The sequence below is a fragment of the Sulfitobacter sp. 1A13353 genome, from assembly GCF_043557255.1.
In the GTDB taxonomy this organism is placed as follows: domain Bacteria; phylum Pseudomonadota; class Alphaproteobacteria; order Rhodobacterales; family Rhodobacteraceae; genus Sulfitobacter; species Sulfitobacter faviae.
This window is the reverse complement of sequence record NZ_JBIFFS010000008.1, coordinates 1-51742: the sequence shown is the minus strand read 5'-3', so window position 1 is coordinate 51742 and position 51742 is coordinate 1. Positions and strand designations below refer to the sequence as shown.

Annotated in this window: 69 protein-coding genes and 1 pseudogene (1 of these 70 cut by a window edge); 41 read left to right on the top strand and 29 right to left on the bottom strand. The window is 55.6% G+C overall.

Going from position 1 to position 51742, the window contains the following annotated elements; all coding sequences use genetic code 11:
- On the bottom strand, positions 1-327 hold the start of the coding sequence (locus ACGYLO_RS17915) for a hypothetical protein (protein WP_394377015.1). 396 nt of this gene lie to the left of the window's left edge; only the first 327 of its 723 coding nucleotides appear in the window; the start codon lies at positions 325-327; its stop codon lies off the left edge, out of view.
- 87 nt (positions 328-414) lie between these two features.
- Between ACGYLO_RS17915 and ihfB the strand changes: the two genes are divergently transcribed.
- A complete protein-coding gene (ihfB, locus tag ACGYLO_RS17910) occupies positions 415-699 on the top strand; it encodes an integration host factor subunit beta (protein WP_394377014.1) in 285 nt (94 codons plus the stop codon).
- Positions 700-841: 142 nt separating this feature from the next.
- Here the strand turns inward: ihfB and ACGYLO_RS17905 are convergent, their stop codons facing one another.
- Both ACGYLO_RS17905 and ACGYLO_RS17900 read right to left on the bottom strand, forming a co-directional pair.
- Entirely contained in the window at positions 842-1798 is a 957-nt protein-coding gene (locus ACGYLO_RS17905) for an MYG1 family protein (protein ID WP_394377013.1), read from the bottom strand.
- 265 nt (positions 1799-2063) lie between these two features.
- Positions 2064-3368 carry a hypothetical protein gene (locus ACGYLO_RS17900; protein ID WP_394377012.1) on the bottom strand — a complete coding sequence of 435 codons (1305 nt, stop codon included), beginning with the start codon at positions 3366-3368 and terminating at the stop codon, positions 2064-2066.
- 232 nt (positions 3369-3600) lie between these two features.
- Between ACGYLO_RS17900 and ACGYLO_RS17895 the strand changes: the two genes are divergently transcribed.
- The 3 genes from ACGYLO_RS17895 to ACGYLO_RS17885 all read left to right on the top strand — a co-directional run bounded on the left by ACGYLO_RS17895 (position 3601) and on the right by ACGYLO_RS17885 (position 6322).
- The gene (locus ACGYLO_RS17895) at positions 3601-4947 is read left to right on the top strand and encodes a nicotinate phosphoribosyltransferase (RefSeq protein WP_394377011.1); all 1347 of its coding nucleotides are present in this window, start codon (positions 3601-3603) and stop codon (positions 4945-4947) included.
- Positions 4948-5107: 160 nt separating this feature from the next.
- The gene (locus ACGYLO_RS17890; RefSeq protein ID WP_394377010.1) at positions 5108-5383 is read left to right on the top strand and encodes a hypothetical protein; all 276 of its coding nucleotides are present in this window, start codon (positions 5108-5110) and stop codon (positions 5381-5383) included.
- A gap of 300 nt (positions 5384-5683) precedes the next feature.
- Complete coding sequence (locus ACGYLO_RS17885; protein WP_394377009.1) at positions 5684-6322, top strand: hypothetical protein; 639 nt, start codon at positions 5684-5686, stop codon at positions 6320-6322.
- Here ACGYLO_RS17885 and ACGYLO_RS17880 read toward each other — a convergent pair whose 3' ends face one another.
- Entirely contained in the window at positions 6323-6643 is a 321-nt protein-coding gene (locus ACGYLO_RS17880; protein WP_394377008.1) for a helix-turn-helix domain-containing protein, read from the bottom strand.
- Positions 6644-6722: 79 nt separating this feature from the next.
- Between ACGYLO_RS17880 and ACGYLO_RS17875 the strand changes: the two genes are divergently transcribed.
- The 8 genes from ACGYLO_RS17875 (at position 6723) to ACGYLO_RS17840 (ending at position 10080) form a co-directional block, all read left to right on the top strand.
- Positions 6723-6971 (top strand): hypothetical protein, encoded by a 249-nt coding sequence (locus tag ACGYLO_RS17875; protein ID WP_394377007.1) that lies wholly within the window; start codon positions 6723-6725, stop codon positions 6969-6971.
- A 77-nt stretch (positions 6972-7048) separates the two neighbouring features.
- Positions 7049-7663 (top strand): NUDIX domain-containing protein, encoded by a 615-nt coding sequence (locus ACGYLO_RS17870; protein ID WP_394377006.1) that lies wholly within the window; start codon positions 7049-7051, stop codon positions 7661-7663.
- Complete coding sequence (locus ACGYLO_RS17865; RefSeq protein ID WP_394377005.1) at positions 7663-7923, top strand: hypothetical protein; 261 nt, start codon at positions 7663-7665, stop codon at positions 7921-7923. Before ACGYLO_RS17870 ends, ACGYLO_RS17865 begins: the two co-directional genes overlap by 1 nt.
- On the top strand, positions 7920-8231 hold the full coding sequence (locus ACGYLO_RS17860; RefSeq protein ID WP_394377004.1) for a hypothetical protein: 312 nt from the start codon (positions 7920-7922) through the stop codon (positions 8229-8231). Before ACGYLO_RS17865 ends, ACGYLO_RS17860 begins: the two co-directional genes overlap by 4 nt.
- 17 nt (positions 8232-8248) lie before the next feature.
- Positions 8249-8542: a hypothetical protein gene (locus ACGYLO_RS17855; protein WP_394377003.1), complete on the top strand. Its 294-nt coding sequence runs from the start codon at positions 8249-8251 to the stop codon at positions 8540-8542.
- Entirely contained in the window at positions 8539-8736 is a 198-nt protein-coding gene (locus tag ACGYLO_RS17850) for a hypothetical protein (RefSeq protein ID WP_394377002.1), read from the top strand. The genes ACGYLO_RS17855 and ACGYLO_RS17850 overlap by 4 nt, the downstream gene beginning before the upstream one ends.
- A 15-nt stretch (positions 8737-8751) precedes the next feature.
- Positions 8752-9387 (top strand): NUDIX domain-containing protein, encoded by a 636-nt coding sequence (locus ACGYLO_RS17845; protein WP_394377001.1) that lies wholly within the window; start codon positions 8752-8754, stop codon positions 9385-9387.
- 60 nt (positions 9388-9447) lie between these two features.
- The gene (locus ACGYLO_RS17840; RefSeq protein ID WP_394377000.1) at positions 9448-10080 is read left to right on the top strand and encodes a hypothetical protein; all 633 of its coding nucleotides are present in this window, start codon (positions 9448-9450) and stop codon (positions 10078-10080) included.
- Positions 10081-10097: 17 nt separating this feature from the next.
- Here the strand turns inward: ACGYLO_RS17840 and ACGYLO_RS17835 are convergent, their stop codons facing one another.
- The gene (locus ACGYLO_RS17835; RefSeq protein WP_394376999.1) at positions 10098-10637 is read right to left on the bottom strand and encodes a hypothetical protein; all 540 of its coding nucleotides are present in this window, start codon (positions 10635-10637) and stop codon (positions 10098-10100) included.
- A 256-nt stretch (positions 10638-10893) separates the two neighbouring features.
- Between ACGYLO_RS17835 and ACGYLO_RS17830 the strand changes: the two genes are divergently transcribed.
- From ACGYLO_RS17830 to ACGYLO_RS17800, 7 genes are all read left to right on the top strand, one after another.
- Positions 10894-11676: a hypothetical protein gene (locus ACGYLO_RS17830; protein ID WP_394376998.1), complete on the top strand. Its 783-nt coding sequence runs from the start codon at positions 10894-10896 to the stop codon at positions 11674-11676.
- Between the two features lies 1 nt (position 11677).
- The gene (locus ACGYLO_RS17825) at positions 11678-12187 is read left to right on the top strand and encodes a hypothetical protein (protein WP_394376997.1); all 510 of its coding nucleotides are present in this window, start codon (positions 11678-11680) and stop codon (positions 12185-12187) included.
- 50 nt (positions 12188-12237) lie between these two features.
- Positions 12238-12780, top strand: a complete 543-nt coding sequence (locus ACGYLO_RS17820; protein ID WP_394376996.1) for a hypothetical protein — start codon at positions 12238-12240, stop codon at positions 12778-12780.
- A gap of 10 nt (positions 12781-12790) precedes the next feature.
- A complete protein-coding gene (locus tag ACGYLO_RS17815) occupies positions 12791-13030 on the top strand; it encodes a hypothetical protein (RefSeq protein ID WP_394376995.1) in 240 nt (79 codons plus the stop codon).
- 94 nt (positions 13031-13124) lie between these two features.
- The gene (gene pncA / locus ACGYLO_RS17810; protein ID WP_394376994.1) at positions 13125-13742 is read left to right on the top strand and encodes a bifunctional nicotinamidase/pyrazinamidase; all 618 of its coding nucleotides are present in this window, start codon (positions 13125-13127) and stop codon (positions 13740-13742) included.
- A gap of 58 nt (positions 13743-13800) precedes the next feature.
- Complete coding sequence (locus tag ACGYLO_RS17805; RefSeq protein ID WP_394376993.1) at positions 13801-14262, top strand: hypothetical protein; 462 nt, start codon at positions 13801-13803, stop codon at positions 14260-14262.
- 68 nt (positions 14263-14330) lie between these two features.
- Positions 14331-15242 (top strand): hypothetical protein, encoded by a 912-nt coding sequence (locus ACGYLO_RS17800; protein WP_394376992.1) that lies wholly within the window; start codon positions 14331-14333, stop codon positions 15240-15242.
- A gap of 120 nt (positions 15243-15362) precedes the next feature.
- Here the strand turns inward: ACGYLO_RS17800 and ACGYLO_RS17795 are convergent, their stop codons facing one another.
- The 5 genes from ACGYLO_RS17795 to ACGYLO_RS17775 all read right to left on the bottom strand — a co-directional run bounded on the left by ACGYLO_RS17795 (position 15363) and on the right by ACGYLO_RS17775 (position 19157).
- Entirely contained in the window at positions 15363-15878 is a 516-nt protein-coding gene (locus tag ACGYLO_RS17795; RefSeq protein ID WP_394376991.1) for a glyoxalase superfamily protein, read from the bottom strand.
- 312 nt (positions 15879-16190) lie between these two features.
- Positions 16191-16721 carry a DUF3085 domain-containing protein gene (locus tag ACGYLO_RS17790; RefSeq protein WP_394376990.1) on the bottom strand — a complete coding sequence of 177 codons (531 nt, stop codon included), beginning with the start codon at positions 16719-16721 and terminating at the stop codon, positions 16191-16193.
- Between the two features lie 58 nt (positions 16722-16779).
- Complete coding sequence (locus tag ACGYLO_RS17785; protein ID WP_394376989.1) at positions 16780-17217, bottom strand: hypothetical protein; 438 nt, start codon at positions 17215-17217, stop codon at positions 16780-16782.
- A gap of 60 nt (positions 17218-17277) precedes the next feature.
- A complete protein-coding gene (locus ACGYLO_RS17780; RefSeq protein WP_394376988.1) occupies positions 17278-17862 on the bottom strand; it encodes a hypothetical protein in 585 nt (194 codons plus the stop codon).
- Between the two features lie 14 nt (positions 17863-17876).
- The gene (locus ACGYLO_RS17775) at positions 17877-19157 is read right to left on the bottom strand and encodes a WGR domain-containing protein (protein ID WP_394376987.1); all 1281 of its coding nucleotides are present in this window, start codon (positions 19155-19157) and stop codon (positions 17877-17879) included.
- 239 nt (positions 19158-19396) lie between these two features.
- Between ACGYLO_RS17775 and smpB the strand changes: the two genes are divergently transcribed.
- The 3 genes from smpB (at position 19397) to ACGYLO_RS17760 (ending at position 22074) form a co-directional block, all read left to right on the top strand.
- Complete coding sequence (smpB, locus tag ACGYLO_RS17770; RefSeq protein ID WP_394376986.1) at positions 19397-19867, top strand: SsrA-binding protein SmpB; 471 nt, start codon at positions 19397-19399, stop codon at positions 19865-19867.
- Between the two features lie 162 nt (positions 19868-20029).
- On the top strand, positions 20030-20704 hold the full coding sequence (locus tag ACGYLO_RS17765) for a hypothetical protein (protein ID WP_394376985.1): 675 nt from the start codon (positions 20030-20032) through the stop codon (positions 20702-20704).
- Positions 20701-22074 carry a glyoxalase superfamily protein gene (locus ACGYLO_RS17760; RefSeq protein WP_394376984.1) on the top strand — a complete coding sequence of 458 codons (1374 nt, stop codon included), beginning with the start codon at positions 20701-20703 and terminating at the stop codon, positions 22072-22074. Before ACGYLO_RS17765 ends, ACGYLO_RS17760 begins: the two co-directional genes overlap by 4 nt.
- A gap of 26 nt (positions 22075-22100) precedes the next feature.
- Here ACGYLO_RS17760 and ACGYLO_RS17755 read toward each other — a convergent pair whose 3' ends face one another.
- Together ACGYLO_RS17755 and ACGYLO_RS17750 are read right to left on the bottom strand one after the other, a co-directional pair.
- Complete coding sequence (locus ACGYLO_RS17755; RefSeq protein WP_394376983.1) at positions 22101-23405, bottom strand: replication-associated recombination protein A; 1305 nt, start codon at positions 23403-23405, stop codon at positions 22101-22103.
- Between the two features lie 69 nt (positions 23406-23474).
- The gene (locus ACGYLO_RS17750) at positions 23475-24587 is read right to left on the bottom strand and encodes a hypothetical protein (RefSeq protein WP_394376982.1); all 1113 of its coding nucleotides are present in this window, start codon (positions 24585-24587) and stop codon (positions 23475-23477) included.
- A 366-nt stretch (positions 24588-24953) separates the two neighbouring features.
- Between ACGYLO_RS17750 and ACGYLO_RS17745 the strand changes: the two genes are divergently transcribed.
- Positions 24954-25622 carry a hypothetical protein gene (locus ACGYLO_RS17745; protein WP_394376981.1) on the top strand — a complete coding sequence of 223 codons (669 nt, stop codon included), beginning with the start codon at positions 24954-24956 and terminating at the stop codon, positions 25620-25622.
- A gap of 132 nt (positions 25623-25754) precedes the next feature.
- Here ACGYLO_RS17745 and ACGYLO_RS17740 read toward each other — a convergent pair whose 3' ends face one another.
- Both ACGYLO_RS17740 and ACGYLO_RS17735 read right to left on the bottom strand, forming a co-directional pair.
- Positions 25755-26069, bottom strand: coding sequence for a hypothetical protein (locus ACGYLO_RS17740; RefSeq protein WP_394376980.1), 315 nt, complete (start codon positions 26067-26069; stop codon positions 25755-25757).
- Between the two features lie 59 nt (positions 26070-26128).
- Positions 26129-26386, bottom strand: coding sequence for a hypothetical protein (locus tag ACGYLO_RS17735; RefSeq protein WP_394376979.1), 258 nt, complete (start codon positions 26384-26386; stop codon positions 26129-26131).
- Positions 26387-26576: 190 nt separating this feature from the next.
- On the opposite strand from ACGYLO_RS17735, the gene ACGYLO_RS17730 reads away from it, so the two are divergent.
- Positions 26577-27032 (top strand): PRC-barrel domain-containing protein, encoded by a 456-nt coding sequence (locus ACGYLO_RS17730; RefSeq protein WP_394376978.1) that lies wholly within the window; start codon positions 26577-26579, stop codon positions 27030-27032.
- A gap of 87 nt (positions 27033-27119) precedes the next feature.
- On the opposite strand, the gene ACGYLO_RS17725 is transcribed toward ACGYLO_RS17730, so the two are convergent.
- The gene (locus ACGYLO_RS17725; RefSeq protein ID WP_394376977.1) at positions 27120-28283 is read right to left on the bottom strand and encodes a hypothetical protein; all 1164 of its coding nucleotides are present in this window, start codon (positions 28281-28283) and stop codon (positions 27120-27122) included.
- 191 nt (positions 28284-28474) lie between these two features.
- Between ACGYLO_RS17725 and ACGYLO_RS17720 the strand changes: the two genes are divergently transcribed.
- The 3 genes from ACGYLO_RS17720 (at position 28475) to ACGYLO_RS17710 (ending at position 31196) form a co-directional block, all read left to right on the top strand.
- Positions 28475-29758, top strand: a complete 1284-nt coding sequence (locus tag ACGYLO_RS17720) for a type IV secretory system conjugative DNA transfer family protein (RefSeq protein WP_394376976.1) — start codon at positions 28475-28477, stop codon at positions 29756-29758.
- Positions 29755-30327 carry a hypothetical protein gene (locus ACGYLO_RS17715; protein WP_394376975.1) on the top strand — a complete coding sequence of 191 codons (573 nt, stop codon included), beginning with the start codon at positions 29755-29757 and terminating at the stop codon, positions 30325-30327. Before ACGYLO_RS17720 ends, ACGYLO_RS17715 begins: the two co-directional genes overlap by 4 nt.
- A 266-nt stretch (positions 30328-30593) precedes the next feature.
- A complete protein-coding gene (locus ACGYLO_RS17710; RefSeq protein WP_394376974.1) occupies positions 30594-31196 on the top strand; it encodes a hypothetical protein in 603 nt (200 codons plus the stop codon).
- A gap of 64 nt (positions 31197-31260) precedes the next feature.
- Here ACGYLO_RS17710 and ACGYLO_RS17705 read toward each other — a convergent pair whose 3' ends face one another.
- Positions 31261-32094, bottom strand: a complete 834-nt coding sequence (locus ACGYLO_RS17705; RefSeq protein WP_394376973.1) for a hypothetical protein — start codon at positions 32092-32094, stop codon at positions 31261-31263.
- A gap of 316 nt (positions 32095-32410) precedes the next feature.
- Between ACGYLO_RS17705 and ACGYLO_RS17700 the strand changes: the two genes are divergently transcribed.
- Both ACGYLO_RS17700 and ACGYLO_RS17695 read left to right on the top strand, forming a co-directional pair.
- Positions 32411-32812, top strand: coding sequence for a hypothetical protein (locus tag ACGYLO_RS17700; RefSeq protein WP_394376972.1), 402 nt, complete (start codon positions 32411-32413; stop codon positions 32810-32812).
- A 96-nt stretch (positions 32813-32908) separates the two neighbouring features.
- Entirely contained in the window at positions 32909-33274 is a 366-nt protein-coding gene (locus ACGYLO_RS17695; protein WP_394376971.1) for a DUF983 domain-containing protein, read from the top strand.
- A gap of 197 nt (positions 33275-33471) precedes the next feature.
- On the opposite strand, the gene ACGYLO_RS17690 is transcribed toward ACGYLO_RS17695, so the two are convergent.
- The 3 genes and pseudogenes from ACGYLO_RS17690 to ACGYLO_RS17680 form a co-directional block, all read right to left on the bottom strand.
- On the bottom strand, positions 33472-33834 hold the full coding sequence (locus ACGYLO_RS17690; RefSeq protein ID WP_394377238.1) for a hypothetical protein: 363 nt from the start codon (positions 33832-33834) through the stop codon (positions 33472-33474).
- Positions 33835-33921: 87 nt separating this feature from the next.
- A pseudogene (locus tag ACGYLO_RS17685) lies at positions 33922-34128 on the bottom strand (SH3 domain-containing protein); the annotation flags it as partial.
- Positions 34129-34344: 216 nt separating this feature from the next.
- Complete coding sequence (locus ACGYLO_RS17680) at positions 34345-35316, bottom strand: helix-turn-helix domain-containing protein (protein ID WP_394376970.1); 972 nt, start codon at positions 35314-35316, stop codon at positions 34345-34347.
- 48 nt (positions 35317-35364) lie between these two features.
- On the opposite strand from ACGYLO_RS17680, the gene ACGYLO_RS17675 reads away from it, so the two are divergent.
- The 9 genes from ACGYLO_RS17675 to ACGYLO_RS17635 all read left to right on the top strand — a co-directional run bounded on the left by ACGYLO_RS17675 (position 35365) and on the right by ACGYLO_RS17635 (position 41176).
- Complete coding sequence (locus ACGYLO_RS17675; protein WP_394376969.1) at positions 35365-35703, top strand: hypothetical protein; 339 nt, start codon at positions 35365-35367, stop codon at positions 35701-35703.
- 164 nt (positions 35704-35867) lie between these two features.
- Positions 35868-36404 (top strand): hypothetical protein, encoded by a 537-nt coding sequence (locus ACGYLO_RS17670; RefSeq protein WP_394376968.1) that lies wholly within the window; start codon positions 35868-35870, stop codon positions 36402-36404.
- A 107-nt stretch (positions 36405-36511) separates the two neighbouring features.
- Positions 36512-37108, top strand: coding sequence for a hypothetical protein (locus ACGYLO_RS17665; protein WP_394376967.1), 597 nt, complete (start codon positions 36512-36514; stop codon positions 37106-37108).
- A gap of 110 nt (positions 37109-37218) precedes the next feature.
- Positions 37219-37560, top strand: a complete 342-nt coding sequence (locus ACGYLO_RS17660) for a hypothetical protein (RefSeq protein WP_394376966.1) — start codon at positions 37219-37221, stop codon at positions 37558-37560.
- Between the two features lies 1 nt (position 37561).
- A complete protein-coding gene (locus ACGYLO_RS17655) occupies positions 37562-37849 on the top strand; it encodes a hypothetical protein (protein WP_394376965.1) in 288 nt (95 codons plus the stop codon).
- Positions 37822-39522: an ATP-binding protein gene (locus tag ACGYLO_RS17650; protein ID WP_394376964.1), complete on the top strand. Its 1701-nt coding sequence runs from the start codon at positions 37822-37824 to the stop codon at positions 39520-39522. The genes ACGYLO_RS17655 and ACGYLO_RS17650 overlap by 28 nt, the downstream gene beginning before the upstream one ends.
- A gap of 246 nt (positions 39523-39768) precedes the next feature.
- The gene (locus ACGYLO_RS17645; RefSeq protein WP_394376963.1) at positions 39769-40197 is read left to right on the top strand and encodes a hypothetical protein; all 429 of its coding nucleotides are present in this window, start codon (positions 39769-39771) and stop codon (positions 40195-40197) included.
- 154 nt (positions 40198-40351) lie between these two features.
- Positions 40352-40657: a hypothetical protein gene (locus tag ACGYLO_RS17640; protein ID WP_394376962.1), complete on the top strand. Its 306-nt coding sequence runs from the start codon at positions 40352-40354 to the stop codon at positions 40655-40657.
- A gap of 18 nt (positions 40658-40675) precedes the next feature.
- The gene (locus ACGYLO_RS17635; RefSeq protein ID WP_394376961.1) at positions 40676-41176 is read left to right on the top strand and encodes a hypothetical protein; all 501 of its coding nucleotides are present in this window, start codon (positions 40676-40678) and stop codon (positions 41174-41176) included.
- 102 nt (positions 41177-41278) lie between these two features.
- On the opposite strand, the gene ACGYLO_RS17630 is transcribed toward ACGYLO_RS17635, so the two are convergent.
- From ACGYLO_RS17630 to ACGYLO_RS17620, 3 genes are all read right to left on the bottom strand, one after another.
- Complete coding sequence (locus ACGYLO_RS17630; protein WP_394376960.1) at positions 41279-42214, bottom strand: hypothetical protein; 936 nt, start codon at positions 42212-42214, stop codon at positions 41279-41281.
- 214 nt (positions 42215-42428) lie between these two features.
- Positions 42429-42725 (bottom strand): hypothetical protein, encoded by a 297-nt coding sequence (locus ACGYLO_RS17625; protein ID WP_394376959.1) that lies wholly within the window; start codon positions 42723-42725, stop codon positions 42429-42431.
- Between the two features lie 349 nt (positions 42726-43074).
- The gene (locus ACGYLO_RS17620; protein WP_394376958.1) at positions 43075-43812 is read right to left on the bottom strand and encodes a DsbA family protein; all 738 of its coding nucleotides are present in this window, start codon (positions 43810-43812) and stop codon (positions 43075-43077) included.
- A 179-nt stretch (positions 43813-43991) separates the two neighbouring features.
- Here ACGYLO_RS17620 and ACGYLO_RS17615 point away from each other — a divergent pair, with 179 nt between their 5' ends.
- The 3 genes from ACGYLO_RS17615 to ACGYLO_RS17605 are packed head-to-tail and all read left to right on the top strand — an operon-like array spanning position 43992 to position 45288.
- Positions 43992-44294, top strand: coding sequence for a hypothetical protein (locus ACGYLO_RS17615; protein WP_394376957.1), 303 nt, complete (start codon positions 43992-43994; stop codon positions 44292-44294).
- Positions 44291-44962, top strand: coding sequence for a hypothetical protein (locus ACGYLO_RS17610; RefSeq protein ID WP_394376956.1), 672 nt, complete (start codon positions 44291-44293; stop codon positions 44960-44962). Before ACGYLO_RS17615 ends, ACGYLO_RS17610 begins: the two co-directional genes overlap by 4 nt.
- Positions 44962-45288 (top strand): DUF4031 domain-containing protein, encoded by a 327-nt coding sequence (locus tag ACGYLO_RS17605; protein WP_394376955.1) that lies wholly within the window; start codon positions 44962-44964, stop codon positions 45286-45288. The genes ACGYLO_RS17610 and ACGYLO_RS17605 overlap by 1 nt, the downstream gene beginning before the upstream one ends.
- 260 nt (positions 45289-45548) lie before the next feature.
- Here ACGYLO_RS17605 and ACGYLO_RS17600 read toward each other — a convergent pair whose 3' ends face one another.
- The 7 genes from ACGYLO_RS17600 to ACGYLO_RS17570 all read right to left on the bottom strand — a co-directional run bounded on the left by ACGYLO_RS17600 (position 45549) and on the right by ACGYLO_RS17570 (position 51683).
- Complete coding sequence (locus tag ACGYLO_RS17600; RefSeq protein WP_394376954.1) at positions 45549-46715, bottom strand: hypothetical protein; 1167 nt, start codon at positions 46713-46715, stop codon at positions 45549-45551.
- Between the two features lie 9 nt (positions 46716-46724).
- Positions 46725-47909, bottom strand: coding sequence for a helix-turn-helix domain-containing protein (locus ACGYLO_RS17595; protein WP_394376953.1), 1185 nt, complete (start codon positions 47907-47909; stop codon positions 46725-46727).
- Between the two features lie 262 nt (positions 47910-48171).
- Positions 48172-49188 (bottom strand): ParB/RepB/Spo0J family partition protein, encoded by a 1017-nt coding sequence (locus tag ACGYLO_RS17590; RefSeq protein ID WP_394376952.1) that lies wholly within the window; start codon positions 49186-49188, stop codon positions 48172-48174.
- Positions 49188-50393: an AAA family ATPase gene (locus tag ACGYLO_RS17585; protein ID WP_394376951.1), complete on the bottom strand. Its 1206-nt coding sequence runs from the start codon at positions 50391-50393 to the stop codon at positions 49188-49190. Before ACGYLO_RS17585 ends, ACGYLO_RS17590 begins: the two co-directional genes overlap by 1 nt.
- 323 nt (positions 50394-50716) lie before the next feature.
- Complete coding sequence (locus ACGYLO_RS17580) at positions 50717-50899, bottom strand: hypothetical protein (RefSeq protein WP_394376950.1); 183 nt, start codon at positions 50897-50899, stop codon at positions 50717-50719.
- A gap of 12 nt (positions 50900-50911) precedes the next feature.
- A complete protein-coding gene (locus ACGYLO_RS17575; protein ID WP_394376949.1) occupies positions 50912-51268 on the bottom strand; it encodes a hypothetical protein in 357 nt (118 codons plus the stop codon).
- A 289-nt stretch (positions 51269-51557) separates the two neighbouring features.
- On the bottom strand, positions 51558-51683 hold the full coding sequence (locus tag ACGYLO_RS17570) for a GapR family DNA-binding domain-containing protein (protein ID WP_394377237.1): 126 nt from the start codon (positions 51681-51683) through the stop codon (positions 51558-51560).
- Between the last annotated feature and the right edge of the window lie 59 nt (positions 51684-51742).

Sequence of the window (51742 nt, the reverse complement as noted above, 5' to 3'; positions counted from 1 at the left end):
ATTTGGATCGGCGATCGCTTCTTCGACAGTGATCTCAAACGAGTTGTACCCACCCGGGTTTTGGTGCTTGCGCATCAAGCCCTGCATGGCCGCCTGCTCGCTCGCGAAAGGCCCACCCGCAGATGGATCTTCAGCGCGCCAATCGAAGGCGTTTTTCGACGTAGCGGAGTTCTCAAGGATGTAGAACCACTGCCCATCGGATAGCCCAACAATATCGCATTCAAGTCCTGAGGACATGGCTCCCTCCGCAAGAAAATTAATTCGCTCCAGTGAGCATAGGTGAACACCGCGAAAACAGAGAACTCTAACGTATGCGAAATATGTCATCTCTCTGGAATAATGAGAGTTTTACCTTTACGGATGACGCACCATATTGTCCGGTAGATTTACAGTCGCGCGTTTTCGGGGGAGCCTATGCTTAAATCAGATCTCATCAGCAAAATATCCGAGGATAACCCACACCTCTTTCAGAAGGATGCAGAGCGCATCGTTAACACCATCTTCAGTGAGATAATCGATGCGATGGCTTCAGGCCAACGCGTTGAGCTTCGTGGCTTTGGGGTCTTCACACCGAAGAAATACGAGGCGCGGATCGGGCGGAACCCGCGCACTGGTGAATCTGTGGAAGTGGAAGCGAAGTACATACCACGTTTCAAGATCGGGAAGCCGCTTCTGCACCGACTGAATGGCAAAGGCTGACCAAAGTATCTGCTGCGCAATTGAATAGCGCAGTGTGACAGCAGACCAATGGCAGTGACCAAAATAGTCGTTTAAGGCCAAGAACTGTCCAAAATTCCCACTTAAGAGACGCAAACTGTCCAAAATATCACTTTAAGGCAGTTTACATGCTCGGCTCAGGATCATCGGGCAGCGCCAGCTTGGCCAGTTCACGCGCGGCTTCCAGCGTGTCACAGGCCGCAAAGAATAGCGCAGTGTGACAGAAGGTGGCACCTTTCACGCCGGTGGCCTCTTCGAGGGCCGCGCCGGTCAGCCCACCCCATTCCGAAGGCAGGTCCCGCAGGTTGTCGTAGGTACCCGCATGTGGGCGCGCGCAGCTCAAGCCATAACCACCTGAAGAGCTGGGCTGGATCACATAGAGCACATGGTCGGCGCCAAGCTTGTCGAGGCTGGGCTGGAAATCTGCGGAATGTGGCAGTTCCAGAATTGGCGACCCGCCCTGATCAGCAACAGCTTCAGCCACCATCTGATGATCTTTGGCAATGCTCAGGTATTGGATTGTCTTGGCTTCGAGCATTGTCATCGTCATGTTCACGATTTTCATGAACTGTGCGTTGGACTCATCGGGTTCGGCCGCATTGAACGCGTCGACCACGGCCGGCAGGCTGATGGCCGCGGTTTCACCGATTTGGGCGGGAGAAAGTGAGCCGGTATCGATCTTGTCGATCGGCAGCACGACATCTGCGTCAAACGCCGCGAACATGTCTTCGATGAAATCATCGTCGATCTCGAGAGCCATGAGGTAGTCCCGGCCGTAGGCTTGCCAGATCAAGCCCAAAGAGGAATAGATCGTACCATCGCTGCGTGTCCGGGCGCCGGACATGTGGTGATCGAAACAACCTGCCGCTGGATCACATCGCCCACCGACATCAAAGGTGATCGCCTGCTCTTCATATGCGCGGATCAGACTCGCATCGCGCGTCCGCACAACACCGGCCTCTGGCAGAATGGTCTGCAACACCGCAGCAGCACAGACATCATCGGCGTGGAAGTATCCGGAATGGGTTACGAGGTATTTGATCTCGCTGAGGTCGCGGGGGCGGTTGTTGGTGACTGTCATCAGAATATCCTTTGATTGTTGAGATAAACCTAAGGGCTCATTGTGAAAATCAGATGCGGTTAAGAGTTCTTCAAAGGAAAAAGGTGCGGCCAAAGCCACACCCTTCCCGTACCAAACAAACAGAGGTTTAGACTCTCTGCGCGCGAGGGTGATTGCCCAAGGCTCGCAGCACCTCTGTGCCGCCGCGCAGCGAGTAGGATGATTGTAGCCTTTCATCTTGCGAAAAGCAACTAACACGATGTACTTCAGCGTATGCCTTACGGGGTTACTCGAACATCAACATCGTCTTGCGCATCTGGAATTCAAAGCGTTTGGCGAGTACGTCTTCACCTGTTTCGATATATGAATCATCTTGAAGCAACTCATTCAGACAGACAGAGATTGGGATAAACGGCGCCCAAGAGCCGATCGACCCACGTTTATAGAGAAACTGGAAACCGTAGAATTCCGCGACATCAGCGATAGGACCAATCAATTCGGAAACTTGGACCATGAAGGCCTCAAGCTTTTCAATTGGAATATTATCATGCCCTTGGATGTCAGCCCGGTAACATGCCATACGCTGTTGCGCGCTTTGCCGAAGAACAACTTGAGCCCGATCTCCCTGCAAAACGCCGGCTGCTTCGACATGTAAGTCTGCCGGAATGTATTTCTCCGTAAACCCAGCACGGTGCAGAGCGAGATAGGTCGCAGCCTCCGCAGCTTTTTCAACTTGTGCAAGCTGCGGGACCGTAAGCGAAATTGATGGAAGGTGTAAATCATAGATTGAATGCGACTGACGGCTCAACCAAGCATAGGTCGCTGGAGAAACACTGCGTGAAACGCTCGGCCCCACGGCGAGGCGGATCATATCCGTCTCGGCATCACTGTCCTTCAGGCCAATTTTTGTTGGGCAAATGGAGAACTGAGGAGACTCATTCTCAGTTTGCTCAATCAATGCGATTACTTCTTTACAGATATCAGCTTGAAAATGCTCAGATTGGCATGCCGAGAAGTGATTATCTGACGTGCGAATTTGTTCTAGTCGACAGATTTCACCAGCTTTGCTGTGGACCACCAGTCCATCCTTGGTATAGCGCTGCATCCTTGCGCGCACCTTCACCTTAATCCAGTCATCGGAGCTATGCTGCTTGAGTTGTCGACCTGAGATCGAGAATGGCAGGGTGCAAATGCGGACACGCTCGTCGTCACCAAGATAATCCTCTGGATATCCGATGATGCAAGAACCGTCCTGGTACGCAATAATGCTACCCACCAAAACATGATCCAGAACCACTGGCACAAAAACAGAGGGATTGATTTGGGTCAGATCCCGCAAACTTACGATAGCACCAGGTTTCCCATGGTCCTGTTTTCCGTTTTTTTCGATGGCCGACGCCATGCTCTCCGTCGCCATAGTCTTAAATGGATTTTTTGGACGGCCAAGAATATAGCTTTTGAACGTCTTCTTAGCTTTCGTCCGCGCCATCCCGCGGACCATAATGGCTTGCTGATCGCTAAATGCCTGGGCCTCGAGTTCCTTAATGCTGTCACAAAGTTCAGGCTTACGAGAGGGCAGCATATCAAGCATCTGGATTCCTAATCTGTGATTTTACGTTGGTTCATATATGTGCATCAATATTTTTTTCGCAACCCTGAAAGTTGTTTAGATGGGGCACACAGATATAAACTTGCACGATGCAACTTAATGCTTGCATTCCCTCTACCCTCGACATAATCTCATGATATCGGGTCACCCCAGACGGTGATCGCGACCCCATAACCCCCATTCGTCCCACCGGGGATGGAAGAAGGAGATCGCCATGGAAGATCTGGCCACCCGCGTCCACAATCACAATTTCCGCATGGACCCCTATGTCCGTTCCCTTCTGGACACCGATTTCTACAAGATCCTGATGTGCTTCTTTGCCTGGAAGGAATTCCCGAAGACCGTCGTGACCTTCGAGGTGAAAAACCGCTCTGCGAAAACCACAAAGCTGCGCGACGTCATCGCCGAAGAAGACCTGCGCGCCCAGCTGGACTATGTCCGCACCCTGCGCTTTACCGAAAGCGAGTTGATCTGGCTCGCAGGCAACACCTTTTATGGCCAGACCGGAATCTTCCCCGGCGATTTCATCGACTTCCTGCGCAATCTCCAACTTCCCGAATACGAGCTCGGCATTGGCGAGGACGGCGACTTCGCTCTGTCCTTCACCGGCACCTGGGCCGAAGTCATGCTCTGGGAGATCTACGCCTTGTCGATCCTCAATGAGGCCCGCTCCCGTGCCGGGATGGCGGGCATGTCGCGCTACGAGCTGAAAGTGCTCTATGCCAATGCCACCGCCAAGCTGGTCGACAAACTGAAGCGCCTGAAAGAGGCCGGCGTGCCGGGCATTGCCGAGTTCGGCACCCGCCGCCGTCACGGATTTCTCTGGCAGGACTTCGTTTTGGAAGCGATGACCGAAGAACTGGGCGATAACTTCATCGGCACCTCCAATGCGCTGCACGCCATGCGCCGCGGGTTGCCCGCTATCGGCACCAACGCCCATGAGCTGCCTATGGTAATCGCCGCGCTGACCGCCCTACGTGCTCCGGGCAACAAGGAGCATCTGTTCCGCGCCCAATACGATGTGCTGCGTCTTTGGGAGAAGACCTTCGGCGGCAACCTTCTGGTAGCCCTGCCCGATACCTTCGGCACCACCCAGTTCCTGAAGGGTGTTGCGGAGGAGTTCCCCGAGATCAAAGCTTGGCGCGGCTTCCGCGAAGACAGCAAGGATCCCTTCGAGGGCGGTGAAGAGAAGATCGCCTTCTGGGAAAGCATCTGCGTCGATCCGCGCGACAAGCTGCAGCTCTTTTCGGACGGTCTCGATGTTGATCAGATGATCGCGCTCCACGCGCAGTTCAAAGGCCGCATCCAGGAAGGCTACGGTTGGGGCACCTTGGCGACCAATGATTTCCGGGACTGCGATCCGCGCGGCGGCACCGAGCTCGATCCGATCTCCGTGGTCTGCAAGGTCCGCTATGTGACCGATCACGTCACCGGCAAGACGGCCTCGGCTGTGAAGTTGTCGGATAACTACGAGAAAGCCACCGGCGATGCCGATGCGGTGGACTTCTACCGCGAGACTTTCGGCGCAGAGGGCGTCAAGAACGCACATGTGATTGTCTGAGCGCCCTTGAGCGCAATGAGTATCGCGCATGCGATCGTATATCCCGGGATGCTTTGAGTGATCGAGACATCCCGGTCAAACAAAAGGAGATTTGAATTGCCTTACTTAAACGCGAAAAACAAAAACATGGGATATTCAAATGAGCACTGAGGCACGTCCGATGCAGAGAATTCTGTGTTCTTTGTTTAAAAGAACCATTGGCAGGCTTGAAGCGGTCCATGAGTTCGCACCATCCTACTGTGTCGCGGCAATCTGTCTAATCCTGATGAGTATTTCAATCGTGGGGTGCCTGTTGGCCTTTGCAGCAGGCATGCTGTTGCTGGCCTTTGGAGCGAGTGTCGTTGCCGCAACGCTGCTGGGGGCTTGCGTGGAGGTCTTGAGCGAGGTCAATCTGGTCAGAGCCTACAGAGATGCCTCTGAGAGCGCTGATGGTTAACATGATTGGTCATTAGAGGCTCAACACCACTCTCTGTGCGAAAATTATATCACGGAAGGTGTTGGAGGGCATGGCGAAGCCCAGCCCGAAACAGAACACACCCGAGATCGTCTGGCCGAGAAAGGAAGAAACCAATGCCAAACCTCACCCTTAACCAGGACAATTCCGCCCGTTCATGTAGCTGTGGGGCGCGGACATTCTCCGCTACTGCATGGAATGTCATGACGGAGGCGCAGCGCGCGAGTGCCGAAGCACGGCCGTGCCAGACTTGCGCCCATGATAAGGCGCAGCGGTGATCCCATGAGCAGCATCATCGCAGAGAAAACTCTTCCGCAGGGCACCAAGGTGTCCTGCATCAGCGAGCCTCTCCAGACCGGCGTCGTGGAGGGGCCTTCCGAGTATGAGGGTGGCGTTTTCGTGCGCTTCTCGCCCTCCCTCGCCTACGCCTGCTCTATCTCCGGCTTGCGCGTCCTCGAGTACCCGGATGAACCGGTGATCTACGAGGTCACCAAAGGCAGCCAGGTGGAGCGGGTGACAGAACCTGGCCGACGGGGAGAGGTGACCTCGGTCGACAACACCGGAAGAGCGCGCATTCGCTGGCCCGGCGGTATGATCGGCAGTGAGCGCATCGAGCGGCTGCGCGTCATTCAGCCCGCTATTCAGGATATGGACTTCGAGAACCTCGGCTGCGAAATCTGCCGGGAGCCTGCCATGGTCGGGCGCTTCTCCGAGCCGCGCCTCATGGCAGTGGGAAGCATGTTCGTCTCGGTGCATCACGTTTTTCGGGAATGCGCCTCCTGCGGCGCCATGCATCATCACCCAGATGATCATGATCACCGCAAAGAAGGGCTGCGCAAGGGAAACGCCTGGCTCGGACGCCCGGCGGATTATCCGTCAGCACCTCTGGCGCTTGTTGAAGAAGAGTGGATGGTGGAATGACTAGGACCTTCGGCGCGCTCGAGAGGATCTCTCGATATCAAGGCGTGTCGCATATGCATCTGCATGAGGGTCCATCAAAGCTTCTAATTGCTCGACGCGATCGAACAGCCACAAAGCCGTAGCGTATATCCCGAGTGATACGGCCGGATCGCCAGCCTCCATGCGCCTTAGAGTGGGCACAGAGACATTCATCCGCGCTGACATCGCGCGCAAGCTCTCGCCGCGTCGCTCTCTTGCAATGCGCAAATCGGCGCCAAGGGTGGTGATTGAGCGTACTGCTAAATTTGGTAGCGACTGGAGCGCCGTGGAGGATTTGGACATAAACTTTCACACTTCGTCACTCTTGTGTATATATAGTTTCACATATAATTCTCGGAGTAAATAAATTTGAGACGTTGCCATGACGCTGCACAACAAATCTGAGTTCAATACACCCGAAATCGTGGCGCGCCTCAAAGCCCATGGCATGGAGGTCGACACGCCGAGTATGCTCAGCGACGCCTTCCGGCTGGGTTTTCTTTCGGCTTCACCGGATTGGCAGCCGCAGCGCTGTGAGGCCTGTACATGCGACTTCGGGGGCGCTGATTGCGATGCTATCAAACGGCCGGAGAAATACGCCGCGGCGAAGCAGTCAAAACCTCAAGTTTAACCACAGGCGACATTGTGAAAAACGTCGCAGCGCATAAATATAAACAAGCCAGCCACACTACACACAGAAAGAACCTCATGACCAAAAGCTTCACCATCGAGAGCCAGGAAACCAAGTTCGACGGCTTCTACCAGGTCGATCAGCTGACACTGCGCTCGACCGGTGTCGAGGGCAGCTACACCCGCGAGGTCTTCATGCGCGGCCATTCGGCCTGTGTCCTGGTCTATGACCCGGCCCTCGACAAGGTTCTGCTGATCGAAGAGCTGCGCGCGGGCAACATCGCCGCGGGACTGCCGGCCGAGCAATGCTTTGCGCTCTCGCCCATCGCGGGCATGGTCGATCATGGCGAAGAGCCCATGCACGCAGTTATCCGGGAAGGCAAGGAGGAGGCTGGCATCAATCTGGCCGGACAGTGTTTCTATGGCCCGCGGCGCACGCTCCCCTCCCCCGGCGGGTCGAGCGAGATCATCCATCACTACCTGGCGATCGCCGATTTGAGCCAGGTGAAGGATGGCGAGACATTCGGCGAAGCTGGGGAGCATGAGCATACTACCGTGCGCCTGATGTCCCTCGAGGAGGCCGAAGAGAAGGTCATGGGCGGCATCGCCAATGGTCTTACCGCCACCTGCCTCATCTGGCTGGAGAATATGATCCTGACAGGTCGCATCGAGAAGAAGAAAGAAGCCGCGTGATGCCTGACTTCAACCGCATCAAGTTCAAGAAAAACGGCCGTATCGTTATCACCGGCAACCCCGAAGTCGAAGTGGCCAGCTGGGAGAAGGACCCCGTACAGGGCTGGAACATCACCTGCACCCTGCCGGGCATGACCGACCGGTCGACCAACGCCCTGCCGCGCTCGGCGGCGAACCCTATGATTATGCGCTGGCATGCCGAGGCAGAAGCCGCGGCAGAAGCAGCAGCACAAGACAATGGAGAGGATTACCAGCCATGAAGATTAAAGGCGGTGAGCTGAAGCTCTGGATGGATGAGGATTGGCCTGGCGATGATTTCTATTGGGATCATGACCTTTTTGACGATGAGCCTGATGTCGAGCTGACCTATGACACCGATGACCTGGGACCTTTACTCTATCAGGGGCATGATGAAGACCCGACGGATGGCGCGGGCTACGATCTCGCAAAGCTCATCCGGCGCTGGCGCAAGACGACCGGCAAGACGGTCTTCACTGTTGCTGTGCCGAAGGAGAAAGAGGCGGAGTTCAAAGCCTACGTCAAAAGCCTCGGTGGCAGTACGCTGTGACATTCAAAGGAGGCTCCATGCGCGCTCGACCCTGCATTCACTGCGATGTCTCTCACCCCGTCGTGCCTCAGGCTGCGCCGGCCATCGCCACCTATCGTGGCACCTCTGTCGATGTCACCGTTGTGCGGAGAGTGTGTGAAGTGACGAAACGCACCTTCGTGAACACGAGGGACCATGACCACCGCGCCGAGGCACGCGATAAGCTGAATGTCATCCTCGGCAATCCGGCTGGAACCCGTCTGCCCGGAATTGAGGTGCAGGTAACCGGTGAGATGGGGAGTGCGCCCCTTCCCGATCGAGGTCGCGCATGATTGCGCCTATGCGCGACGCCCAGCGCAATTCGGCCGGGGCCGCGGCGGTCGAGGAGAGCGATTTCGACGAATGGCTTTTCTGGCAGTCTAACGTGATGTTGGACCTTTCTCTGGAGCATCAGAAAATGCGGTACCGAGACGACAAAGCATGGCACCAGCGTAGCCACGCCCAGCCCTATCAATCCAAAGCCTGAAAGGTGAAGAAGCTTATGAGCCAGAACCGCAAAGTCACCGTCAACGAAGTCAAACGTGTCTATGACGGGTTCTTCAAGGTTGATGAATACAGCCTGCGCCAGGAAGCCGAAGGACGCGACTTCGAGTTCAAGCGCCTGAACTTCGAGCGCGGCCATGCCGCCGCGGTGCTTCTTTATGATCCCGAGCGCGATACGGTGCTTTGTGTCGAGGAATTCCGCATCGGCAACCTGGCGGCCGGGATGGAAGGTGAGCAGAGTTTCAGCCTGGGCCCGATTGCCGGGATGATCGATGAAGATGAGTATCCCGTTGATGCGGCGATCCGCGAAGCGCGCGAAGAGGCCGGCGTCGAGATTTCCGAGAGCGACATCATCGCCGAGTTTACCACCCTGCCCTCGCCCGGCGGATCCAGCGAAACCGTGACCATGATCTTGGCCACAGCTGATCTCAGCGGTCTGGGAAATGGCGTTTTCGGCATGGATGATGAAGCCGAGCAGACTTGGCGCCGCATCCTGCCGCGCGAAGAGGTTATGCAGCTGGTCGAGACCCAACCAATGACAGGTCACCTGTCGGCGCTGATGATGAAGTTGGAGATCCTGCGGCTTAAGGATGCAGTACCGATGCCGTCGCGGACAGAGACGCCGTTGTACTGATCAGTATTCTGTGCATCGTTACTCATAGACGACCAGCTAAGACAAAGTCCGGGGGGGGCGATGATGGATAAACCAGCGCCAGCAAACACGCGCAGCAAAACCTTCAGAGCCTGGGCGCGAGACATTTCCCAAGCGGTCAAGCAAAAGCGAGACTTCGGCCGTTCGGTTGATATCAACGGTGAGATGGCGCGCGCGATGGAGCGCGCCTACCAGCAAGGCTTTGAGGACCGTGCCAGCGGCCGCAACCCACTAGGTGAAAGCAAGGTCACGGGAAAACCTAGAAAGCCAAATGCCGCCACTGATCCGAATGACCCCACGCCTCTCGATCGAGACGACATCAGCGACAAAATCCATGGCGCTTTCTATAGCATCTGCCTTCATAAGTGGGGTCTCAGAGAGCATGAGCACGAGACACCCAAGACGGCCGTCTACATGCAGGACGAGGTCTCCTACGACTTCGGGAAAGAGCCGCGCTGGAGACTGATCGCCCATTCCAAGAGCCACGATGAAAAGGGGCTTGCGCATCGGACGCTGATGCAGCTGGTGAAGATCGGTCTGCTCTATGAAGTCGAGATCGACCACGATGCCTTCCGGACGCGCAATCTTCTGGCTCTATCTCCGAAAGGGGATGCGACTTACCACTATCACAACAAGCTTACTGAACAGCGCCGGAGAGCCCGCCAAGGTTACTGATCCGGGCTTCGATCTCTTTAGGGCTCAGGTGACAGATCGTCTTCTGACGGCTCAGCGGCTTCCATGACAGCTCTGTTCGCCTCCGCATAGGGTGTCACGGCCAGGATGCGTTCAGGGGCTATCACACCGGCATAGGATACGACCTTGTCGACCTCGAGCGCTTCACGCCAGAAGCCGCGCAGCACCGACTGGTAGAGACTGTCATCCTCTCCATCGATGAGCGTCTTGAAGGCTTTGCGGACCGCGGCCTTTGGGAGGTTGTAAGCTTCCGAAAACTCCTCGGCGGCTTCACGCAGATCTGCGGCGTCTTCCACGTATTCGAGATGCTCGCCATCGATGAGGCTGTAGAGGGAGTCGTCGCAGTGAAAGGCGTCTTCATCAAGGCCCGCGGCGTCGATCGTCAGGACAACAACCTCCTCCTCGCCCTCTTCAAACAGCGCGGTGTTCAGGTTCTCGCTGTTCGCCTGGCTGCTGAGAAACACGCAGGGCTTCGGGAGAGGATATTCCATAGAGCCATGGATGGCGCCGTAATAGGACGGTGAAAGCCCCTCGGACATGATGCTGTCCAGGGAGGATTTTCGCGTGGCGTGGTATAAGATCATGGGGCGCTCGCTACTGTTCATTCGATGATCACATAGGTGTGCGAAATCCTATATACACGTGATACCCCTTCAAATTAACTTGCAAAATGCAATTTAAGAATTGACCCTCTGCGAAAAAGACCATACCTTACCGTTATCGGGCACTGCTTCGGCGGCGTCGCGACCCCACAACCCAATTCGTCGCGCGACGCGATGGAAAAGGAGAAGCCAAATGGCCCGCAAGAAGATTGAGGTAGATCCCCGTATCGGCAATGACCGCACCGGGTTGATGATCACCAGAGGCCAGGTCGAACACCTCGGCCACGGCGCGCTGAAAGCGCAAATGATGCTCGACAACTCCCGCAACGTGATCGGCTTTGGCTCCAGCCAGAAGTCCGGCGAGTTCGGCAACCCGCTGACCCAAGACCAGAAGAAGCGCGCCCAGCAAGGTGCTTGGGGCGACGCCTTCTCGATGGTCTTTCTGCAGGACATTGGCGCCACGGACAGATCCTCGGACTGGGCGGACTATGTCTTTGACCGCATCGCCAGCCACCAGCTGCCCGAACCCACCGATCTCTACGCAGGCTCGGTACATGAGGCACGCTGGTATGAAGATCATTTTGCACCTCTGAAGGGCAGCCCCACCTACCGCCGGGGTCTCTTTGATGTTTGGGAAAGCTTTGAGACCGGCAAGCGCATCCATATCCTCGACCGCAAGCTGCACATCGCCATCTCCTCGTCCGAGGTTCGGACATTGATCGAGCGACGCGATCGGGATTGGCGCGACATGGTGCCGGCGAAGCTCTGGGACTTCTACGAATGGGAATATCCGCCCCATCTGCGTGATGCGATTGACCTCTCAGACACTGAGGAATTCTGGCCAGACACCAAGGACTTCCCAATTGGGACCAAAGGCATTCGGGATGGAGATGAGGATACCGTCTACATCCTGCGCGCCGACGGCAAGTGGCGGCCGCGGACGGATGCTGACAACGCAAAGAGCCTTGGAGACTGAGATGCCGTTCAAAATGACCAAGAACCGACATGCCGTGCTGACAAAACTTGCTGGGGAAACTGATCCTCTGTTCAGCCGGGATTTTGCCGATATCGCGACAATCGTCCATGGCCGTTGGGAATGGGCCGCACCCATCCTGCGCGACCTTGAGAAGGCGGAGTATACCCGCCGGAGTGGTGCGAAAACCCACATGGGACAAGCCTTCGAGATCACCAGCGCCGGCCGCGCGGCACTCGCGCAGAAACCAGCTGAGATCAAGCGCAGCGGCAAGTTGAGCGTGAACATGCATAACGCGCTTATCTACACGGCTCAGCGTCAAGAGAAGGGCTATCCTTACGAGACCTGCTCAAACCGCAGCACCCTTGAGGCGCTCGAAGCGCGCAATCTTGTAACCATCGAACGGCGCCCCGGGAGCTGGCAGCATGTGCGCCTTACGGAAGAGGGGCGCGTGAAAGCCAGCGAACTGATGGGGAAAGACGTCGTCATTGCGCCGCAACATGATTATGATTGAGATCGTCCAATATCCAGAAACGCATACCTAGTTTAGCTTGGAAGATAGACATGACCCAAAAAATGCCAAAAGACCGTTATCTCGTACTCAAGAAGCTCAATGCTACGGGCGCTGCTTTGCCTTCCTGCGAATTTGGCATGGTGGCTCGGAAATTTATCGGGAGCGGCACATCCGCCGAAGCTCAAACTGAGTGGGCTGAGGCGGTTCTGCAAACCCTTGTGAAGGATCGAATGGTGGTCCAGAAAGCACCCATCTCTGACAATGGGCCTGGCTTCGAAATCACGCCCGAAGGTCGTGCTGCTTTGGAAGGCGACCCAATCACAATCAAAAAGCAGAACCTCTCGAGCGCCATGGTCGCTCGCATGTGCCAAACCGCGCTTCTTCAAGAGAGCGGAATTCCCCATGAGACCACCTACGACCGCGCGACCTACAAGTCGCTCGAAGATCGGGGCCTGGTGCATGTCGAACGCCGCGATGAGGGCGTACAAATCGTGCGCCTGACGGAGGACGGAAAGGACATCTGCGAGCATATGATGGATCGCTTGCTTACCTTCCCACCAGAAGCAGCCACCGAAACAGAACTCGAAATGTGAAGAAATGATCATGACAAAAGTACCCCCCGAATACCAAGCAAAGGTTGATCGCTTTATGGATCGCGCCTTTGCTGTCTTCCTCACGGTCGTGATGGCAACTTCTGCCTTCGTATTCCTCAAGGTTTTCTATGTCCCTGAGGTTGAATACTCTGGCCTGGCACGGTTTGCGGCTATTTCATTCATAATGGGCGCCGGCATGCCCGCGGCGCTTTTCCTATGGATGCACATGATGAGCAGATCCCGCCTGTAATCCCCGCCGAGCTGCGAGGCGCCCTGAGGGCGGTTGCGCAGCCGGTTTAACCACCCCGTGTCACAGAGGCATGAGGGCAAACAGGAGAAGATCCATGATGGATTTCACACCCAAGAAAACAGACCTTCTGGTCATCATCGACGTGCAGCGTGACTTTTTGGAGGGCGGTGCCCTGGCGGTGCCAGATGCCAATGCGATCCTGCCGGTGATCGAGGAGGTCGCTGAAAAGTTCGACAACCTCGTAATGGCACAGGACTGGCACCCCGCTGGGCACTCGAGCTTTGCCTCGACCCATGCAGGCAAGGCCCCCTTCGAGACCACCGAGATGCCTTATGGCACACAGGTGCTCTGGCCTGACCACTGCGCGCAAGGCACCCCCGGCGCCGAGCTGATGTTGCCCGATACACTTCAGCAGCGCGCGGAGGCCGTGATCCGCAAGGGCTACCGCCCGGAGATTGACAGCTATTCGGCCTTCATGGAGAACGACCAGAAGACCCCGACCGGCCTTGGCGGTTACATGCGCGAGCGCGGCTTTGAGCGTGCAGTCTTCGTGGGCCTCGCGCTGGATTTCTGTGTCGGCTTCTCGGCGCTGGATGCCCGCAAAATGGGCTTTGAAGCCGTGGTGATCGAGGCCGGCTGCCGCGGCATTGCGCAGGACAGCGTTGATGAGATGAAGGCCAAGATGCTGGCCGCGGGCGTCACGCTCATCTGAATTTAGGAGGCCGCTTTGAAGGCAGCGGTTTTCCAACACCCACAAGAAAGACCAGATCATGGACCGTGAGATTACCTGGAATAAAATCTCTGAAGCCCTTGAGAAAAATCAGGACCCCTATGAAGTCAATGAGATGCTCTTTGCGATGCTCCATGGGTGGGAATGGCCACTCTACGGTGCCGCCGAAGATGACTACGAACGCAATACGGGCAGCTATGCCTACCTCGACAATGCCGACATCGCGACCGAGGCAAGCATCGAGATGTTTCGCTCCTTCGTTTGGGATAAGCCGGAGTGGGAGCCGGAGATCATCCTGCGGCGCTCGACCGGTCATTGGTTGGCCTCCATCATCATCGACGCAGAACATGCGACTGCGATCAGCGACGGCAATCTGAATGCCGACGTGCAGCATGGCGGACAAGATAAGCGCATCGGGGCGGCGATCATGAAGGCTGCAATCGAACTGCGTGCCACGCTCAGAGCGGCCAAGGAGCCGGATGAAACCCCTGCCCCGGAATAACACCAATCAGATCACAGTTTTTCCGTATTTTTCAGGCACCCCACGGGGGTATTTTAGAAGGACGCTCCATGATCTCAGATGACGAAATCAGACGCGCCCGGCGCGAGTATGGTCGCGACGCCATTCGTTGGGAGCTGCAGCACCGGGTCGATAAGATCGACAGGGAAGATCGGGAAAACAGCGAGGCCTTCATAGAAGCCTCTGGAGCACTTGGAGGGGTTATCGGCGCTCTCGCAGTGCCAGTATTGCTGATCTATTTCCTGCCCGTTATCGGCGTTTACCTCACCCTCGCAGCTGGGGCCCTTGTCTGGGCCACCATGATGTTCTGGTGGCCACGATACGCGTCCACACTGCTCGCCGCGCTGACGATGGCCGGCCTGATCTACGGCATCGGCAGCAGCGCAGAGATCAAGATCTTATGGTTCGAGATTGGACCAATTGTGTCCCGTGATCTGCCGATGTGGAATGGGCCGGGAACATGGGCTTTGTCCGCTATTGCTGGAGCCCCCGTGATCATGCTCATCAACATGTTCTTGAGCGCTCGGGGAATTGTGCCTCCGCCATACTTCATCGACGAGAACTACGTTGACCGTGACGCACGCGGTATTTGCGTCCATCTGCCCGTTTCGATCGCAATAATCCTTACCTGCCTGCTGCCCTTCATCATCTTCCTGCCGGTTATTCTCTGGGCTGGTATGTTTGGGGAGCACGGTTTTTGGCCCGGGGCTGAGCTGACACGTAGCGAAGTTCTGAGGGTGTTAATGGATCGCCCCCTGCATATTTTCAAAGCCGGTTTCCATGCAGGCATCTTCTGGCCGGGCGGCTTCTTCGTCTCCATCGGAATGCTGATGCTCTATGCGGCCGTGGGCCTGAGCATGGTGATGTCCGTATTTTACTGCATCATGCGGCGCATTGCAGAGCGAGACGCACGGAAGGAAAAACGCGCTGTGCGTAAAGCAAAGGGATCAAGCCTAGCCTAAACCTCGGCTGCGCGGTATGATAATGCCAATCAGTCAAGATTGCCCCACTGGCCTATGCCATGCGCGCTTGGCACCCAAGGAAGCACCGGGTCAGGAAAACCTCACCCGGTGCTTTGCTGTTTAGGGTTCAGGCGTCTCAAAAAGATGTGCTGTGGAGATCATGTGATCATGCAGATCCGCTTTGATCGGTTCTTTTCCGTCCGCAGAGATATTCAGGATCGCCGGGGACTCCCCCACCCGTTCATCGTAGACCATCACGCGGATCATGCCGTCCTGGATTTCCAGCTTCAGGCCGCGGAAGTCGCCCTCATCCGTCGTATTGCCGATATTGATCCCATCCGCCTGTGTGGAGATGGTGAAGTCCATCTCGCGCGGGGCATCTTCGGCAACCTCTTCGTCAGGCTGCCAGTCGGCGACGGTATAGGTGCCGAGGTCTTTACCCAATACCGGGCGGTCGGTCTTGACCAAAGCACAGAGCACATTCCAATCGGCAGCCCCATGCAAGCGTGCCGTACGCTCAAGCGCTTCGCCATGGGTAATGGCAATGCCGTCCTCGGAAAGCATGTTGCGAAGAAGTTTTGCCTGCGCCTTATAGCTCAGCAGAGGGTCGTGTTGTTTGGCGGTGTTCGTCGACATATGTCGTCCTTTCAAAACGGATCTGATTATGGGCGTTCGGTCCATTACGCGTTGATCCTGTGAAAAGAAGAAACACAGTCGGTTCAGTATGAATGCCATGAGATGCAAAGCGCCTCCTGGCCATCAAACAACGAATTCACCGTAGCCTTGCGGCCGGACCCAGCGGGATCGTCACTCCTGAACCGAGATTTGCACAGTGCCAAAGTGAGTGCAATGCGAAAATGGGCGATTCTTTGAGATTCTTTGGCCGAAACGAGAAAAGGTCCGGGGTTATCCGGACCTTCTTTATGAGTAGATATGGGGGTGGGGTGATTAGGCTGATGGGCCATCTCCTGCGGGATCATCTGGGGTCGTTCGTTTGTAGATAGAAATATGAGATGGACTCATGAAACAACGTAACTTGTCGCCTTCCAACGCCCCATCCAATTCTTCAGCTGAGATGAATTCGACCCCATCATCGCCACCAAAAATGACAACCTTGTTATCATGCCATTCTTCCGTGGGCATTTTCTCAGGGTTGACCTCATCGGCATAGCAGACGTGTGCCACAGGAGCAGCCTTGGCCTCTTCTGAAGTGACATTGCTCATGAGATATACGCCATAATCGCCAACGAGCCACAAGCCCGCAGGGATCTTGCTGCAATCAATGTCATCGATATTCACATCCATGGCGAAGCCATTCTCGTCGATTTCTTTCTGCAGCGCGGCCCGCCGCTCCGGCGCCATATCATCGCGCCAGAACTGAGGTTCGTGAAGCTGTTCGAAATTTGGTCGGCGGTTGGTCGACTCCTCAGAAATTACTAACAGAGCGCGGGCGTGTTCGGCGTCGAATGTCAGATTCATGTCGATCTCCAGATAGAAATAGAGGTGATTAATTTACAACTTACTCAACTTTTTCGCACTACGCCAGAACTGGACTATCTTCTTCGATTTCGTTCTCAGCCTCTGCCCGAGCGTCGATCGCTGCCAGGCGCTGAATGGCATCCGCTCCTGCGGAGAACGCCGTATCAACCTCATCAGGATGATCACCAGCTTCAAAGCATGCAGAGCGGTGCATGTCTTGAAGTTGCGCCCAGTGCGCGCGAGTAATCTCATCCATCGAAAAGGTTTCTTTCATTGGCACTTGGCTTTCAACTGGTGCATCCAATGAGAGGGCCTTTTGAACCCAGCGCGGCGGCTGCGCGGCGAAATCATCAGAGCTTACCGGCCCCTTCTCCATGTCACCGAGATAGTCGCATTGGAAGTGAGGTCCTTCGTCCGGGTCGCCCACGGAAATCCAGGCAGATTTGTCTGGGCGCTGCTGCCACTCTACGTATGTCGGAAAGGATTTTGTCGGCATCGAATGCTCCGTGTCTTGAGATATGGGATGGGCGACCTCCAAAGGCCGCCCGGGGCAGTATTACCGCGCGATCGAGACCTTACCCTCGGTCAGGCGCTCGTTGATGTCTGTCAGGAACAGCTCAACCTGGTCATCATGGAAAGGCCAGTAGGTCACGGCGCGGTTGTGGTTGTACCAAACCGAGGTGGATACCAGGAAAGCCACATGTGTGGCGTCCCGCGGAGCGGTCTCGGAATAAACCACCGCACGATTGCCGGTCACATAGAGATCACCTTCCTCATCGGTGCGCGGGTTCGTGTAATAGGGCTGCCGCACATTGCTGCTGGCGATGACGCGGGCCACACGCGCGATCTCGGACTTCTTCGGCCGACCGCTGTTGGATTTGTAATAGACCAGGATCTGCTCGGCGGGCTCCTCAAGCTCAGCTTCGTTCAACGAGAACAGATTCTCGATTGGGTCATAGTAGTCGAGGTAGTCGGTGATCTTCCCGGCGCCGCCCATATCCTGAAGCTCATCCGCCACCTCGAGCGCTGCGCTGGCACGCTCGACGTTGAAGACCTTGTTCTTCCGGCCTGCTACATCAAGAAGCACCATCGACGGGGCGACCTCAGCCGAGAACTGCTCGTTCATCTTTTCAACATTCATCGTTTTTCGCATCCTTATTTCTGAAATTCTACGAGGTACTTCAGCCTCGCCTGAGATGTCCGGTAGACGATCATCTCATTGTTCATGACCCGGTCCTGCCCACCGCGGGCGAAGACGGAGTCGTATCCTTTCGGGGGTTTCACTGACGACCCGGTCTTAGTCGGGTGCCATGGCTTACCCATCGCCACATCAGCGAGGAACATGTAGCATTTGTCATCCCTGCGGCCGCCGTCCCAATAGCCATAGGCGTAGTTCAGGGATTTGGTGGACTGGTCGCTGAAATAGAGACCGTCGCCGAACATCCTGCCCGTGACATGGATCGAGCCGTTGGATTTCGGAATGATCAACCCGCCCTTGAGGATCGACATGAGGTTGTGGGCGCGGGTACCATGCCACAGTTCGGAAACCCCGCCGAGCTGGGCGCCATCCTCCTCGTAGTCCTTATCCATGCTGCCGAGAGAGACATCGAAGATGCGGGCCATCTTCAGGCCGTGCGAAGCATGAACCCTGTTGCGACCACTCTCATAGATCTTCTCGATATGGCGGCGCACCTTATCATCCTCACAGACCGACATGGTCACATTGAAGATGTCATTGGGCGCTTCGGGCGCCTCTTTACTTGCGTCCTTGATGCGCTGCGTAGCGATTTCGATCGAAGATTCCAGCTGGTCGAGAAGCGAGGACTGCTGGATGAGGCTGTCAGCGTCGGTCAGGAAGTCGCGATGCCAGCCGCGGCGCGATCCCACCTTCTGCGGCACCAGCATAAGATACTGCTCGAGGGGATCAATGTAGCCGGGGGCATCGAAGTCCTCCCTCAGCACATAGCGTTCAAAGCCCTGCAGGAGATCACGCGCCTTTTCGATGTTCTGGGCGGTCACGACCCCAAGGGGTGTTGAGATGATCCCGGTGCCGAGGTCGACATCCATCTGACCACCTGAGGCCGCCAGGATCTGGTGCTTATTGATCTTGGCGAGCTCGCGCACCAGCTCGGCGATGACTGGATTGCCGCGGGCGATTTGCTCTTCGGCCGCAGTGGCCAGCACTTCGCTGTTTGCAGCCCCTGAAGGGGCCTTGCCCACCACATCGATCTGCTTGTAGCCCTTGCGTTCTTTCTCGCGGACCTTGCGGTTGAAAAGCGCCATGCCCTGTCCAAGCTTCCGGGTTTGGCCTTTGGCCCCCACCCTGCCGTTCCGCGTGACCACTTGCTCCGCTTCGTCAATGCTAACTTCCCAGAACTTGTTATTATTCGCATTGGCGTCGGTTAGGATATACATCCTGGTCTCGGCGGTCGTCATAAGGTCTCCAATGCGCTGAAATATCTATACCATCATACTAAGCGCCAGGCATGTGACCGGCAATGTTCCGTGTTGCGAAAAACACAGTTATGCACGACAAAAAGATGTCGAGCGATGTGCTCTTGCCTAATAGGGATAGGTTTGCGAAAAGTAAAATTAATAGAATGACTTGATCTTACAAAAGACACACCTGATTTAAGAAATAACGAACACCAAGAATTTTCCTGAAGGGCCGCGCCATGACAAAGACAGACTGTACCCGTAAGACGATTGCCGAAAATCGTCGCGCGCGCTTTGACTATGAGATTAAGGACGATCTCGAGGTTGGCATCATTCTGGAGGGTTCGGAGGTCAAAAGCCTGCGCTTGGGCGGCTCACGCATCGCCGACAGCTACGCCACGATCGAGGATGGTGAGCTTTGGCTCGTAAACAGCTATGTGGCGCCTCTGAGCAATGTCACCACCTTCGCCCATGAGCCGAAACGTCGGCGTAAGCTTCTGGCGTCACGCCGCGAGATCGCAAAACTGCGGATGAAGACCGAGCGCGAGGGCATGACCCTGGTGCCCCTGCGCCTTTATGCCAATGACCGCGGCATGATGAAGCTTGCTCTGGCTGTGGCGCGCGGCAAGAACAAAGCCGACAAGCGCGAGACGAGCGCGAAGCGTGACTGGGGCCGCCAGAAGGCCCGCGTCCTTAAAGAGAGCGCTTAAGGCCCTCATAGATGAGGGGCTGCTTCTCACATTGCGGTCAACTCCTCATACTCCATAGAGCCATCCGCTGATTTTCCTGAAAATAGACTTTGCGAAAAAAGCAGAGTGCGTTATGCTGCCGGTATGGCTTGACCCGCCTGCCGGACCCGCCCCTTCAAGGGCATGGCGAACCAGGTCGATACAAAGCTCTTCTTCGTCAGCAGTCATGCCCTCCTCTTTGTCCGGGATCTGCGCGGCAACGGGTCCATCGCCATCCAGATCCCCTTCATCGAAGGATGCTTAATCATGCTTGCACGAGCGAAATCTGTGCTGTCGAACGACGCACCTCACGACACCTCCAATCCAACAACAAGATTGTCCGGGAAAACCCGCACATCGGCCTTTGACGTAAACCTCTTTCCCAGGCTTGTCCGGGAAAGTTGCAGTCGAGAGCAGGCCCGCCATGCCGCGCGACTTGTCGCGGCTGTAACTGGCATCTTTGGGGCTGATGCTCCTGATCTCGTCCAAAGACTGAGCGATGCCCTGACCTTTGGCCGCGGCGTCCCGCGCGACTTAGCGCCGGAGACGGGTTTTTGGACAGCTCTGGAAATCCCGGACAGCACGCTGCGCGTCATGTGCGAAGAAGCTGGCTTTGCTGAACTTTTGTTGCTGCACCAGTCTGGCGCAGGCACCCAAGAAGGTCGCGAAGGCCTGGAAATCATTGCCTCTCTCCTAGAGCGCTTCGATCTGCACGATGCAATGTCGCGCCCGGACCCGGTCAACCTCACGGCGCAAGCCTCTTTCAACAACCTTATGAGCCCGCTGCGCCGGGTCTTTACTGCGGAGACTTCATTATGACTGACACACCAAAAGCCCGGACATCGGAAACGCATCCACTGCTGATCTCAGAGATTGCGCTGCCTGAAGGGCGCACAGATCAAGCACTGGCTATCACCTTCTTCCCCGGCAAGAAGGAGTTCTCGCCCCGCGGCGCCTGGGATCGTGATCTCGATGCCGACCTGGCCGTCATTCGCGACTGGAAACCGACGGACATCATTGTGATCCCAACAGTCAAAGAGCAAAAAAACATCGGCACAAAAAGTTCAATGATGGCCCTTCAAAGGGCAGTCATCACTGCCAAGCTGCACCAAACCCCAGAGGGACAATGGCCTTGCCCGAAAGATTACCTGTCACGTGATATTGACGCCTTGCCAACCCTGATGACAACGCCCGGAAGGCGCGTCCTCATCATTGGTCGATACGGCCAGGAAAGATCCGCAGTTCTTGCTGTTGAAATCTTACTGCGTGACGGGGTCTATCGAGACATCGATGAGGCGAAGTTCGCTGTCGAACGCGGTCGTGAAGGAAGTCTTGCAACCGCAGCACAGCATTCGTATCTCGACCATTATTGGAAAAGACGCCGTCTGAAAGGCGGCCCAACTCATGTCGTCAGCCCGATTGACGCCTGCAAGGCGCGGGCAACTCGCCTCCGTACTATGCTGAAGTCAGACGGCATCGAGATGAGCCATTCGCAGGCCCTTGAACGCCTCGCCCATATGGAGGGCTTGAAAAACTGGTCCACCCTGCGCGCGCGTCAGCATGAGGAAGAGATAAACGCGGAGGCGCCAACTCAAGTTACTGCACGATGGTCTTTGCTGAGGATGTTCGATCTGTCCTTTGGATTGCGCTACCTCAAAGATCCTAATGATCCCGTCAAAGGCGGCAATCCCCGCCAAAAACTCCGGACAAACATGACGATGCGCGAGCGATATAAGGCATATGCTTTATCCCCGGATAGTCCGGGTTTCTCAGCGCAAAGCAGGCGGGACGTTATTTGGGGAATTGTGGAGGGCGTACGTAGCTTCTTCGGGGAGGATGAGCCGAACTTCTTCGAGCGCATCTCGGATGCTGCAAAACTCGGCATTGGTATCCCGCCCCACCTCGTGCCTGAAGAGGGATATAAAGACATCACGGATGTACCGCGCGAGGTCATCCAGGAGATATCGAAATCCCCTGGATTTCTCGAGTTGCTGGTTCTTCATGAGGCTGGCTATGGTACGGAGCACGGGCGCCAAATGATGCGAAAAGCATCAAACGTTGTGCTCGGTCATGACCTGAAGAATGCCATTAACGGCATCTCCCATATCAATCAGACCGGTCATGAGCACTTTGGGATGGGAGCCTGGGTGCTGCAGCAGATCCTCAAAGAGATTTCACCCAAGATCTGACGGTGTTGTTTCTGCCCGGATAGAGTTCAGCCGAATGTTTTCGGCTGAACTTTACCCGTAACCTGCTTCCAGAACTCATCGGCGCGGTTCTCAAACGATGCCCCACCGCGCGCATCGCTCTGGTAATAGGTGCCGCGACGCAGCCCGGGCACATACTCCTGCTCGACCCAGCCACGTGGATCATTGTGAGGGAACTTGTAGCCCACATGTCCCAGAGCCTCGGCGCCTTTGTAATGCGCATCGCGCAGATGCTTTGGGACGACCACTGGAGGCTGTGACTGCACCGCAGCCATGGCGGCCGAGATGCCGCGGCATGCGGAGTTCGATTTGGGCGCCCGGGCGATATGCAGGCAAGCATGAGCCAATACAATCTGCGCTTCCGGATAGCCGATCTTCTCAACAGCCGTCGCGGCGGCCACCGCGGTCTGCAGGGCCGTGTTGTCGGCTAGACCGACATCTTCAGAGGCGTGGATCATCAGCCGGCGGGCGAGGAAACGCGGGTCTTCTCCGGCATGGATGAGGTGCGCGAGATAATGCAGCGCTGCGTCCGGGTCGGAGCCTCTCAACGACTTAATCCAGGCTGAAATCGTGTCGTGATGTGCATCGGATTGCCGATCATGGTTCACCGGCGCCGCGGCATATGCCTCTTCGAGCATTGCCTCTGTAATCATGATCTGCCCACCATCGTGGCCAAGTACCAGGCTTTCCAATGTTGTCAGCGCCCGGCGCGCATCGCCGCCCGAACGGCCGGCAATCAAGCGGATATGTGCGTCCGAGATCTCGATGTCATGCCCAGACCTCTGCAGGTGCTCAATCCCCCGCCGAACAACAAGGCTCATCTCCTCGATGCTCATGGGCTCAAGCTTCAGGATTGTCGAGCGCGACACCAGCGCCGGCGGTAGAGCGTGGTAAGGGTTGCCGGTGGTGGCGCCCACAAAGTCCGCCGTGCCCTCTTCGCAGATCGACAGAAGGTCATCGGCCTGCGTCGCAGAAAATCGATGCACCTCATCCACGAAAATAAGCAGGGGCTTGATCCGCGCCTCATCTGCGATCTTCCGCAGCTCTTTCACCCCATCACGCGTCGCATGCAGCGGCCGGAATTCCTTACCCAGCATATTACCAATGGCCCGCGCGATCGTTGTCTTTCCGATCCCGGGTGGACCATAGAGGATGATGCTGCCCAGAGCGCGCGCTTTAATCCTACGTTGCAGGATCGAGCCCGGCGCTACGATATCGCGCTGCCCGATGATATCATCCAAGGTCTCGGGGCGCAGGGCTGCCGCCAGGGGCTGGTGACCTTCGCGGGGTGCTTTGTCGAACAGATCAGTCATAGTGTTTCTCGCAATACGTCATTTAGGACAGCCGGCAGCAGCATGTTGGCCGAAGGCAGGGATGGAACCTTACTCATCAAGCAAGATCCTCCGTATCTCGGCATTCTCAAGCGCATAGCTTCCGTAGCCGGGCCGCCAGATGAATTGCTTCTCCCGAAGCTCTGCTATGGCATTCTGGATGGTTCCCTTGGAGGGTAACCGGCCCTTATTGGTCGACTTGAGCAACTCACGCGTCTGTTCAGCATAGGGCGCAAATTCATTACCCTCCGCCGCGATCATCTTGAGAAGGGCGAGCTGCATCTCACTCAGGCCTTCGATAGACGAGCGACGCGCTGCATCCATGTTCTCGCTCTTTTGTTGGACGAGAGCCTTCCAGACTTCTTCACTGTGACCGTCTTGGAGTATCCAATCGCGAAGACATTCATTGAGTGTCTCGGGGCGTCTGCCAAGATTTTCGAAAGCCTCTTCCATCGCCTCCGGGGTAATATGCGCATTTGGAGCAAGCTTCTCGTTGATCATCTCGGACATGATCTTTGTGTAGTTTGGACCCAGCTTAGGGAAGTCGCGGACCCGCGCCCCGTAGAATGGCGCCTTCTGATCGTAGACAAGGGCAGCCAGCTTATCCCGGTGAGATCCCGTCATAACCAGGTACAAGTGATGGTCGCCTGGTGTTTGGTTGATCGCGTCCCGTGCTGCCTTCAGAGCGTACATTGCGTTGCGTCCGGCTTCGGTCTCCAAGGCTTGCTGGGCTTCATCGACGATCAACACGACATCGCTTTGTGTCGCCTCGATCAGCAAAGCGAGCGCTTCTGTGGATGTAAAGCCTGGGTCAATGTCATCTTTGAAGCCCAGGTTGAACCCTAGCGCGCCAACCCTGTCGATGCCGACTTTCTTTTTCAGACGTGCGATCGGCTTTGCATTATGCGCAAGGGCCTGTGTGAGACACCCTCGGATCAGTTCTGCAGGATCAACGCTGCGATCGGCCCATAGATCAACATAGAGAACTACCTGTCCCCGCTCTTCCAGCATCGGCTTAAGGTCGCGACGCAGAAAGGTGGACTTCCCAGTGCGACGCGGAGCCGCCAGGAAGAGACCGGAGATCTCCCCAAACAAAGGATCGGGGGAGAGCATATCAGCAATCTTAGATGCCATTTCGGGGCGGGGGATAAATGAGCGGGCCATGAGTATCCAAAGTTATTCTGATAAAAGTAAGATAGGGGTTAGTTACTAAATGGTCAAATATCTTAAAGTAACTTCAAGTAACCTTGCGTACTTGGAGCTGCGATACGTTTTTGGTCATAATGCCAAGCAATAAAAATGGAGTCAGGCGTACTTGTTTTGCGAAAAACAGCGGGTATATGGATTTTCAGGAGGCACATACCTCCCGAACCTAGACTTACCTCTCTTGGTTCTTGCGGCGGCCCCACCCTCACCCCATTCCCCAGAGGGGCCGCCGCACTCCTCACCATAAATTGTGATCTGCGTATTTTCGGAATTGAGTGTTAATCTAGCTAGATGCATCCCATCTCACACTAAAGGTCCCGAACCATGCCATACAGCCGCAAACGCTCCCTCTCAGGTATCGGCCTCGAAACAATGATGCCGGGCATCGAGTTTGGGGCAGAAGCGACTGTGGCGGTCTTCGATAGAATGTATGCAGCAGCGCGCGGCATGGACCACGATAAGATTGTGGTTGGCAATGTCACCGCACAGGAAGTGGTGCAGGCCATCGATACTCTCTTGCCGGTGACTTCTGGCGTACGCAGGGCATCAGACAAGCTGTCATTCGACAATCTTGCCGAGGACATAATCAACAGAGATCCTGCATTCATCCTGGCAGAAATCCAAGGTGAGGTCTGGATGAAGTTTCATGACGAGCTGCCTAGCTTCCTTGGCGTGAAGCCTGAAGACGTCTGGCTTGCTATTCAGCATATGGAATATCTCGGGACCTGTGAGCCAATCGAACCTACACCTGAGAAAATCACTGTAGCCGGGAAAGACTTCGTCTCGCAGGGCTGCCACGTCAAAATCCACAGCGCTGCGGGTACGCCGATCGGGGAGCTGTTTGAGATGACATCGACGCATGCGGTGCTGCCACAGTATTTTGCGCGGATGGAAGACGGTGACCTGCGTGACCTACGGAATGATAATTACTCGGTCTACGACCCAGAGGATGAAGTTCAGATCGAGCTGGATGAGACACCCAGCCCGGGATGAATTCACAGGATGATGTGACCCAAGTGCAGAAGTGCTCTGACATTCATCTTGGGAAAACATGCAAAAAGACGTGCGGGACAGCTTGAAGCGCGGGAATGGAGACCTGCCCGAAGCGGGCCGGGTCCCAAGAAATCATCCTCCCGAGCGATTGATGAAGTCCGCATCTCCCTCCGAGAGTCGGGCGCCGCCATCAAGAATGCGGTTCGCCCGATCGCGCGCTGACTGGTGCCGGCTGCCGTCACTCGCAAGCTTCATCAAGACCTCCCGATCGTAAATGGTCATCAAACGTGCTGGTTTGTTACGGGCCGCTTTCCCGGCCTCATAAGCGTCCATCTTCGCCAGAGCGGCGCTGATGTTGGCGGCCGCGCGGGACTGAGCCGGGGTCGGGTTGGCAACAGCGTTGATACTTGCAAGGCGTGCCTGCATGGATGCGCGTTCATTGGACATGTGGTTCTCCTAAATTCTTGTATGGAATGGGCGCCCGGCATGTGCCAGGCAACGCCTTATCAAACTGTGGTTTTCGACGCCGGCTTGGAGGCGAGCGCGGCCAGCACACCCCAGATCATCGAGATGGGCCAGATCACCACAGCAGCGAGACCCGCGGTGAGTGGCACGATAATCAAGGCGATGACGAAGAGAATGATCCCGCCCGGGATGGTGGCATAGAGCAGACCCAGCGGGCCGAAGAGAAAGGTGAGGAAGAAGGCAGCCCAAGCACTTTTGGGCTGCTGGGCGATGACGATCGTGGTGGTGTTCTCGGACATGATGTCTCTCCTGTTGAAGCTGTTGATACAGAAGAGATCGCGGCGCCCCCATTCCTATGACAGCTGGGCACCAAGTTTTTTCAAATAAGTGACAGGACAGGATATATCTATCGGTTATCAAAAGGAATTTGGAACCATCCCTTGAGGCATCCGTTGTCACATCAACGAAATGCGAAAGAGGAGACGCACCATGAAGATGCTCACAGCAAGCACACTCGCCCTTACCCTCGCAGGGACAACTGCCTTCGCCGAGGCGCATATGACCGACCCCGCCAAGGTCGACAGCATGCAGATGAATGAGATGAAGGGCGATCTGATCCGCTCGCGCGACATTACAGGTGGTGTGATCTTCACCGTCAATGATCCTGATGGCGAATGGCATTCTAACACCGCATATAACGCGGTGGATGAGGGCTGGAACGAAATCGGTGAGATCGAAGACATCGTTCTGTCCAAAGATGGCCAGATGGTCGGCATCGTGGCCGAAGTCGGGGGCTTTCTCGATATCGGTGACAAGCATGTCATGATTTCGACGCCGGATGTGAACCTCGTGGCGGTCGATGATCAGACCTATGCCTATGTGACCCGCCTGAGCGAAGAGGAACTGGAAGCGCTGCCGAGCGTGGATGAGGGCTTCTGGGACTAAGCCACCCCGGGCGGTCTTTAACCGACCCTTGAAGATTTGAACCGAAGACCGGCAGGCCATTATGGCCCTGCCGGTTTTGTCGTTAGTTCATGCGCCCGGCAGTAGCTTGCCAGTATGGTTCAGGTCCCACGCCTTGGGCAGGTAGTTAACCCAGCAAAACCGATGCGGGCGCCGGTAACCGCAGAGCCATTTGAACATGCCGCGGATATCAGCAGCGATATAGCCGAAGAAGCCCACCTTCTTGTCGATGTATACTCCGCCATGCCGCAGACACATCGTCACCCCGGTCAAATCGTAGTTCCATCTTTCCTTCAAACCGCCCACGGTTGGGGAGTAGGCTTGCGCCTCCTCAACCAATCTTGCCGAGACATCTTCGAGCCGCTTGGCTGCAACCTCCATCGCGAGAAAGGTCTGATTGTCGGTCTCAACGATGACCTCTTCACGGCCCAGCAACAAGACTGTCTCGGTGACAGCCATCACGGCCTCGATAGCGCAGGTCGCAGCCTCATTGGCGGATGGCAAGTTGCGCCAAAGACGTTGGTGGCTCCAGGCCAGGGCCCCGATCGGGAATGCCGCCAAGTGCATGCGAGAAATCGCATTGCAGATAATTTTCGAATAGTATTCTCGGCTCCCATCGGTTCCTTTCCAGGCCCAGGGCGAGGTGTAGTAATAGGCCGCCGAGCACACCAGCTCCATCAGGTCGCCGTGACGTCCGAAAGAGTCCCCGATGAGTTCTACCAATAGGATCTCGTCAAGTTTCCGATCGCTGTGCCGATCACTCTGTGAGATTTGCTTTTTGATACGCGCGAGACGCTTAGGCTCCCAGGTCTCCGGGTTGCGGCGCCCGAGCAGCTTTACCCAAGAAGGGAACTCAGATTCTGATGCGTCTGGCTTTTCGCCCAGGATGGCACTGCGCCGCAGGTTGACCCGAGATGCAATTGCGGGCTCTCCTGCCTCGGCTGCGCAAAATGCTTCATGCAGGTCCTGCAGACGCGCGTTCAAACCTTCCGTGTCAGGGGCGCGTCCTGTCTCGCGGTTGCGCGCAGCAATGCGGATGTCACGAAGTAGATCGGGCCAGGCGCCGATCTGCAACCGACGCAGCTCGATGCTGCGCGCGTGGCTTTCGCCTTCATGGGCCACAACCGTGTCCTTCATGAAGCGGGCTTCGAAGAGATCGAGATGTTCTTTCAGTTCAGGGAGGACTGTCGCCAGAGCACTGCACTCGCGCGCCCATTTCATTTTATTGATCATATGAATTCCCCTATTTCAAAACGACTTACGAATAAGGATATGCCTTTCTTTTTTCGCATCAAGGTGTCCCAAGAAGAGAATTGAGACAAGGGTAAGGTATGCCCGCCATCAATTTTCTACGGCTTGCCTGTCATGGAGCCCCAGCTCCCGCGATCTCTGTTTCAACAGCAGCAAGATGAAGGACGGCGCAGATGACCCACGCAATCAATCTCGGATACACCCTCGAAGAGACCCGCACCCCTATGGGCTTTGGTGCGGCCCCTGCCCCGCAGAGCGCCGGCGGTGCGTTGATCAGTGATGACAGCGATGCTGGCCTCGTGACCATCGCCGGCACTGGCACTGGCAAAGGCGTAAGCCAGGTCATTCCAACTGCTCTGACCTATCCCGGCTCCATGGTCATTATGGATACCAAAGGTGAGATCGCAGCCGTGACCGCCCGGGCCCGGCGCGAGATGGGGCAGGAGGTGGTGATCCTCGACCCCTTCGGAAAAAGCAAAGATGCGCTGAATCCCATGGAAATGATCGACCCGGCCTCGATCGACGCGCCGGACCAATGCAACCGCCTAGCCCGGATGATGAACACAAATCGTTTTGAGGCGGACCCGTTTTGGGGCGACATGTCTCAAACGATCCTCAGCGGCACCCTGCTGTTTCTGGCAACACATATCCCCCGCGAAGAGCGTAGCATGGCTTTGTTGCACCGCATGTGGGGTGTGAGTGATCATCTCGAAGAGATGCTGGCCTGCATGCAGTCTTGCGAGCTGCATGGCGGCGCCATGGCTTCCGCGGCTCAGGCCTATACCAGCGCCCCCGACAAGACCGCGGGCTCTATCCTGACCACATTGCGCAGCCACATCGACTTCCTGACCTCCGCCCGCTCCCAAGCCGGGCTGTCGGGTGGCTGGGGGCTCCTGAAACGCATCCGGGAGGGCGTACCGATGACCATTTACCTTCGGGTGCCGCCCCATCTTCTGTCGAGCCACGGTCAGCTTCTGCGGATCTGGCTGGGAACGATCCTCACCACCGTCGCGCAACGCGCAGAGCGCCCGGAAATTCCGGATCTGTTTCTGGTCGACGAGGCCGCAACCCTTGGCTATCTCGACGAGCTTCTGACCGCCGCCTCCTTGCTGCGCGGCTACGGGCTGCGGACTTGGACCTTCTGGCAGAGCATTGGGCAGATCGAGAGCATCTATGGCCCCCGCGCTTCGGAGATCCTCGACAACGCCGGGACGCTCTCGATGTTCGGGGCTGCCAATGCGGCATCGGCCAACAATCTGCGTAAGTTGACCGGATTTGAAGGCCAGATCCTCGGCATGAAGCGCAACGAGCAGGTGATTTGCCGTCAGGGCTGCGAGGCAGAGCGGGCAGTGAAACTCAACTACCTCACCGATGAGGCCTATCGCGGGCGCTTTGATCCGAACCCTTTCCATGTTCGGACGCATCCGAAATCCCGTGGCGTGGAGTTGGCGGCATGAGTAAAACTGTCCTCAAAGCCTATGGCCTCTCTGCTCTTGCGAGGGAAATCCGCACACGGCATGACGATATGGTATGTGACATCTACTGTGACGATGACTGCGCTATTTGTCAGCCACCCGGTTCTGCTTATCATTTCGAGGATGAAGCAGCACGACGCTGGGCTGCAAAGAAGCTGACTGTGCCTCTGGAGCCTTCAGATGACGGAGAGGACTTCACGCCGGAGGAGTGGGTGGCTGTCCACTGCGAGATCTGGAAGATGAGAATGGCGATCTCTCCACGCCACGCAGAACCTCACGCTCGGTTCAAACGCTACGCGGACCAGCTGAAGCACAGCACCAAGTTTGTGCGAGATATCTGGGGGCTCAAAAGTAATGAGGCGGAGGATGCGACGATCGGCATCGCTGATGAAATCGACTTCGACACGGAGATCGACATCGAAACCGATATGGAGGATCTTTTCGACTTTGATGACGACGATGATGATGTGAGCCATATCGATACATCCGCCACAAGCGAAGACCCGGGCCCGCCCATTCCAGCCGAGTACGATCCCAACAAGATCCATTGAGAAGATAAGGCCGCGCTGCGCAGCGCGGCCTTCATATCGATGTCGCCATGGAGTGACATAACAGCCGTCTCGGACTGTGCCTTGCTCTCAAAAATTTTAGGGGAATTTTTCCTCGCGCGCGCTGTTCGCGCGCAGCGCGCTCCGTAGCCTCGATCCGATCTCTATCTGACGAGAGATCTTCTCGAGTCTACTACGCGCGCAGAGGGTCGTCAAGACCGCGAGCAGCCCGAGGCCTCTCATCCTTCAAAAAATCACAGGAGAGGCCGATGTCGGACCTTATTGGTACGCCCAAAAAGCGTGAGCAAATCGTTGCATTCACAGCTCAGCACAAAATCACAAAAGCAGATCTCGACAAAGCGATCGCCGGCGGCATGAAGCGCGCAGGTCTTGAGCGCGCCCCGCAGCAGCAGCGTCAGGAAGTCATCGCAGATGTCTACTACCACCTGACGAACTACTTCGCCCGGGGCAAGACCCTGACCGGCAAGCTCAGCTCGCTGGCCTACGCGATCGCCTACCGTGTCGCCGTCGACACCTACCGCCGGCCCGGCCAATATGCCAAGCGCCGCTCCGGCGCCGACGTCACCCTCGCAACGCCAGCCGCCGGCTTCGATACAAAGACCGAGAGCGCCGAGGCTCAGCTCCTGCAGCTCGCCGAAAAAACTCTGATGTCCCGCCAGCTGTCACGAGCGATCAAGATGATCTCTGAAGCAGACCGGGAGGCGCTGCTCGGCATGTTCCAGCGCGAAGCCCCCCTGCCCCGCAGCACAGCTGTTGAGATCAAAGCAGCCAACCTGATCGCCCAGCGTGAGAAGCGCGCCAAAGACCGCCTCCGCAAGGCTGTAGAGCGCGACGCCGGCCAAGAGCGGTGACACCCCTCAGCGGGCCCTCCGGGGCCCGCCTGTGGCTCACCCGGCGGCTCTCCGATGTTAACGCTTAGGGCTGCGGGTCCGGGGTCTCGTCGCCGCCATCCAATGCATCCCCCATTACGCGGTGGAACTCATCCTCGATCTCGGCTGCTTCGAGAAAGCTCATGGGATGCAGGTCTCCCACCAGGACCTGATCCTGAAGGTGAGAGCCGAGGGCTTCGACATAGACCTCCATGTCTTCGCGGGCGCTCTCCATATCATCTGACCATCGCTTCTTGTCATGAATATCAAGCGGCCGGATCCCGTAGCCCGTGGCGCAGTCAAAGACATCATTGTCGATGTCCCCGGCATCCGAAAGACTTTCGATCTCATGGGGGCTCATGAAACCCGCGTTTTCGGCAAAAAGAACGGCGTGAGCGATTTCATGAAAGGCGGTATTCAGCCAAGATTGCAGGAAGATTCTATCACAACTGCCCGGGATAATGTGGTCGTCGGCCAAATCCGCCATGCGCTCCAGGAACTCCTCGCGATCCGAGACCATGAGCACACGGTATTTGGTCGCGAGATTGGTTTCTTCATTGAACGGATCGCCATCCATGGTCGAGACCAGGTGACAGCCCAGGGCTTGGTCCGTCCCAGTGATCTCTTCGATGGAATTACGTGAGCAGAGCATGAATTCGATTGTGATCTCTTTGGGCGTTGCAGCAACGACCAGATTTTGGTTCAGCTTCGGCTGCGCGAGGGCTGATGACTTTTCCAACTCAGACATGACCCGCTGCCACCAGGCTAACATGTCGGGCGTCGCCCAGGCGCGGCCAAGCTCGTAGTCCTCTACAAAATCCTTGGGAAGCACATCTTCGAAAACGGAGACCTTGATCTTAATGCGTCTGGCTTTGTTCATGTGCGAGCTCCTCTCGATCAAGAGTTGCCTGAAGGCCTGAAAGCTCAAAACTCCGAAACGCGTTATACGGACCTATAACCATCTATAGGTAGTTATAGCGGATTTTCCTATAACTGGGTATATTTGCTTATAAGCTGCAGCCTGCGTGGCACGCACCATCCGGGTAGATTTGCTAACGCCGGTTCCAGTGCGACTATCGCAGGGTCGACAGCACGCGGGAGACCACTAAACCTCATAGTCTCATTGACCGGTCGGTCTTTTCATCGCCAGCCCGTAAGATCGTCTCAAAATAGATCTGCGAAACTGGAGAATAGACATGATCACCAAAGAAGGCTTCGAGTTTCTGCGCGCTTCCGCACAGAATGTCGGCATTGATGGCCACTTCGACCTGATGGCGCTGGACAACATGGAAGGTGTTTTCACCAACCACATGGATGCGCTCGTCGCTCTGGCCGGGTCAGATGAGATCGCCAAACGTGTTGCCGAAGGCCACGGCGAAGCTGATCATGATGGCTTTATGGGCAGCGATGCGACCATCTTCGCGCGCAAACTCAATGAGCGTGCTGATGAGCTCGATGAGATGATGGAAGACGACAACGCAGATGAGTTGCGCGACATGGCGGCTACGTTCCTGCTCTTCTGGAATGCGGCCAGTGATGAGCTGGAGCAGATCATTGCGCCCAAAGAGGCTGAAATGGCAATCGAGCCGGAGATGTAAATCACGCTGGGATTGCTACCTATGCCTTGGTTCAGGTAGCAATCTGACACAAGGAGCCCTAGATCTCTCAATACAGCTATAAAAGCGACATACCCTATGAGCGACCAAGGCGAACGGAACACCAAACAAGCAGTCTTCCGCGGGTTCATGTTGAAATGCCCAAACTGCGGCGTTGGTAGAACCCTGCATAAGTACCTGAAGGTCAAAGACGCGTGCAGCCACTGTGGCATCGACCTGCGGCACGCCAGCGTTGATGATGGCCCGGCTTATTTCACCTTGATGGCTGTTGTCGCGATCGTCTTCCCATTATTTGCGGTGATCTATGCGAACTATGATCCGAACCCTCTTTTTGTCGCCCTCTCGTTAATGGTGGCTGCAACAGGCTTGGCGCTTTGGCTCCTTCCCCGCGTAAAAGGCATGTTCATCGGGATGCAATGGGCTGCACGGCTGCATGGCTTCTGAAGGGGAAACCCACCTTGGGAGCGTGTCTCGGTCATAAACCGCTTACGGTTTTGACTCTGCGCTGTAGATGCATACCTGCATTGCGTGGATGGCGGTAAGCTGTCCATTTACACCACGGCTTCAATTTTGTAGCCCGGTTTTCTGCGGCGGCCCTTCCCCCCCCTATACCCCAGGTGGGTCGTCGCATTCCCACCCTCTCAGTATGGCGCGCATTCTAAGTCGGTTACTCGGGCAGAGACGACAGGCTCGAAACCGAAGCCGAAATCAAAGTCGATCTCGACGGTGCCAGTGGAGTATGCCCCGTAGAGGTAGATGCTCTCAGTCTCGTCTTCCCGCTCAGTGGATGCCATGAACTCCTCTGCCCGCTGATAGCTGAGTTCCGCTTTGCAGTTGATGTCGACGTAGTCCTTCATGAAGGGGGAATACTCGCTTGGGATCTGGATGCTCACTTCGACCTCGAGCTCGCAGGAATTGTATCCGCCATCGAAGAGATCCTCATCACAGTCGAAATCGGTGTCCGTGATCGCCACAGGCGAAGGGTACCGAGGAAAGCTGGGCACTGGCGCTCTGCGCGGCGCAGGCGCCGGCGCCGGCTGTGCCGTAGAGGTTGTCGTCTGTGTGTTGCGACGAACTTCCACGAGCGAAGCGTTGATCCACCCTGTCGCCACACCTCGGTTCAACGGATCGGACAGACGCACCCAACCATCTGAGGTTTCCGCAACCGCCATGAGGGTGTTTTCTGGGAGCTGCCCTTGGACTGGATAAGATGTGCCAGGCCCAGATCGAACGTTCGCCAATGTGGTGTCGATGCTGATGATGTCCCCTACGCTCTGCGCTGCAGCCGGCGAAAACATCATCGCAGCCACGGCCGCCGTGGCCAGTATGTTTCTAATCATAAAAAGGTGCCCTCCCTGCTTGGAGACCAGCAGATCATTTGGACGCAGAACTTGCCAGTATCTTCCTTGCACAAAACAACAAGCGCCATACGTAAGGGCGACGGATGGCCCGAACCATTCGTACCTAAGAGCCTCTCCCAGATTTGGCTCTGCGGCGACCCAATTTCCTTACTGTCATTCGGAGGGGTCGCCGCGTCGGTACTTCGCAAGAACCGCATCTGCTTTCTTCATCGCTGCGTCCAATTCAGAGAGAGCCTCTTCAGCCTGCTCTGAGAAGGCCTCGCCGGGTTTTCCCCGGTCAAGGTTCGCGCGGATCTGGGCATCAGAAGTCGGATGCTCAGGTTCGGTTCGCGGCTTATACCCCTGTGACCCAATGCCCGGCGTCACCCCACTGCGCTGGGCGCGCATGCGCAGCAGTTGCGCCATCTGAGGCTGTGCCCAAACCCGGTAGCTTTTGCGGGGCGTGATGAGGGTTAAGATACCCGCGCTCTCGGCTTCCTGCATAAGATAGAGAGAAGCGCGTTCTGAAACGCCCAACATCTGGCGCAGATGCTTGGAGGTCAGGATCGGTTCATGCATCACCAGCTCGACCAAATCGCGCAACCGCGACTTGCCATGTTTGCCAGAAGCTGTCGCGCGTGCGTCTTCACGCCAACGGCGCAGAATTGGCATCGCGCCCAAGGTTCTGTCGAGATCACCGGAAATACCATCCAGTAGATCGTGAAAGCCTTGGGCGGTGCCCGGCGACCATGCCCGAAACCTGCCTTGGGTCAGAGCGATAGATGGTGTGATGATCCAACTGGCATTCATCCGGCTTAGAAGTGCCTCGGGACGAAGTGCCTCCAAGGGGGGCCCTGCCCCACCAGACCGCAACACATGTTCGGCGGCCATGAAGATGAGACGATCGGCAGAAGGCATGCTGCTTTGTGTTTCGATCCGAAAGAGTGTCGCCGCGCGCATCGCGCCGAGCACGGGTGTTGGCGCCCCACGCAGCTCGGCCGGCAAAATGCGCACCGCCTTCGCGAGATCCACCGAGACATCATCGTCATCAATGCTGACGGCGGCCCGCCTGCATCTCTCAACCACGCGCTGGGTGTCGTGTATCAGATCCCCGGGATTCACGATAACACGCAGCAGCTCTGCCACGCTCACAGCGCCGCGCGCGCCCTCGGCGTCCGTCAATCGATTTTCGAGATGGCGGTGGATGACGTCACCCTCAAAGACATGAATGTCCTCAAGGCCCACAGACCTGCAGGCTTCGGTCAGGGCGACCTGGCCGCGCCACATCCGCGCCAGCGTTGGGTCGGCCGCAAATATGCCCTCGATACGTGCGGCGCGCGTTTCCACCTCCAGGATACGGAAAATCAGCTGATCTGTGTCCATCTGCGTCTGCCTGCCACTTCATCATTATTAAATGATTACCGCCACATTATAGCTTTTGCCGCACGTCGTCGCCGATTATTTGCGGTTGACTATGTGTTTGTGCATAGGGCTTACTATGTTTTGATAATCCTTTATTATCGTGAGTTATAGGGAACATAGCGTGAAAACGCCCTCAGATTGGGCTGATATCGCAAGAAATAGAGCAACTGAACTCAGGGCCGCGCAGGCGCAGCAGCCTGTAATGCGCCCTGGAAAGAGGCTTGCTGCGCTTGAGCATTGCGGGCATTCCCGCGGCAACGATGGATGGAGACAAAATGTCAGATGTAGAGATCGTCGCCTTGAACCAACCTCTCGATCCTGAGATCGCTAAGATCATGAGAGGCACTGGTATGTCGGGTGGCATCAGCCTCCCCCATAGATCCGTTACGATGGTTCTTCATGATTACAGCTCTGCAGATAATGTGTCGTTTGAAAGCACTGCAGGGTTCCGAGTTGGGCTGCGCAATAGCTTCATGATCATCAACCTGGCCTTCTCAAAATTTAACTTCGACATCATCTGGTCTCCTTTGATGGCCAAGATGAACAATGAGCCTGACATGGCACCCCCCTCCCCCGGGGAGCGAATGGTGTTCAGTTTCATCTTGGCTGATGGGGGGTATATCGTTCGAGGCCTTCGCTCATCTTCCATCTCTCCAGCCTGTGCCATGGCGATCTGGCGAGCCCGGCAAAACCTGATGGGGAAAGATATCAACGCGAATGACTTCCGAGCTGAGCTCGATGCGCTCTTTGCTGCTTACCCGCGCAGCTTCCCAGATACCTTCTTTCATGAAAGCTGTGTGCTCGGTGACTGATGCAGGCTGGCGCTCTTAATATGTGCATTGTGGTCTTGAGCGCCATGGACAGGCGGTATGGGTGCGCATAGGCTCCGGTTATGCGAAAAACATAGGAGACGGATTAAATGGCAGACGAAAGATCAGCCCCTGCAATGCCCGAAGTCCAAGGCACATTCCAAATCGAGGTAAAGAACCACGCCGGCGTACATGGCTCAATCGCGCTGCGCACCGTCATTGATAACTGTGACCTGCCAGGCGTGGCTTCATGGAGGTCAATCACCGGCAATGATCTCGGGAACTGCTTCTTCTCGACCATGCATGCGGCCATGGACCTTGTGATGTGTGGCCTCATTGACGACACCTATCTTGTGACCGGTCTTTTTGAGCACCCTGATGTTGATCAGCCTATTTACCATGCCTGGCTGGAATTCAGACACATCAAACCCTCTGTCGTTGTCAATGTCGCCATGCTCCAGGAGCGCCCTCTCTATGCTGCCACCCAGTCGGATTACTATGCTACCAACAACTGCCGGCGCCGCATTCAGGAGATCCCGCTCAAGCGGCTGAAAATCAAAGCGCGGCAAATGGCTGAGCGAAATCAAAAGGCAACCGGCAGTCTCGACTTGGACCGTCATACGTTGACGGTCAAAGTGCTGAAGCCGACGCTTGATAAGCTCGCCCCTCTTCAAACCGCACCCGTTGATACTTCTAAATCTGGTTAAATACGTTCAATCAGATGCAATGATGTAACAGCTGAAAGTTAGTGCGAAAAATGAGATTGTGAAAAAGTATTACATGCATATATGAACGGTAAGCAAGCCACGAGGATAAGATGCCCAAAACCAATGAAGCGCTGAGCGCGGAGATCTTCAAAGAGACGACGCAAGATGGCTGCACCGCGAGTGCTCCGCTTCAGCGCCGCGCCTTCGTGACATGGATGGCTTCAGGGGTCCCATCTGGCTATGCCAATCTTGCTGCCAGAATGAACCATGATGAACCGATGCCTCAAAAAACGGCTTATCCCTATCACCGCTGTGCAGACGCACTGGTGCAGAAATTGCGCAAAGCTGGGGTGATCGAGGTTAAGGCCGCGAAATGGTCGCTGACCGATCGGGGCCAGGAATTCTTCGAGCATGTCGCAGAGACCCTTCGAGCAGAACGAGTGGAGCCGTAAAATGCTGACCCAGACCAACTACTGCATGACCCGAGACACCCTCCGCAGCGAGATCGATGCTTTGGCATATTTGACTGAATGCACTCTCGCTACGGTCTCAGATCTCGCATCGAAGTCCAAACCACCCAAAGGTGAGCTCCGTCGGCAGATCAGCATCGCGCAGACTGGTATCAATTGGGTCAAGCTCCACGCCAAGCGTGGCGGGAGCTGCGGTAACAGCCGCGTTCAGGAGATCATTGACAAGGATATCTCTGTTGAAGATTGGGCAGACGCGCATCGCAAGACGTAGTCATTGCCTTTTCTGAGCCAGAAGCGGGCACTCATGTAGGTTGCGAAAAGGATATTTCTTTGCATATTCAGTTACCCATTAATCTCATCCACAAGACCCAGAGCGATACCTTCAAGATCGATCGCAGCCTGCGCAACAGCACGGCGGGTCCAGATGAAGTCTCTTCCTACGACACAAACCGGATGTCGGACACGGATCTTGCCGAGATCCGCGCACTGGCCGTCGAGAACAAGCTGACCAAATATGTGCGTGTGATGGATTCCATTATCGCCATGCGCGACGGCTCAACAGATTACAAAGTGCCAAGTTTTGCGGCCTTCCCTGCCTTGCTGACAGCCTATCTTCAAAAGAACTTTATCGATGGCTGGATTTATGAAGCCGGGGAAGATGGTGAAATGCGTGCCTGGGCGATCGTTAAGGTTACGCTGGATTCTGGGAAAGGGGGCTACAGCAACCGCGATACCCCCTGCGTGAAGCTGAAGTGTGCGGCCTATGGTCGAAACTCTAGCGGTCTATCAAATATCAGCAGAACTTGGTCTTTTGAGCCGGGCGATGTCTCTCGACGTCATGTCTCGAAGATCTTGAGAAATGCGGGTCTCCTATGCGAGACGCATGAGCTAAAGGCTGCATACCGGCAGAGCGACGAGATTTTCGGTCACATCTTATCGAATGGTTTCGCGCGCCAGTACCGGGTTACCGGCGCCTTCATCAACCCGGACCATAGCGGCCGGGACCCAATGGAACCCCTTGGGCACCGGGTGATCATGGATCTGGACCCCAGCCGGATCAAAGCATTCTCCGAAGAGGTTGAGACGGCGGCATTCGACATCGCGGGCGAAGGTCGCTTTATTGATCTGCCGCGTCATCATGATGTTTTGGTCTATGATCTCGCATCCCATGAGGACTTCTGGATTTCGACCAATAATATCGAAACCTATGTCTACCGCCCGGAACTCAAGAACAAGATGATCTTGCCAAAGGAGCAGGCGGACCTCCTTGATATCCTGACCACAGACACCGATCTGCTGACTGGTGACATCGTCGAGGGCAAGGCCGCCGGCAATATCATCCTGTGCAAGGGTAAACCTGGCGTGGGCAAGACTTTGACCGCGGAGATCTATTCCGAGGTTTGCGAAAAGCCTCTCTATTCGGTTCACGCAGGTGTGCTGGGAACCACAGCTTCGACAATCGCCAAGAACCTGCGTGAAGTGCTGCAGCGCGCGCAACGTTGGGACTGCATTCTCTTGATCGATGAGGCGGATGTCTTTGTGGCCGAACGCGGGACCAATGTGGAGCAGAACGCGATCGTCGCGGAGTTCCTGCGCACATTGGAATCCTTCCGGTCCTTGATGTTCATGACCACAAACCGGCCCAACGATATCGATGACGCAATCGTATCGCGTTGTGCGGCCGTGATTGCCTATGCCCTGCCCGACAGCACGCTGCGCGCGCAGATCTGGAAGGTGATGTCCGACAATTTCGAAGCGGACCTTTCGGATGAGCTGATTGCGGAGCTGGTTGAGGCATTCAACATGATCTCTGCGCGCGACATCAAGATGTTGCTGCGCCTGACCATGCGGGTCTCTATCGCAAAGGAGGAGCCGCTTTCCCGCGATCTCTTCCGTAAATGCGCGATCTTCCGTGGTATCCCCATCGAAGAAAAAGCGGCATAACTCAGTTAAGAGATGTGAGAATCATAAGGTGCTTCAGGTGCTCAAGGGTCATAAAGTTTATCAGGATTCAGGTTCTGGAAAACGAATACACCCCAGTATAGCTGGAAAATATCACCTAAAGAATAAAACCACACAGGCGGAATCCTTCCAGGATTCCGCCTGTGTGTGCTTAAATGTCAAAAAATTAACTTGCGAAAAAGTATTTCACACCCCAGATTTAGTGTAAGGCGAGAATAGGAGTACAAGATGTTCAATATCTTCAAACGCAAAGCCAAGATGGTCACTGAGGCCGACTTCGATGTCCTTCAGGATTTCACTTTCAATGAAGTGACTTTCACCAAGGCTGAAGTGTCCCTCCTGCTGATGCTCTGGAGCCAATCCGGCCGCAGCATGTTGATGGTGAGCCTGTCTCGTATGGTCCTCGAGCGCTGCGCGGCCTTCCAGCAGAAGTATGCATCGAGCCCGGTTCATGAGAAGACCGCCTTCGCCAAGATCTACGCGAACGCTCTGATAGAGCACCTCAAGAAGCAGAAGCTGATAAAGCGCACCGGCTCCAAGTACGCAGGTTCGTACAAGATAACCGAGCGGGGCGAGCAAATACGTCAGTTCTACATCTTGAAAAATGGCCTGGGTCGCTCGATCTACAGCCGGATGGATAAGTTCGAAGCTGCCTGATGCTTTCCCCGCTGGATCTTGATCCCGGCTCACGACACAAGAACCGGCATGGAGGGAAACCTCCATGCCATTTCGATAAGAAAACAAGCCTTTCGTGATGGCAATTATGCCATGATGTGTTAGGCAGGAAGCAGTTGCGAAAAGGAATTATATGATGCGTTTCACCTCACCAACAGACCTTGGCGATACGATCACCACCCTCCGTAAAGACGAGGACATGGCCGGTGAGGATGCACTGGATATGCTTGAGCAATCTCAGGAGATTCTGGAAGGGTTCGTTCTGGCTGCGAAGCGTCTTGGGCTGTCAGATGTCTATGGCATCATGCGCGGAAATGTTGCCGACGACAAAAGCGACGAAGGTCAGAAGATCGTAGCAGCTCTGGATTTCCTGCAATCCTCCGGTGTACCGACCGAGGAAGCCGATCTTAACGCACTTCTGTCATCAAACGCCCGCAGCTAAGCCCCGAAAGCACATACCTTGTTCAAACACACTGATAGCCCCCTGCCCCTTCATGGGCGCCGGATCGACGCGCTCCTGCACCAGATTTTCGTCGCGCCAGTATTGATGACCGGCCGCGGCCCGATGGCAAACGGCCTGCCGGTGCCCAGCTATACGTCAAACCTTACTGATGCTCTCGATCTGATCGAGCTGCACACGCCTGGCCGCAATTGGGGCATCGAACGTATGTCCGGGCGCAACAGCGCCTGGATCTCTGACCGGGATGATCTGCCGTATATCCGGACTGTCTTCGAAGATCATGAAGACCTGCCCATCGCCGCCGCTGTGGTGGGCGCTATGGTCGAAAGCGCCAATGAAGAGGCTGACTGTGTAACTCGTGGCGGCATGTCGATACCAAACACCCTTATCAAGCTCGCTGAGGCCGCTCAGGCGGCCGCTTACCCCTTTGGGGAGCGCCTCACACTGGAAGAGGCGATCAGAGCCCCTGAGCCAGCCCTGGAGGCTCCTGAAGAGGTTTAAAGGCATCCAATGGCCTAATTGCAATTAAGGCGCCCCGTAGGGCGCCTTTTTTAATTGAGATAGGGTATCCCCTCACTTTGGGATCTCTTCGCCCCGTTCAGGTCAAAGGAATTTTTCGGCCAGCGCCTTCTTGCCTTTCGGGTCAAGCACTTCGACGCGATCTCCCTTGGCGATGTAGAAGCCGCTCGCATAAAGGTCGTCGTCCCCGATCGAGACGCGCACGGACAGTTCATCCCCATCGTTGAAGGTGTCGCGGACTTCTGCCTGGCATGTCTCGTCACGCAGTTCGAATTCGAATTGCTCGTCGGACTTATTCCAATTTTTGACAGCCGTGCGAACCAGAGTTTCGCTGATCGTCTGACGCTTCTTTTCCGACAGCATCTCGAGTGAGCTTTCCTTGATCGGACCGAAAACGCCGCTGTTGTTCATTGCTTCAAGGATTTTCCGGATATGGGCTCCTGTGTGCTGATTGACACAGAGGGAGGACCGAGCGCCATGTGGTCGGCCGAGAAGTTCTGACCGAATGTTCCACCATGTTTCAGCCACCTCTGCCCCTTTCGCATCCGCCGCCGCCGTTTCAAGGAACCACCGAATAGCATCGCGGCTGCGAATGGTCCCATCCGCCTCCAGAATAACCTGGTGCGCTTCAACAACGACGGGGCGGGCATTATCGTGATACAGCGGTGTTTCGAGCCGATAGGCATGCAGACCGTTGATCTGGTTTGCATCCTTTACAATCTCATCTGCAGCCGCATCGGAATAGGGGCAGGTGATTAATCCGCGAACGAAATTTCTTGTGTGGTCCATCCCAGGAAAGGAGGGAAAGAGCGACCGGGGAGACGCCTGATCTCCACGATGTTTTCGTGGTTCGGTCAGCAGAGGATGCCATTCTGGGTAGCTTTCAACAGCAGGGCCCAAATGTTTGATCAGCTGCTCTAAATCGCGCTTGCCCTGCTCAGGGTCTGCAAGATTCTTCGTCAAATATCTCACAGCTTTTGCTTCTTCCGCCGCTGCTACGCTCGGTCCACGAAATTCCATTGATAAGCACTCCACATGACTAATTTATATACGTGTAACTATGAATCACGTAAGTTGTCAAGTTACGTTGGTATAGGAATTACGCGAACACCGGCTTAGTGGTCATACCAGGAAAACGGGCCATAAGAATGCAAAAAGCTCTGGCCCAAAGGGCGCAGAGCTTCTTTTCTTGCGGCTCAGAGGTAAACCCTAAACTGCTGAATAATACTACAGATTAACGGCTGTCGTTGCCGTGGCCGTAGCCACCGTAAATGTAGCCTTCGCCGGCGCTGCGCGCTTCGGAGCGGGTGCTCAACACTGTGTCGTCGTTGTAGCTGTTGTCGGCCGTGCTGAAGGTAATGTCGTTCGCTTTGGTCGACTCGAGGGGTGCCAACATGCGCTCCTCATCACCGTAAGTCATCTCAGCGTCGATCGACGTATCAAGGAAGAGGTCCTGACGATATGTCGATGTGTCAGCCAGTGCGGCAGTGGAAACCAGGGCGGCGGCGGCGGTTGTCATGATCAGCTTCATTCTGTGTTCCTTCATCTTACGAGTGTCGCATGATTGCGATGTCTTCGTTGCTGCTGAACTAACGAGCCGTCTCAGATAAAGGTTTCGCCGCTGCAGCATGGATGCGGATCTTGGGATGGAAATGCTCTATCCATCAACGCGCTTCACGACAGTTTGTTGATTTTAAACAGTAGCTTGAGGAAATCACTGCAGCAGGTAACGTGACCATCACACTGCTGTGTGAGATGCTACAGCCCAAAGAAATCCGGCCATAGGGGTGATCAGAGCGCCCTGCCCCCTACTGCAGATATGGAAAAACCCTGGCCTTAACTGGACCAGGGTTTCATTTGCTGTCTTGCAGGTGGGAAGCTTACTCTGCGCCGTAGACTTCAGCGACACCGGCTTTCAGAGCATCGAAAGGAACAGCACCCCGGGCAACCACGCTGCCGATAATGATCGCCGGCGTTCCGGTGATCTTAAGAGCGCGCGCCTGCTGATGGTTCTGTTCGATCTGAGCCGCAATCTCAGGGCTGTCCATGGCTTCGATGACGGAACGCGGATCAAGACCTGCTTCCTGTGCGAGCTCTTCAAGGAAGTAGCCGGTCATGCGTGCGCCGCCTGCGTCAAACAAAGCAGCCTGCACTGTGGCATATGCTTCAGCGCCACCAGCCTGATATGCGGCGAGTGCGAATTTAGCGGCTTCCGAAGAATCCGGACCAAGGATCGGCCATTCCTTGATGACCAGTTTCACCCGCGGATTGGACTCGACGAGCTTCATGAGTTCCGGCTTGGTGCGCTTGCAATACGGGCAGCGGAAGTCAGTATATACCGCCACCAGAATATCGCCATCAGGGTTGCCCAATACCGGCGACATGGGGTTCTCAAAGATTTCGGCCGTGTTTTCGGCGATATAAGCCGCGTCTTCTGCGATCTGTTCAGGACCAATCTCGCGATCCATCATTTTTTCAAGCTGACTATGGATGTCAGGATTGCGCTCGAGAAACCCCCTGACATCTTCCCACTGGGTGTCAGAGATATTGCTCTGCGCCTGAACAGAGGGCGCCATAAGAGCGAGCGAAAGTGCGGCCGAGCCGAGGAGTTTGCGCATGTGAGATCCTTTCAATACTGCGTTAATGGTCAATATAGTGTTTTTCGCAGCACATGATAGGTCCGTATTCTCACGTTTCCGTCGTTATTCACATAGGTTAGCTTGCGGATGCTTATGACGCGGACTATCTTTTTCGCAACAAGGTGGTAAATGCCCCTGCCCCTAAAGGAGACCAGAAGATGTCCGATGTTGATAAGATGATTTCTCAGCTGAACGAGATGATGAGCCAGTGCAAGGATTCCGCGGAATCGCTGGTTCTGGCCGATGCGATCAACATGATCGGCGCCCAGGCTCAAACCATCAAGACGCAAGAGAGCGCAATTCAACTCAGCGACGAACGGATCGAAACATTGCAGATCCTGAAGGATGGGTACTACTCGGCCATGGCGGCCTGGCGGACTGCAAAGGAGACCGGAATCTCGATCACCGATGCACTCGCGCGGTCGCACCGCGGAATCCAAGCACCACCGGCCCAGGCATGAGCCACGCTCTGGAGAAGCAGCGGATCGCACATCTTTACGCGGCCCGCCTTCTGCTGCGTCAGCTCCGTGCCTGCAATGATGTCTGGAGTGATGGACGCACCGTATACCGCGGTGCAGAGTTGGCGGCTTATCGGACCGAGGTCCTGGACCGAATTGTCGGCCTTAAGGAGCGCAATCCCGAGAAGCGTCGCGCGCCTAAAATGGGACGCATGTGCAAGAACCTGTCTCTGGGCAAATCCTTTCTTGGTCCAAAAACCGATGAGAACACCGCGGAGTGGCTGAGCCGTTTGCTGAAAGACTATGGCGGCTCGAACGACATCGGCGGCAAAGAGCGGAGCCTCACGGCGCGGCGCCTCCTGCGGAAAAACTATCCTAAGCATGCCGCGGCATTGGATCCTCTGGTTCGCTTTGATGATCAAGAATGGGGTTATGTCCTACAATCCTTCGGGCGACACCGTTGGGTCCTGAAGGAGGACTTGGATTTCAGTGACGGGATGACGCTCGCCGCCGGCGTAGAGGTGGTGCCCAGCAACCGCGGATTTCTGGTTACCCTATCAAACTTCCAAGTCCCCGTCCCCGCGCAGTACATCTGCAAAGCCAAAGACTTTCGCCCTGCACCGGAAGCCGGGAAGATTCCGCGGAGTCTCGATGAAAGCCCCGCTCCCTGATGCCAGTCTATGTCGATAACGCCAAGAACCCTTACGGGCGGATGCTGATGTGTCACATGCTCGCGGACACGATTGGCGAGCTCTTGGCCATGGCCGATGAAATCGGGATTGCGCGCCGGCATTTCCAGCCCTGGTCTCACCCGCACTTCGATCTCTCTCAGAGCTTTCGCGCGCGGGCAATTGCGGCCGGGGCGCTTGCCGTTGATCGTAGAGGTCTGGTGATGGCAAAGCGTGCGCAGAAGATCAGGATGAAGACCGATCCAGTTGAGTGTGAGGCTTATGAGCGGGCCACAAAGGCAAGTGATCGAGGTAGACTTCGCGCCTAACTATGGTCTGAACCGGGTGATATAACCGCGGTTATATCCTGACTTTGCGTATCACAGCTTGCATGGCTGAAGTCTGAACCGGGTGATATAACCGCGGTTATATCCTGATTTTGCGTATCACAGCTTGCATGGCTGAAGGCTGAACCGGGTGATATAACCGCGGCTATATCCTGATTTTGCGTATCACAGCTTGCATGGCTGAAGGCTGAACCAGGTGATATAACCGCGGTTATATCCTGATTTTGACCATCAGCTGATTTCTAAAGTAGGCGCGCGGCCCTACCCTGGCGTTGTTGCTCATCCTTGAAATAGCCCAGCAGAGTGTCCAAAGATTTGTGCAGCGTCTGCTCCATTATCTCTGGTGCCGGGATGCCCGCCTTCAAAGCCGATGTGATGTACCCTGCCCTTACGCCATGCGCAGAAAAATCCCGCGGATCCAAACCGATCTCGTGAAGCCTGTTCTTTAGAACCTGGTTCACGGAATGTGGGCTGATCGACGTCTCATAGATCTTTCCCCATCTACCAATCCGCAGAAAGACCGGACCTGATAGGATCGAGGCCGCGGTCTGCCATTCTTGTAGAGCCACTGCAGCGCGTCCTGACAAGAAGACTGACTCATCGTCTCGGTCATCCGTTGTTTTGGTCCGGCCAAGGCGAAGTCCCATGCTCGGGATCCCATCTGGCCAAGCTGGATCTTCCGTCGGGATCGGCTCGAGGTCGTAGACCTGACCAGACATGAGATTTGATATCTCCGAGCGCCGGCGGCCGCCTGATGCAAACATGACCGCCAGAAGGGCCCGGTCCCGGAAGGCACGGAGACGAATGGCTTCATCTTCGGCATTCTGCATCAGATAAGTTGTGCAGGACGCATCAAGATGGTCCAGAAGTTCATTGATCAGATCAACGTCGACCGCTTTGCGGGACTTCCGATTCCGCGGAATCGATGAGGATCGTATCGCCGCACGCAGGGTCTTGGCGACCTCCGGATGCGTGAAAGGATGATCGAGTCCCCGCCATTTGCAGATGGACCGCCAGGTGGAGAGACGCCTTTCAACGGTAGATGGGGCATGGGGCCCAGTCGATCTAAGGTATCCGCCACGGGTCATGAATTCACGCACATGATCCGGCATACCGTGATTGGGGTTGATAGCTTTCTCATCAGGGTCCCACAGATGATGCGCGATGAAACTCAGAACAGTTTCGCGGGCAGGGGGCCATTCGAGCTGCCCGCCCTCACAGGCCAGAGACCATGCCTCGAGATAGGCCAGATCAGACCGCGCGGCCCGCAGGCTGTTCTCGCCAATGCCGCGCTTGAGTAGGTGCGCAAGCGTATCCCTGTCCTCCGGTGTTAGAACCCTTGAGAGGTCACCAGAGAACCCTGAGATGTCGCTCAACAGGGCAGGGGGGTCTATGGGGTGTTTGGACATGTAGCGATCCTATACCGCGGTGTAAGCGCTCGACAAGCGGTCTGGAGATACACGCCCGCCTGCAATCCTCTGACCGCCCTCGAAGGAACTGAGCATCGCCTTGAAATAGGCACTCGGTTTCGAAATGCTCTGCACCTTCTCAGCGAGATAGTCCAAGACAATCACCAAGCGCTCCCATCCAAGTTTGACGAGAGCTGCTGCAAGTGTCTCCCGCTTGATCATCAACTGCCCGGTAAGGTCATGCAGAGTGTTGTAGAGGCAATGTGCAGTCCCAGGCACTTCAGGATAGAGGGCTCTGATGTGTGCAGCGTCTGACCAGATCACCCGAATGCGATGAGGCTGAAACGCAAGAGGATCTGTTCGAGAATGCGCCAGCCTCACATCAGTATCCATAGCGCCATGGCCCAAGTCTTTTTTAGATTCTTTTGGTAGAGACTCATTGTGCCGGACAGATTGACCGACTTCGGCGGGGTTTTTGTCCTCGGATTCCGCGGAGTCTTCCCGAGTTTGGTCAGATTGAGCGATAGGGCAGGGGGCGGCACAAAGGCTCTGCTCGAAGGCCGCGAGGCGATCGATAAGCTGATGAAGCACCTCAGGGCCCGTGCTCTTGCGACGCGTGATCTTGCGAAGATCAGAAGCGAAAGAGCCGATACGCTCAACCAGCTCCTCCGCAGCATCAGCGAAGCTCTCACGAAGCGCATGCAGCCGGCTGCTGACTTTGGTGCGCAGGAAGTTGCACTCTTCTTCTCGCGCGATCCGGGCGTCACGCAGGCGGCGGAGCTCATCGACCCGTTGAAGCAGTGGGTTCAAGTCGATCCCATAGGCGTCGACGATCTTGCCATTCTTGCGCAGGGGGAAGCGACGCTTGTTGGGGGAGAGGTTGCGCCAGATGCAGCCCCTGTCCTCGAGTGTAGCCTCGCCGCGCCGAAAGCTTCGTTCATCCATGCAGTTGGCCCGCATTAAGATTCGGCTGACCTGCATATAAGAGGTGTTCAGCGCGCCAGGGATCAAGAGATCTGTGGGCATAACGGAGAGGTGCGCACCCAAGACAGCGATCTCGCGTTCCTTCACACCGAGCTCCTCGCGGCAGAATTTGACCAGATCAAAGAGCTCCCATTTGTTGATGGCGGGGCCAGTGGGTTCTAGGTTTCGACAAAGGGATACCCTTTGCCCGAGCGGAGATTCCGCGGACATTCCTGTATTCATACACATTTCAGCAGGCAAAAATCGACCGTTCACCGAAAACCGGTGTTGAAAGTGATTCGGGGATGCGCTATGAAAGCTCTGCTAGAAGACTATCAAGCGCTCTCCGGAACCTCGGTTCTGGGGGGCCTTTTTTTTAACTTTTAGCCTATCTGCTCCTTCTCAATTTGATGGTTTCGGGTCATTGCCCAGATATTCGGACTGCTTTTGCAGTTCCGGTTTTTCTCAGTATTATCAGATACTTATAGATAGGTCATGAGGAATCCTCCCGATCCTGGCTGAACTCTTCGATGAGGTCTGGAAGCTTCGCGTCCAGATACTCAAGGAACTCTTCTGAGGCACCTCGGATGGACCTAACAACAAACTGACGCTTGCTGTACTCAGTCACATACTTCCCTGTCGGGAGGGTGTACCTCTTTTTTTCCGGTTTAGGGGCGCGCTCCTTAGGGGGCTTAGGCTCACACTTCACATGCTGGGAGCTAACCTTTCTGAAGAGGTCGTCGAACCGGTCAGAACTGTCAGTTATCGTTCTGTCAACCTGACCGAGAAGATCCGATGAGGTAAGGCCCTTTTCCTCAGCTGTCTCGAGGAGTGTATCCCATTTCCTGCGCCCAATCCCGGGGGCGGGACCGATGACTGTCGCAAGCTCTTCACCGACGCCAGCGAAGACTTTCCGCATGTAGCTCACCAGGGGTTGTGTGATGTTGAGGAACTCTGCGACTTCCTTCTGCTCAATGCCAGCCTGCTCTGCTTGATAGGCCGTGCGGGCCCGTTCAATGAAGCTCGTCTGGGCCCGCTGGTTGTTCTCAATGCCCTGCAGTCGAAAGGCATCGACGTCGGACATTTTATGGATAAATCCCCGTATGGTCTTGTGCCCGAGACGGCGTACGGCTTCCAGACGTCGCCGCCCGGCGACAATTTCATAGGTTTTGTCCTGATTAACGATCCGCACGATGATGGGTACTTTTTGCCCATCCTTTTCGATCGATTCCATCAGCTCCTCGATCCCATAACTGAGATCGATACGATCCTGGATTGCGGAATCCTGGATATGGTTCACATTGATATCTTCATGGGTTCGGTCGACCAAGGATTTGGTCGAACCTTCAATGTACCGAGGTGCCGCTACACCACCTTTGAGCATGTTTGGTGGGCGCATGATCCGGGAGGGGCGGGGGGGCTGAGGCGCTGCTGGCGAGGTTTCCTCGACGGCCGACTCCTCCTGGTCTTCGGTCCGTTCAGTGTTGCTGCCTAGAAGCTTACGTCCCATCAGGCACCTCCCTTCACGGGCTCACGCCCCCAGGTCTTCATAATTTCTTCTTCGAGCTCATCAGCGATATCCCTCAGGTTCTCGTAGATACGCTCATAGGTGCGTCGGTTGAGCTTCGAGGGATCAACTTCAAGAAGCGTTTGCATCCCGATGCCCGCGTCCGTTAGCGCGGTAGAGTGCAGGAAATCAGTGCGCAACAGGTTGCTGCCAAGCTCGGACCGAAGGAAGGAACCAATCTGCAGCTGAGACGGGTCGTTTTTATTGTATCGCGTCAACAGATAGCGCACGAAGTTGTACTTCTTGCCTTCCTCATGCTCCTCGATGACAGACAGCGTGTTGGACCCCAAGTTTAGGAACTTCTCGAGACCAACAATATCGAGCATGCCAGCGGAGACAGGGATCAGCATGGCATTTGACGCAAAAACTGCCGCGATCACGGCAAAGGACATATGTGGAGGAGTGTCGAACATGATCACGTCGTAGTGGTCCTCAACCGTCCGCAGTGCATTAGAGATCTTGCGGTGCCAGGGAGTGGACTGATGTTGCCCAGACATGTAGGTTGCCGAGGTTTCAAACTCGAATTCGGTCATGTTCAGCGAGCCAGCCACGATGTCGATATTCGGAACGTATGTTCCACTGATCGCCTCTGACATCTGGATGGGATCATCGTACTTTAGCACGTCATAAATCGACGGAAATCCTTCGATATCAGGCCGCACATCGAAGATATCAGAGAGGCTCGCTTGCGGATCAATATCTACTAATAACACGCGGAAACCACGCATCGCCAAAAAAGTTGCGCAATTGGAGGTTGTACTCGACTTAGCCACGCCACCCTTAAGGTTGTAACACGCTATGATTGAAGTCTGGTCGCCTTCAGCCTTTCTGGGGTATAGGTTGAGAGGTATCTTTCCGGCTTTGTAGAGCGTTTCCTGAATGGCATTGATCTCCTCAGCACTGAAGGTGCGGCGGTTTCCAGATTCCAGGATGCCCTCCGGGATGCCATCAACCGATTTGAGGTAATGGCGCATGGAGTTGTAGTTGATCTTCAGGTGTTCTGCTGTCTCACGGACAGAGAACCGTCTAAGACCACGCTCCGTTTTGCTCTCCTGTGGAGCAAAGAGCTTTGCGGATTCCCGCTTCAAAGCTGCACGGATGATTTCACTATGCTCGGCGAGTACGTCTGAGCCTGTTAGTTCGGTCATTGCTCGATCTCTCAATATTTTTTTCAACACCTACAACGGCCTCACCCCGTAAATCTACACTTAGTTGTTACAGGCGGATAAATTGATAAGGTGTGGTTGGGCTGATTGATGAGCGTAGTGCTGTTAAAATACACCACTTTCAATAGCTTGAGCTCCACCTTTAACGCAAAAGGTGAAGTATCACGCAAGAATAAAAAAATTTCTGCTTGGGTTGAAGCTGCCCGAGTGCATACACATCAAGCTCTACAGCAGCCACATTTCTGACCGGGCCGGAGTTGGCACGGAATCAGAATCATTCATATGGGCCGGCTGCCCCAGGTGGCTTAGAAGGCGGGGTTCACACCTGAGGGGTTTGCACAAAGCGGCGAGAAATCCGTGGCTTGGGGTGCCGGTGTCTCGTTCTTATACAGGTCCGGGTAGACCGTCACAAAGCCATCATCTTCAATAAGCCCACCACACGGGGCGTAGGCTTCAGGCTTGCGGTTTGACGGTGTCTTTTCGAACATGATTATATCACCTCAGATGTTGAGCATGGCACTTTCCAGGCGTTCGTGGTCCATTTGATCGGTACGATCGCGTTCGGCTTCTTCGGACCATGCGGCAAAGAAGTCGTCGAGCATCGGGTGAGGGCTTGTCGACCAACTGTCCTCGCGGATCATTTCCTTGAGGTGGTCAACGACCGCATCTGTTACATCGCGCGCAGAAACCAGTCTGCCGGATGTGTCGATTTCAAGGGCACATGCAGAGATACTGTCAGGATCTTCTGCAAACTGACCAGCGGCCTCCTCAATCGAGTGGCACGCAGCCTCGAACATACCGCTGCCATAATCAGCGCTCTGAAAGCGGACATAGATTTCTGTCTTGTTCGTGCTCATTGCAATGCCCTTGGTGTTTTTCGCAAGGCGATTACAGCATCGCCTTGCGAAAGTTCATAATCGAAACGGGCCTTAGCCTACCGTAATGTCAGCAGCGTGGGACGGGGGGCCTACCAACTGGCCGGTGTGGATGACTTCCCCAACCTGAACACGGTGGCGCCCTTCTTTATCCTGGCCGCAATAGGTGCCCTGGGCACTGATAAACTTGCTGACCTGGACTGTGGCGATCCTGCCCGCATTTTTCACACTTGCTTTCGACATTAGACTTCCTCCCGATTGATATTGCTTCTTACGCCAGGCCGACAGCTTCCTCGTAAGCCTCGCGCTCAGCGCGCTCGTTGTCGCGCTTATCGCCGTCTTTGGCGCGCTCTTTGATGCAGTGGTTGACGTATTTCAGGTCGTAACCTTCCCCCACCAGTGTCAAAATGTACTATTGTTTTGACTACCGCCATTCTACACAACATAATTCCTTAA

Bases quoted from the DNA above. Each gene is read 5' to 3' on its own strand.
- ihfB (WP_394377014.1), top strand. From the start codon at position 415: ATGCTTAAATCAGATCTCATCAGCAAAATATCCGAGGATAACCCACAC.
- ACGYLO_RS17905 (WP_394377013.1), bottom strand. From the start codon at position 1,798: ATGACAGTCACCAACAACCGCCCCCGCGACCTCAGCGAGATCAAATAC.
- ACGYLO_RS17900 (WP_394377012.1), bottom strand. From the start codon at position 3,368: ATGCTTGATATGCTGCCCTCTCGTAAGCCTGAACTTTGTGACAGCATT.
- ACGYLO_RS17895 (WP_394377011.1), top strand. From the start codon at position 3,601: ATGGAAGATCTGGCCACCCGCGTCCACAATCACAATTTCCGCATGGAC.
- ACGYLO_RS17890 (WP_394377010.1), top strand. From the start codon at position 5,108: ATGCAGAGAATTCTGTGTTCTTTGTTTAAAAGAACCATTGGCAGGCTT.
- ACGYLO_RS17885 (WP_394377009.1), top strand. From the start codon at position 5,684: ATGAGCAGCATCATCGCAGAGAAAACTCTTCCGCAGGGCACCAAGGTG.
- ACGYLO_RS17880 (WP_394377008.1), bottom strand. From the start codon at position 6,643: ATGTCCAAATCCTCCACGGCGCTCCAGTCGCTACCAAATTTAGCAGTA.
- ACGYLO_RS17875 (WP_394377007.1), top strand. From the start codon at position 6,723: ATGACGCTGCACAACAAATCTGAGTTCAATACACCCGAAATCGTGGCG.
- ACGYLO_RS17870 (WP_394377006.1), top strand. From the start codon at position 7,049: ATGACCAAAAGCTTCACCATCGAGAGCCAGGAAACCAAGTTCGACGGC.
- ACGYLO_RS17865 (WP_394377005.1), top strand. From the start codon at position 7,663: ATGCCTGACTTCAACCGCATCAAGTTCAAGAAAAACGGCCGTATCGTT.
- ACGYLO_RS17860 (WP_394377004.1), top strand. From the start codon at position 7,920: ATGAAGATTAAAGGCGGTGAGCTGAAGCTCTGGATGGATGAGGATTGG.
- ACGYLO_RS17855 (WP_394377003.1), top strand. From the start codon at position 8,249: ATGCGCGCTCGACCCTGCATTCACTGCGATGTCTCTCACCCCGTCGTG.
- ACGYLO_RS17850 (WP_394377002.1), top strand. From the start codon at position 8,539: ATGATTGCGCCTATGCGCGACGCCCAGCGCAATTCGGCCGGGGCCGCG.
- ACGYLO_RS17845 (WP_394377001.1), top strand. From the start codon at position 8,752: ATGAGCCAGAACCGCAAAGTCACCGTCAACGAAGTCAAACGTGTCTAT.
- ACGYLO_RS17840 (WP_394377000.1), top strand. From the start codon at position 9,448: ATGATGGATAAACCAGCGCCAGCAAACACGCGCAGCAAAACCTTCAGA.
- ACGYLO_RS17835 (WP_394376999.1), bottom strand. From the start codon at position 10,637: ATGTCCGAGGGGCTTTCACCGTCCTATTACGGCGCCATCCATGGCTCT.
- ACGYLO_RS17830 (WP_394376998.1), top strand. From the start codon at position 10,894: ATGGCCCGCAAGAAGATTGAGGTAGATCCCCGTATCGGCAATGACCGC.
- ACGYLO_RS17825 (WP_394376997.1), top strand. From the start codon at position 11,678: ATGCCGTTCAAAATGACCAAGAACCGACATGCCGTGCTGACAAAACTT.
- ACGYLO_RS17820 (WP_394376996.1), top strand. From the start codon at position 12,238: ATGACCCAAAAAATGCCAAAAGACCGTTATCTCGTACTCAAGAAGCTC.
- ACGYLO_RS17815 (WP_394376995.1), top strand. From the start codon at position 12,791: ATGACAAAAGTACCCCCCGAATACCAAGCAAAGGTTGATCGCTTTATG.
- pncA (WP_394376994.1), top strand. From the start codon at position 13,125: ATGATGGATTTCACACCCAAGAAAACAGACCTTCTGGTCATCATCGAC.
- ACGYLO_RS17805 (WP_394376993.1), top strand. From the start codon at position 13,801: ATGGACCGTGAGATTACCTGGAATAAAATCTCTGAAGCCCTTGAGAAA.
- ACGYLO_RS17800 (WP_394376992.1), top strand. From the start codon at position 14,331: ATGATCTCAGATGACGAAATCAGACGCGCCCGGCGCGAGTATGGTCGC.
- ACGYLO_RS17795 (WP_394376991.1), bottom strand. From the start codon at position 15,878: ATGTCGACGAACACCGCCAAACAACACGACCCTCTGCTGAGCTATAAG.
- ACGYLO_RS17790 (WP_394376990.1), bottom strand. From the start codon at position 16,721: ATGAATCTGACATTCGACGCCGAACACGCCCGCGCTCTGTTAGTAATT.
- ACGYLO_RS17785 (WP_394376989.1), bottom strand. From the start codon at position 17,217: ATGCCGACAAAATCCTTTCCGACATACGTAGAGTGGCAGCAGCGCCCA.
- ACGYLO_RS17780 (WP_394376988.1), bottom strand. From the start codon at position 17,862: ATGAATGTTGAAAAGATGAACGAGCAGTTCTCGGCTGAGGTCGCCCCG.
- ACGYLO_RS17775 (WP_394376987.1), bottom strand. From the start codon at position 19,157: ATGACGACCGCCGAGACCAGGATGTATATCCTAACCGACGCCAATGCG.
- smpB (WP_394376986.1), top strand. From the start codon at position 19,397: ATGACAAAGACAGACTGTACCCGTAAGACGATTGCCGAAAATCGTCGC.
- ACGYLO_RS17765 (WP_394376985.1), top strand. From the start codon at position 20,030: ATGGCGAACCAGGTCGATACAAAGCTCTTCTTCGTCAGCAGTCATGCC.
- ACGYLO_RS17760 (WP_394376984.1), top strand. From the start codon at position 20,701: ATGACTGACACACCAAAAGCCCGGACATCGGAAACGCATCCACTGCTG.
- ACGYLO_RS17755 (WP_394376983.1), bottom strand. From the start codon at position 23,405: ATGACTGATCTGTTCGACAAAGCACCCCGCGAAGGTCACCAGCCCCTG.
- ACGYLO_RS17750 (WP_394376982.1), bottom strand. From the start codon at position 24,587: ATGGCCCGCTCATTTATCCCCCGCCCCGAAATGGCATCTAAGATTGCT.
- ACGYLO_RS17745 (WP_394376981.1), top strand. From the start codon at position 24,954: ATGCCATACAGCCGCAAACGCTCCCTCTCAGGTATCGGCCTCGAAACA.
- ACGYLO_RS17740 (WP_394376980.1), bottom strand. From the start codon at position 26,069: ATGTCCAATGAACGCGCATCCATGCAGGCACGCCTTGCAAGTATCAAC.
- ACGYLO_RS17735 (WP_394376979.1), bottom strand. From the start codon at position 26,386: ATGTCCGAGAACACCACCACGATCGTCATCGCCCAGCAGCCCAAAAGT.
- ACGYLO_RS17730 (WP_394376978.1), top strand. From the start codon at position 26,577: ATGAAGATGCTCACAGCAAGCACACTCGCCCTTACCCTCGCAGGGACA.
- ACGYLO_RS17725 (WP_394376977.1), bottom strand. From the start codon at position 28,283: ATGATCAATAAAATGAAATGGGCGCGCGAGTGCAGTGCTCTGGCGACA.
- ACGYLO_RS17720 (WP_394376976.1), top strand. From the start codon at position 28,475: ATGACCCACGCAATCAATCTCGGATACACCCTCGAAGAGACCCGCACC.
- ACGYLO_RS17715 (WP_394376975.1), top strand. From the start codon at position 29,755: ATGAGTAAAACTGTCCTCAAAGCCTATGGCCTCTCTGCTCTTGCGAGG.
- ACGYLO_RS17710 (WP_394376974.1), top strand. From the start codon at position 30,594: ATGTCGGACCTTATTGGTACGCCCAAAAAGCGTGAGCAAATCGTTGCA.
- ACGYLO_RS17705 (WP_394376973.1), bottom strand. From the start codon at position 32,094: ATGAACAAAGCCAGACGCATTAAGATCAAGGTCTCCGTTTTCGAAGAT.
- ACGYLO_RS17700 (WP_394376972.1), top strand. From the start codon at position 32,411: ATGATCACCAAAGAAGGCTTCGAGTTTCTGCGCGCTTCCGCACAGAAT.
- ACGYLO_RS17695 (WP_394376971.1), top strand. From the start codon at position 32,909: ATGAGCGACCAAGGCGAACGGAACACCAAACAAGCAGTCTTCCGCGGG.
- ACGYLO_RS17675 (WP_394376969.1), top strand. From the start codon at position 35,365: ATGGCGGTGGATGACGTCACCCTCAAAGACATGAATGTCCTCAAGGCC.
- ACGYLO_RS17670 (WP_394376968.1), top strand. From the start codon at position 35,868: ATGTCAGATGTAGAGATCGTCGCCTTGAACCAACCTCTCGATCCTGAG.
- ACGYLO_RS17665 (WP_394376967.1), top strand. From the start codon at position 36,512: ATGGCAGACGAAAGATCAGCCCCTGCAATGCCCGAAGTCCAAGGCACA.
- ACGYLO_RS17660 (WP_394376966.1), top strand. From the start codon at position 37,219: ATGCCCAAAACCAATGAAGCGCTGAGCGCGGAGATCTTCAAAGAGACG.
- ACGYLO_RS17655 (WP_394376965.1), top strand. From the start codon at position 37,562: ATGCTGACCCAGACCAACTACTGCATGACCCGAGACACCCTCCGCAGC.
- ACGYLO_RS17645 (WP_394376963.1), top strand. From the start codon at position 39,769: ATGTTCAATATCTTCAAACGCAAAGCCAAGATGGTCACTGAGGCCGAC.
- ACGYLO_RS17640 (WP_394376962.1), top strand. From the start codon at position 40,352: ATGCGTTTCACCTCACCAACAGACCTTGGCGATACGATCACCACCCTC.
- ACGYLO_RS17630 (WP_394376960.1), bottom strand. From the start codon at position 42,214: ATGGAATTTCGTGGACCGAGCGTAGCAGCGGCGGAAGAAGCAAAAGCT.
- ACGYLO_RS17625 (WP_394376959.1), bottom strand. From the start codon at position 42,725: ATGAAGCTGATCATGACAACCGCCGCCGCCGCCCTGGTTTCCACTGCC.
- ACGYLO_RS17620 (WP_394376958.1), bottom strand. From the start codon at position 43,812: ATGCGCAAACTCCTCGGCTCGGCCGCACTTTCGCTCGCTCTTATGGCG.
- ACGYLO_RS17615 (WP_394376957.1), top strand. From the start codon at position 43,992: ATGTCCGATGTTGATAAGATGATTTCTCAGCTGAACGAGATGATGAGC.
- ACGYLO_RS17610 (WP_394376956.1), top strand. From the start codon at position 44,291: ATGAGCCACGCTCTGGAGAAGCAGCGGATCGCACATCTTTACGCGGCC.
- ACGYLO_RS17605 (WP_394376955.1), top strand. From the start codon at position 44,962: ATGCCAGTCTATGTCGATAACGCCAAGAACCCTTACGGGCGGATGCTG.
- ACGYLO_RS17600 (WP_394376954.1), bottom strand. From the start codon at position 46,715: ATGTCCAAACACCCCATAGACCCCCCTGCCCTGTTGAGCGACATCTCA.
- ACGYLO_RS17595 (WP_394376953.1), bottom strand. From the start codon at position 47,909: ATGTCCGCGGAATCTCCGCTCGGGCAAAGGGTATCCCTTTGTCGAAAC.
- ACGYLO_RS17590 (WP_394376952.1), bottom strand. From the start codon at position 49,188: ATGGGACGTAAGCTTCTAGGCAGCAACACTGAACGGACCGAAGACCAG.
- ACGYLO_RS17585 (WP_394376951.1), bottom strand. From the start codon at position 50,393: ATGACCGAACTAACAGGCTCAGACGTACTCGCCGAGCATAGTGAAATC.
- ACGYLO_RS17580 (WP_394376950.1), bottom strand. From the start codon at position 50,899: ATGTTCGAAAAGACACCGTCAAACCGCAAGCCTGAAGCCTACGCCCCG.
- ACGYLO_RS17575 (WP_394376949.1), bottom strand. From the start codon at position 51,268: ATGAGCACGAACAAGACAGAAATCTATGTCCGCTTTCAGAGCGCTGAT.